Here is a 55,679-nt window from a genome sequence, read left to right on the forward strand (position 1 = left end):
CGTGCCGGGCTTCTTCAGCCAGTCCTCGGCGGTGGCGAAGGCGCCGCCGCCCTCACTGGCCGCGTAGTACTCCTCCACACTGGGGCCCCACCAGTCGAGCATCGCCCGCTTGACGTGGTCCGGGCAGGGTGCAGCGCCATGGATGGCGTGTCGCATGGAGGAGACGTCATAGCGTGCGCGCACATCCTCGGGGAGGGCGAGCAGACGGTGGAACTGGGTCGGGACCATATGGGTGTGGGTGCACTTGTGTGCGTCGATCAGGCGGAGCATCTCCTCTGGGGTCCACTTGTCCATCAGGACCAGGCGGTGGCCTATGTGGAGTGACGCTCCCGCGAACTGCAGTACGGCCGTGTGGTAGAGCGGTGAGCAGACGAGGTGGACGTTGCCGCCGAACGGCCGGATGCCGAAGATGCCGAGGAAGCCACCGAGATAGGCCTCCTCGGGAAGCTTCCCGGGCAGCGGGCGGCGGATGCCGCGGGGGCGTCCCGTCGTACCGGAGGTGTAGTTCATGACCCAGCCGAGCTCGCGGTCGGCGGGCGCGGACTCGGTTTGTCCGTCGAGGAGTTCGGTGTACGGCCGGAAGCCTTCGACCTCGCCGATCGCGTACCGGTGGGTGGCCGGGAGGCCGGCCTCGTCGGCGGCGTGCCGGGCCGGGCCCGCGAACCGTTCGTGGGCGATGAGGACCTTCGCCCCCGAGTCGGCGACGATCCAGCCGATCTCCGGGCCGACGAAGTGGTGGTTGACGGGGACGAGGTAGAAGCCGGCCTGGCTGGCGGCCAGGTAGGCGGTGAAGAACTCGACGCTGTTGGGCAGGACGACCGCGAAGGCGTCGCCGCGTTCCAGCCCGGCGGCGCGCAGTCCGTGGACGAGGCGGTTGGTGGCCGCGAGCAGGCGTCCGGCGGTCCACTCCTCGCCGTCGGGGGCGATGAGCACCGTGCGGTCGGGGTCCAGGGTGGCCTGGGCCCAGAATCCGGCGGGGGGCGTGCTGGTCACTTGCCGCTCCTTCCGGCGATGCGGTTGATGCGGTCGACGGCCTGCTCGAAGCCGCGGGTGAGGTCGTCGAAGACGGCCTGGACGCTGCGTTCGCCGGTCATACGGCCGACGATCTGGCCGACGGGGGTGCCGAGCAGGGGCTCGACCTCGTACTTCTGGATGCGGGTGAGGGCCTCGGCGACGAGCAGGCCCTGCAGCGGCATGGGGAGGGTGCCGGGGCCGTCCGGGGCGTCCCAGGCGTCGGTCCATTCGGTGCGCAGCTGTCGGGCGGGCTTCCCGGTCAGGGCGCGGGAGCGGACGGTGTCGCCGGAGCCGGCAGCGAGCAGTTTGCGGGTCACGGCGGGTGCGGAGACGTCGGCCTCGGTGCAGGTCAGCCACAGGGAGCCCAGCCAGACGCCCTGGGCGCCGAGGGCGAGCGCGGCCGCCGCCTGCTGCCCGCTGCCGATCCCGCCCGCCGCCAGCACGGGCAGCGGGGCGACGGCGTCGACGACCTCCGGCGTGAGGACCATCGTGGCGATCTCACCGGTGTGCCCGCCCGCCTCGTAGCCCTGCGCCACCACGATGTCGATGCCCGCGTCCTTGTGCTTCACGGCGTGCCGGGCGCTGCCCGCGAGCGCGGCGACGAGGACGTTTTGGTCGTGGGCGCGGGCGATGACATCGGCGGGCGGGGAGCCGAGGGCGTTGGCGAGCAGCCGGATCGGGTAGCCGAAGGCGACGTCGAGCTGGGTGCGCGCGACCTGTTCCATCCACCCGGTGATGCGCCACCCGGACGCCTCGCCCTCGGCGAGCTCGGGCACACCGTACTTGGCGAGGGTGTCCCGGACGAACTGCCGGTGCCCTTCCGGGATCATCGCCTCGACGTCGGCCTCGCTGACGCCCTCGACCTTCTTGGCGGGCATGACGACATCGAGCCCGTACGGCTTGCCGTCGACATGCGCCTCGATCCAGTCGAGGTCGCGTTTGAGGTCGCCGGGGGCGGTGTAGCGGACCGCGCCGAGCACTCCGAAGCCGCCGGCCCGGCTGATGGCCGCGGCCACGGCGGGAAACGGCGTGAAGCCGAAGACGGCGTGCTCGACTCCCAGGGTCTTGCTCAGCTCCGTCTGCATGCGCGCAGAATGCCGCAGCCGAGCGGCCGACGGAAGAGCTTTTCTGATGCTCCGTCAGATTTCTGGCCCGGCGACCCGCCTGACCCCCGGCCCCGGCCCCGGCAGGGCGGAGAGCGCGGTGGCCTGGCGAGCCATGCCGGCGTCCCAGTCGGGGCAGATCAGGTGGCAGTCGGGCGCGAGCCGGTCGTAGAAGTCCTGGACCGAGGCGGCCCGGTCCCCCGGACTCCCGGGCGGGGAAGCCGAGTTGCCCGTCACTCCCGCTCCAGCACCGCCATCGCGGCGTTGTGCCCCGGTACCCCGCTCACCCCTCCCCCGCGCACCGCGCCCGCCCCGCACAGCAGGACGTTGGCGTGGGGGGTTTCGACGCCCCAGCGGCCGGTGGCCTCCTGGGCGTAGGGCCAGGAGAGGTCGCGGTGGAAGATGTTGCCGCCGGGGAGACGGAGGTCGTGTTCGAGGTCCAGGGGGGTCTTCGCCTCGATGCAGGGGCGGCCGTCGGCGTCGAGGGCGAGGCAGTCGGCCAGCGGCTCGGCGAGGTGGGCGTCGAGTTGGGCGAGGGTGGACTTGAGGAGCTCCGTGCGTACGGCGTCGTTGTCGGCGGCGAAGAGCCGCGCGGGGGTGTGCAGGCCGAAGAGGGTGAGGGTCTGGTAGCCGCGGGCGACCAGGTCACGGCCGAGGATCGTGGGGTCGGTCAGGGAGTGGCAGTAGATCTCCGCGGGCGGGGCGGTGGGGAGCCGGCCGGCCGAGGCCTCGGCGTGGGCGGTGGCCAGTTGGCCGTAGCCCTCGGCGATGTGGAAGGTGCCGGAGAACGCCTCGCGCGGGTCGACGGCGGTGTCGCGCAGCCTGGGCAGCCGCTTCAGCAGCATGTTCACCTTGAGCTGGGCGCCCTCGGCGGGCTCCGGAGCCGGATCGCCGGTGAGCACGGCGAGTTCCTGCGGGGAGGCGTTGACCAGGACGTGCCGGGCGACGGCGACGCCCTCTCCGTCGGCCGTGCGGTAGGTGACCTCGGCGCTGCGGCCGTCCGTCTCGATCCGTACCGCCTCGTGCCCGGTGGCGATCTCCGCGCCCGCCGAGCGCGCGGCCGCGGCCAGCGCGTCGGTGAGGGCGCCCATGCCGCCGACCGGTACGTCCCAGGCGCCGGTGCCGCCGCCGATGACGTGGTAGAGGAAGCAGCGGTTCTGGCGCAGCGAGGCGTCGTGGGCGGTGGCGAAGGTGCCGATCAGGGCGTCCGTGAGGACGACCCCGCGCACCAGGTCGTCCGTGAAGTTCTTCTCGATCGCGACCCCGATCGGCTCCTCGAACAGCGCCCGCCACGCCTCCTCGTCGTCGATACGGCGGCGCAGTTCCTCGCGCGAGGGCAGCGGCTCGGTGAGGGTCGGGAAGACTCGCTCGGCGACCTTGCCGGTCATGGCGTAGAACCGCCGCCACGCCTGGTACTCCGCCTTGCCCCCGGTCAGCCGTTCGAAGGCCTCGCGGATGCGCCGCTCGCCGCCGCCGACCAGCAGTCCGGTCGGCCGGCCGTCGCGCTCCACCGGGGTGTACGACGAGATGGTGCGGCCGCGGACGCGGAAGTCCAGCCCGAGGTCGCGGACGATCTTCCGTGGCAACAGGCTGACCAGGTAGGAGTAGCGCGACAGCCGCGCGTCGACACCGGCGAAAGGGCGGGTCGAGACGGCGGCGCCGCCGGTCCGGCCGAGCCGCTCCAACACGAGTACGGAGCGGCCTGCCCTGGCCAGATAGGCGGCCGCGACGAGGCCGTTGTGGCCGCCGCCGACGATGACGGCGTCGTAGGTGCGGGGGGCTTCGGTGGCAGGGGGCATGGTTCTTCGTAACACATGATGATCTAGGTGGGTAAGAGGCGTGCCGGAGAGCGCCGTTCGGAAAGCGCGGGCCGTATGTGGTTGATCGCGCCCACGCGGCGGAGCCGCACATGCCACAGCCCCGCGCCCCCTTACGGGGCGCTCGCTTCACTGACGTCCGCCAGAAGCCCGCTGCTGTCGCAGTACAGCCACACGTCGATACAGCTCCACCGCCTCCGCACCCCGCCCCAACTGCTCCAGGCAGTGTGCCTCGTCGTTGCGGCTGGCGAGGGTGTCCGGATGGTCCGCGCCCAGGACCCTCTCGCGGGCCGTCGCCACCCGGCGGTACTCGGTCAGTGCGTCCGGCCAGCGGCCCAGCCAGCCCAGGCTCACCGCGACCTCGCGTCGGCTGACCAGTGTGTCGGGGTGGTCGGCGCCCAGGACCCGTGCACGGATGGCGCACACGTCCCGGGACTCCGCGAGGGCCTCCTCCCAGCGGCCGAGCCGGCCGAGGTTGACGCCGAGGCCGTGGCGGGCGCGCAGGGTCTCGGGGTGGGCGGGGCCCTGGACGCGGGTACGGTCGTCGATCAGAGTGCGGTAGAGGGCGAGTGCCTCCGTGCTGCGGCCGAGGCGGCCGAGGCTGATGCCGACCTCGTAGCGGGCGGCGAGGGTGTCCGGATGGTCGGGGCCGAGGGCGCGGGCGCGGGCCTCGGCGACCTCCCGGTAGGTGCCCAGGGCCTCCTCCCAGCGTCCCAGCTGACCGAGCGCGTAGGCGACTTCGTAGCGGGTGACCAGGGTGTCGGGGTGCTGTGGGCCGAGGACCCGGGCGCGGGCGACGGCCACGTCGTGGGCCATCCGGTACGAGTCCTCCAGGCGGCCGAGCCTGCTGAGGTTGAAGGCGAGGTTGTGACGGCAGCGCAGGGTGTCCGGATGGTCCGGGCCCATCAGCCGCTGCCGGACGGCGAGTACGGCCGCGTACACCTGGTGAGCATCGAAGTGGCGGCCCAACTGACCCAGGACATAGGCCATTTCCTGGCGGGCGGCGAGGGTTTCCGGGTGGTCGGCGCCGAGCACGCGCGCTCTGGCGCGGGCGACCTCGGTGTACTCGCGCAGGGCGTCGGCGGCGCGGCCGGTGCGGCTCAAGGTGAAGGCGATCTCGTAGCGGCTGGCCAGGGTGTCGGGGTGGTCCGGGCCGAGGAGCCGGGCGCGTTCGGCGGCGACACCGCGGTGCACCTCTCCGGCCTCGGCCCAGCGTCCGAGGCGGCCGAGGCTGAGCCCGGCGTTGTGGCGGCCGGCGAGGGCGGTGACGGTCTCCGGGGAGGGAGCGGTGCGCTCGGGCAGGGGTTCGGCGGCGGCGGCCGGGCGGGTGATCCACTCTCCGGTGAGCCCGGCACCCGGGTCGGGCGGGGTGGCGCGCAGGACGGCGCCCGTCGCCTTGTGGCCGGTGGACATGCCCCGGGTCCAGGAGGGCAGCCGGGCCTCGCGGGACGCCGGTTCCGCGGGCCGGAGCCGGGGCTGCGCGGTGACGACGGTGGGGACGTAGGTGGGCGTGGTACGCCCGAGGGTGATCCGGCGCCCCAACTCACTCGCGTCGTACGGGCGTTGGTCCGGCCGTTTCGCCAGCAGGTCGAGCACGACCTTCTCGAACCAGCCGGGCAGTTCGGGGCGGTGGTCGCGGGGTGGGGCGGGTGGGGTGTCGCGGTGGCCGACGAGGATCGCCCAGGCGTCACCGAGGTCGAACGGCGGTGACCCGGTGGCGATCTCGTACAGCACACAGCCCAGCGAGTACAGGTCGCTGCGCTGGTCGACCTCGGTGCCGCCGATCTGTTCGGGGGACATGTAGTGCGGGGTGCCCATGGCGATGCCGGTGCCGGTCAGCCGGGAGGTGAAGCCGATGTCGTGGCCGAGGCGGGCGATGCCGAAGTCGCAGAGCTTCACCGTGCCGTCGGTGAGCCGCATGATGTTGGCCGGTTTCAGGTCCCGGTGCACGACACCCTGCCGGTGGGTGTAGGCGAGGGCGGCGGCGACCTGCTCGGCGATGTCGACGACGTCGCCGACGGGCAGCGGATGGTGCTTGTTCTCCTCCAGGAGCTGGCTGAGGTTGCGGCCGCTGAGCAGTTCCATCACCAGGAAGAGGATGCCGTCGTGCTCGCCGAAGTCATGGACGACGGTGACCCCGCGATGGGACAGGGAGGCGGCCACTCTCGCCTCGCGGCGGAACCGCTCCCGCAGCACACGGGTGAAGGTCTGGTCGTGGTGCGGGCCGAGCGGCTTGAGGCACTTCACGGCGACCTGCCGGCCGAGGGACTCGTCGCGGGCCCGCCACACCTCGCCCATCCCGCCCCGCCCGATCAGATCGAGCAGCCGGTACCGCCCCTGGACCAGCCTGTTGTCAGCCATCGCGCGCCGCCGCCCCCCGTCGCCTCCAGCCCCGCGCTCCCCCGGGGGTCACCGCCACAGTGTGGCCGCGCCGTGCCGCACACCCCCGGCTCGTCCATTATGGCGCCCTATAGCCCGACTTTGTACGGCGCCGGGCGCGCGTCGGGGCCGAGCCTCGCCATGGCGCACAGGATGTGTTTGGGCGGGAGTTGCCAGCGCAGACGTGCGGGAACACAGCGCAGCAGGGTGCCGGTGGCCCGCAGTCGGCGGGTGACGACGGCGGGTTCGGGGGCGGATCTGCCGTACAGCTCGTGGGCGTACGGCGGCAGTGAGGCGTACGCCAGCCGGGCCACGCGCCGCCACAGCACCTCGCGCGCCGGTATCAGGAGCGGGTGCGTCGGCGGGCGGAGCAGGAAGTCGTCCACCGCGCGCGCGTCGGCTCCGGCGGCGAGTCGGGGCCGTACCTCCTCGAAGTAGACGGCCATCTCCTCCTGGCCGCCCGGTACGGCGGCCGGGTCGAGGCCCACCAGGCGGGCGCTGACGCGGTGTTCGGCGATGTAGCGGTCGGCCTGGGCGTCGGTGAGCGGGAAGCCGGAGCGGCGGACGACCTGCAGATAGGAGTCGATCTCGGCGCAGTGCACCCACAGCAGCAGCTCGGGTTCGTCCACTCCGTACCGCTCGCCGGAGTCCGGGTCGGTCGCGCCCAGCATGCAGTGGATCTTCCGGATGCGGGCTCCGGCCCGCTCGGCGGCCTCGGCGGTGCCGTAGGTCGTCGTACCGACGAAGTTCGCGGTCCGCATCAGCCGGCCCCAGGCGTCCCGCCGGAAGTCCGAGTTCTCCATCACCCCGCGCACCGCGCGGGGGTGCAGGGCCTGGAGATACAGCGCTCGGACACCGGCGACCCACATCATGGGGTCACCATGCATCTGCCAGGTCACGGAAGCCGGGGTGAACAGCCCGGGGTCGCCGCCCATGACCGCAGACTAACGCCGTACCCGCGGCATCCCCAGTCCGATCCAGGAGATGATCTCCCGCTGGATCTCGTTGTTGCCGCCGCCGAAGGTGAAGATGACCGCCGAGCGGTAGCCGCGTTCCAGGTCGCCGTGGAGGACCGCGCCGGCCGAACCCTCCTTCAGCGGGCCCGCCGCGCCGGCGATCTCCATCAGCCAGGCGTAGGCGTCGCGGCGGGCCTCGGAGCCGTAGACCTTGACGGCGGAGGCGTCCTGCGGGGTGAGGGTGCCCTCCTGGACGGCGGTCACCATCTGCCAGTTCAGCAGTTTCATGGCGTCGAGGCGGGTGTGGGTCTGTGCGAGGCGGCGGCGCACCCAGGGCAGGTCGACCACCCGGCGGCCGTCGGCGAGCTTGGTCTCCATGGCCCAGCGCTGCACGTCGTGCAGGGCGCGGATCGCCATGGTGCCGTGTGCGGCGAGGGTGACCCGTTCGTGGTTGAGCTGATTGGTGATCAGCCGCCAGCCCTGGTTCTCCTCGCCGACCCGCCGGGAGACGGGGACGCGGATGTTCTCGTAGTAGCTGGCGGTGGTGTCGTGCGAGGCGAGGGTGTTGATCACCGTGCAGGAGTAGCCGGGGTCGGAGGTCGGCACCAGGAGCATGGTGATGCCCTTGTGGGGCGGGGCCCCGGGGTCGGTGCGGGTGGCCAGCCAGACCCAGTCGGCCGTGTCGCCGTTCGTCGTCCAGATCTTCTGGCCGTTGACCAGGTAGACCTCGCCGTCGCGTACGGCCCTGGTCCTGAGGGCTGCGAGGTCGGTGCCGGCGTCGGGCTCGCTGTAGCCGATGGCGAAGTCGATCTCGCCGGAGAGGATGCGGGGCAGGAAGTACGACTTCTGCTCGTCCGTGCCGTACCGCATGATCGTCGGGCCGACCGTGTTCAGCGCCATCAGCGGAAGCGGTACGCCCGCCTGGGCGGCCTCGTCGAAGAAGATGAACTGTTCCATCGCGGTCAGACCGCGCCCGCCGTACTCCTTCGGCCAGCCCACGCCGAGCCAGCCGTCCGTGCCGAGGCGCCGCACGGTCTCACGGTAGAAGCGTTTCTGCGCGGCCGGGTCGGCATAGCGGGCGTAGGCGTTGTCCGGCACCAGGCCGGCGAAGTAGGCACGCAGTTCGGTGCGCAGCCGCTGCTGCTCGGGTGTGTGGTCGAGGTGCACGGCGCCTCCAGGCTCCCCAAGGGCGGTCCTGACGGCGCACACCGTAGAACGTGTTCCAGAAATTGGGAATGGCGGTGCGGGTGCGTGAACCGGTCCGGCGTCGGCGACGGGCCGGTTCACGCGCCTCTCCCAGGATGCCGGAGTCAGGACGCCGGGGTCAGGACGCCGCCGCCCGCCAGTCGGTAGGTGAGGCCGCCCAGGGCGCTGTTGGCGGCCAGGGAGGCGTCGTAGGTGACGGTGTGGCCGTTGCCGGTGATGCCGGTGACCCGGTCGCCGTGGATCTCCGCGCCGGTGAGCGAGGCGAGGGCCGAGTCGCCGGTCACGGTCCAGTGGCCGCCGGGGTCGAGCGCCAGCGGGGCGTGGGGATCGTGCCGGTGAGGGCCGCGCCGTCCTCGAGGGTGGCGGTGACGGAGCTGTCGGAGCTTGCCTTGATGTCGCCGTGGAGGCGGACATGTTCACCGGCGAAGCGGACGACGCTCGCCTTGTCCGCGTCGACCAGGGCACCTTCCGGGTGCACGAGCCGGGCGCCGTAGCTGACGGTGATGTCGGACTCGGTGTTGGTGACGTAGAAGAGGTCGCCGGACTCGGCGGTCACCGCGCCGCCGTCGACCTTGACCGTGTCGATCCCCTCGCGGAACGGCAGGGTGTTCCAGAGCATGAAGCCGCCGAGCGCGCCGGTGAGCCGGGCGTGGTCGAGGGTGATGCAGTTGGCGCGGACGCCGTGCGGGGCTCCCTCGGCCGCGAAGCGCAGCGCGGCCGCCCAGCCCTGGCCACGGGCCGTTCCCGAGATCAGGGCCACCTTGCCCGCCAGCCGCCCGCCCGCGGACGGATCCGTGGGTGTCACTGCTCGGTGGCCAGCGGGCTGCCGAGCAGGGAGCCGAGCACCTCGGTACCCAGTACCTTCAGCAGGGGTTCGCTGAAGACACCGTCCACGAGGATGAACGCCATCCGGGCCACCGTGTCGGTCCGGTTCTCCCAGCGGTGGTCGGTGCCGCGCTGGATCACCACGTCCCCGGCGCGCAGCACCCGCTCGGAGTCGTCCAGGACGAGGACGACCTCGCCGTCCAGGACGATGCCGTAGTCCACGGTCTGGGTCCGGTGCGTCGGGGAGACACAGCCCGGCGGGAACTCGTTGACGCGGATCTTGGTGCCGCCCGGGGCGGGCGGCACGGTCAGGTCGCGCTCCGTCGGCTCGGGCTCGTCGGCCGCGATGGCCGCCGGTACGGAGTCGGTGTTCCACATCTCGTAGAAGGCGGCGCCGTCGGGAGCGGTACGGACGACGGGCGGCGGACCGTCGGAGAGGAACACGGAGACGCCCGTCTCGTCGTGACCGGTGACGATCCGGCGCGGCGGCTGGCTCATGAAGGCGCTCCTCTTCCGGGATTCTTCCGGGATTCTTCCGGGACTTCCCCGGGACTCCTCCAGGTCATTGAGTCGACCCGGAACTCATGTCACGCTAGGCAACCCTGCGGTGCGGCGGAAATACGCATCCGCGATGCCAGGCATCGACGCACGACCGGGCCGCCGGCTCCCCGAAGTCCACGGCGCAGCACGGGCCCGTATACGCGAGGGAAAATTCAGTTCATCAGTGCGCAAACCGGTCACCGGATCGGTGTAATCGGCAGACATGTCGGACCGCGCGGCGATCTAGCGTCGAAGTGCACGGGGGCCACACGCACCAGAAAGCACCGAGGCACGCATGCCCATCCCGAATACCGACGTCATGCCCGTGACCGAGTTCGACACCCTGACCACTCCCGCCGCCACCGACCTCCTGCTGCCGGTCGACGAGCTGCCGGAGTCGGCGTCGTCGCCCGACCTGATCCTGCGGCGGGTACGCGACGAGCTGATGCTCGACGGCAACGCCCGGCTCAACCTCGCCACCTTCGTGACGACCTGGATGGAGCCGGAGGCACGGCAGTTGATGGCGGAGACCGCGGAGAAGAACCTCGCGGACCGCGCCGAGTACCCGCAGATCACCGCGATGGAGGAGCGCTGTGTGCGGATGCTCGCCAGGCTCTGGCACGCGCCGCGTCCGGAGCGGGTCCGCGGCTGCTCCACCACCGGCTCCAGCGAGGCGGCCATGCTGGGCGGCCTCGCGCTCAAGCGCCGCTGGCAGGACCGCCGGCGGGCCCAGGGCAAGGACACCGGGCGTCCGAACCTCGTGATGGGCGCGAACGTCCAGGTGTGCTGGAAGAAGTTCGCCAACTACTTCGAGGTGGAGCCGCGATACGTCCCGATGGAGCCAGGCCGCTACCACCTCACGCCCGACATGCTCACCGCGTACTGCGACGACAACACCATCGGTGTCGTGACCGTCCTCGGCTCCACCTTCGACGGCTCCTACGAGCCCGTCGCCGACATCTGCATGGCCCTGGACGGCTACCAGGCCGCCACCGGCACCGACATCCCCGTGCACGTCGACGGCGCGTCCGGCGCCATGGTGGCACCCTTCCTCGACCCGGGCCTGATGTGGGACTTCCAGCTCGAACGCGTCGCCTCCATCAACACCTCGGGGCACAAGTACGGGCATGTGTTCCCCGGACTGGGCTGGGCCCTGTGGCGTGACGCCGAAGCCCTCCCCGACGACCTGGTCTTCGAGGTCGACTACCTGGGCGGCCGCTCCCCCAGCTTCACCCTGAACTTCTCCCGTCCGGGCGCACACGTCGTCGCGCAGTACTACAGCTTCCTGCGGTACGGCTTCGACGGGCTGCGGAAACTGGCCGTCCAGAGCCGTACGACGGCCCGTGCCCTCGCCACCCGCATCCAGGGGATCCCGCCCTACGAGCTGGTCACAGACGGCTCCGAACTGCCCGCCTTCGCCTTCCGCCTGGCCCCCGGCACCGAGGGCCCGACGGTCTTCGACATCTCCCAGGCGATGCGCGCCCGGGGCTGGCATCTGCCCGCCTACACCTTCCCCGCGCCCTGCCAGGACGTCTCCGTGCTGCGTCTGGTGGTCCGCACCGGATTCACCGCCGAACTCGCGGGCATGTTCATCGCGGACCTGACGGAGGTCACCAGGCAACTCCACCCCGGCCGGCCCGTGCCCGCGCCGGTCGCCAAGCCGCTGGCCGCCGTCTGACGACGGGACGGCCCCTCAATAACGCACGGGAAGGGCGCGGAGCCCGCGGGTGCGCATCGACGGACGCCAGTCCAACTCTTCGACGGGGACGTCGAGTTCCAGGTCAGGCAGGCGTTCCAGGAGCGTGGCGAGGGCGATCTCGGTCTCCAGGCGGGCGAGCGGGGCACCGAGGCAGTAGTGGATGCCGTGGCCCAGCGCCAGGTGCCCGGTGGCGTCACGGCCGATGTCCAGCCGGTCGGGCTCGGGGAAGCGGCGCGGGTCGCGGTGGGCGGCCGCCAGGGACAGCAGCACGGTCTCTCCTGCCGGGACGATGACCCCGCCGATGGTGACGTCCTGCGTGGGGAAGCGGCGGATGGCGAGCGGGGCGGGGCCGTCGTAGCGGGCCAGTTCCTCCACGGCCGCTCCGATCCGGGCGGGATCGGCGCGCAGCGCGGCCAGTTGGGAGGGGTTCAGGAGCAGCGCCAGGGTGGCGTTGCCGATGAGGTGGACGGTGTTCTCGTACCCGGCGAACAGGATGAGGAAGGCCAGGGACATCAACTCGTCCTCGGTGAGCCGGTCTTCCTCGTCCCGTACGGCGATCATGGCGGAGAGAAGGTCGTCGGCGGGCTCGGCGCGCTTGCCGGCGAGCAGCCGGGCGAAGAACGCGAGCAGCGCCCCGACGGCCTCCTTGGCCCGCTCCGGATGCGCCGGGTCGGGGATGACGAGGGTGTCGGTCCAGGACCGGAAGTCCGGCCGGTCCGCCTCTGCCACGCCCAGCAGTTCGCAGATCACGGCGACGGGCAGCGGCGCGGCGTAGGCGGCGATCAGGTCGGTCCGGCCGAGGAGTGCGACGGCGTCGAGCAGCGTGTCGGCGGTCCGCCGGACCGGTTCGCGCAACAGGGCGATACGGCGTGGGGTGAACGCCTGGGACACCAGGCGCCGGACGCGGGTGTGGTCCGGCGGGTCCATGTTCAGCAGGTTGGCGTCCAGTGCGGGCGGCAGCGCGAACCCGCGGTAGCCGCCGGATTTCGCGTGGACCTTGTCGAGGGAGAGCCGCGGGTCGGCGAGGGCCTGGCGCACGTCCTCGTACCGGGTCACCAGCCAGGCCGGCAGCCCGTCGGTCCCGGCGACGCGGTGCACGGGCCCGGCCTCCCGGAGCCGGGTGTACACGGCATACGGGTCGGCGAGCAGCTCCGCGGGGTCAACGACGTCCGGGGCGGGAGGCGTTGTACTGGCGTCCATGCCCCACACCCTAGACAGACGACGACCACGACCGCGCCGTTCCCCGCCCTCGACGACACCGAGCGGGCCGCACGCCACCCCGCCGGCACCGACCAGGGCGCACCTCACCCCCGACAACACCGTGCACCCTGGCAATGTGCTCCCGCACCAGTTCCCGCCGCGCCTCCGGCACCCCGACTACACCGATCACACCGCACCCCACCTCCGACAACACCGACCGCGCCGCACCCACCACGCCCCGGCGGCCGTGTCAGGTCTCCTCGGCTCCCCGTCGTCCCGGGGCGTGTCCGTACGCGGCGCGACAAGCCCGGCGGAAGTGGCCGACGTCGGCGAACTGCCAGCGTGCCGCGACGCCGGCGACGGCGTACGGACTGCCGGGGCGGTCGAGTTCACGGCGGGCGCCTTCGAGTCGGCGCGGCGGACCCGGGCCATGACGGTCTCGCCCGGCCCACCGGACGCTCGACATGGGCGATGTCCTGGCCGGCGCCTATGGCGGCCGCCACGAGGGCGAGCCCCGGAACGCGGTCGTGGTCGCCTCGATGCTCGCCCTCACGGTCGTGGCCCCGATGCTCGGCATCGCCCGGGCCGCCCTGGACCTGGCCCTCGCCACCGCGGCCCGCAAGCCGATGTCCCTGACCGTGTACGAGCGCCTCGCCGACTTGCCGAGCGTGCAGCTCGCCGTCGCCGACGCCGCTTCCCTCGTCGACACCGCGCAGCTGCACGCCTACCGGGCCGCGGACGACCTGGACCATGCCGCCGCCGAGGCCGGCAGCTCACCGTGGCGGAGCGGGCCAGGGTGCGTATGGACACGGCCGTCGCGGCGATCCGCAGCCGCGAGGCGGTGGACCGGCTCGTCTCGGTGTCCGGTGCGAGCGCCTTCGCTCTGGCCGGCCCGCTCCAGCGGATCTGGCGCGACCTGGGCCGGGAGATCTACGGCCGCAGCCTGCCGGGCGTCGAAGCACAGCCCACGTTCATCGTCTGACGCCGCGGTGAGCGGCCTCCGACAGGCCGCTCACTCCTGCCTGTCGTCCCGGTCCGTCGGCCCGCTCGGTCGACGGGCCGGGACGCACCGCGTTGTGCGGGACGTGCTCCCGGCCGCCGGCTACGCGTTCTTGCGGCCCACTCCCACGTACCCCTGGAACTCCGACGGATCGTCCGGGAGTTCCTGGCCCGGGGCCGGGCGCCACAGCGGGATGTGGACCAGGCCCGGTTCCACGAGGTCGAATCCGGTGAAGAAGGAGAGGATCTCGTCGTAGGAGCGGGCGGTCACCGGGGAGGTGGCCCGGGACCGGTACAGCTTCCCCACCGCGGCGGCCGTGTCGGGGCGGTCCTGGTTCGTCGCATGGGACATCGCCAGCCAGCTGCCCTCGGGCAGGGCGTCCCGGAACGCGGTGACGACACCGGCCGGGTTCTCCTCGTCCGTGACGAAGTGCAGGATCGCGTTCATGAGTACGGCGACGGGCTGATCGAAGTCGATCAGTTTGCCCACCCGCGGTGAGCCGAGGATGTCGGCCGGCCGTCGGATGTCGGCGTCGACGATGTCCGCGTCCGGGTTGCCGGACAACAGGGACGCGCTGTGCGCCACGGCCACGGGGTCGTTGTCGACGTACACCACCCGGGCTCCCGGACTCACCGCCTGCGCCACCTCGTGGACGTTGCCCTGGGTGGGGATGCCCGAGCCGAGGTCGATGAACTGCCGCACCCCGGACTCGACGAGGAAGCGCACCGCCCGGCCGAGGAAGTCACGGTTGGCGCGGGCCAGGGTGCGCACCTGCGGGACGATGGCCGTGACGGCGGCCACCGCCTCCCGGTCTATGGCGAAGTTGTGCTCTCCGCCCAGCATGGCGTCGTACATCCGGGCAACGCTCGCCTTGTCGGGCTGGGCCGAGGAGAGGGGACCTGCGCTGTCGGACACCACAACATCCTTTCGATGCACGGATTTTGACGCGTCATCATCATATAGTTGTCAGCCGCCGCGCGGCGTCCCGCTGAACCGTCGTGCAGCAGTGTCCCCCCACGCCCGAAAGGCAACGCCCTGCGGAACGAACCGCGCCGCACCCTCGGTGCTCCGCCCTCATATGGGGCACCCCCGGCCGCCCGGCCCGTGTCGCGCCGGACGCTCCTCTCCCCGGCCGCCGACGCCATCGGCTCCGCGCTCGACCTGCGGCTGACCGGTACCCAGTTCGTGCACGCGCTGGCGCCCGCGCTCGCCGACGCGGCATCGGTCTATCTGCTGGAGCGCTGGCGTCGCGGCGAGCACGCGCCCGCCAACCCCGACCCGCCCCGGATCGAGGCGCACCGGCTGGCACTGCGCGTGGGGTCGGACGCGCGCGAGGACTGGGAGGGCGTGCTGCCGGCCGGCGAGGTGATCGTCTTCCCGCGCGGGACGCCGTACGCCCGCGCGCTCACCTCCGGACAGGCACAGTTGCTCGACGCCATGGACGCGCACACCTCCGAGCGGCTGCGCGCCTCCGGCGGCGGCGACATACGCATCGACGAACTGCTGCGCACGGCTTCCTTCCTCGTCGTACCGCTACGGCTGCGGGAGGTGACGATCGGGTTCGTCGCCTGCACCCGCGGGCCGGACCGGGCGCCGTTCCTGCCCGCCGAGGTGACGGCCGTCGAGGCGCTGGCGGCGCGGGCCTCCGTGGCCCTGGACAACGCCCGCCGGTACGAGCACGAGCGGCGCACCACGCTCGCCATCCGCAACAGCCTGCCCACCGGCACGCTCCAGCGGTTCGAGGGCTGCCGGGTCGCCCACGGTTCGCTGTCGGCCGGGCCGGACACCGTCATCGGCGGCGACTGGTACGACGTGCTGCGGCGGCCGGGCGACCGGGTCAGCCTGATCGTCGGGGACGCCATGGGCCACGGCCCGGAGTCCGCCGTCGCGATGCTCCAACTCCGCACCGCCGTGCGGACGCTGGCCGGTTTCGACATCCCGGCGGCCGAGCTCGTACGACGGCTCGACGCGCTCGCCTGCGAGACTCCCGGAGCCTCGTTCGCCACCTGCATCTACGCCGAGTGGGACGCCCGGCAGGGCATCTGCACCCTGGTGGGAGCGGGGCACCCGCCCCCGCTGCTGCGCGGGCCCGACGGCAGGGCGGCACCGGTCCAGCTGGCCGAGGCGGGCCTGCCCCTGGGGCTGGGCACGGGCCGCTACGAGGCGACCGAACTCACCGTGCCGGCGCAGGCTCTGCTGGTGCTCTACAGCGACGGCCTGGTCGAGTCCCGCGACGCGGACATCGACCATCAGATCGCCCGCCTCGCGGGCACCCTGGACGCGGCTGCCGCCGGGTTCCCGGACGCCGAGGACGAGGACGTACTGCCCGCGCTCTGCCGGCACCTGCTGGACGCCCCCTCCGACCCGGCCGGCGCGGACGACCGGACCCTGCTGCTCGCCGAACTGACACCCGCCCGGGGCTGATCCCCCACGTCCGTCTCTCACGCCGGGCCGCCACCGGCGTGTCCCGGCCGGTCCCGGGGCTCAGGCGAGTGCCGCGATGAAGTCGGTGCACGCAGCGGCACACGCCCGGCAGGATGCCGCGCCCTTCTCGGTCTCGGGGCGGGATCCGAAGGCCTGGGCACAGTGGAGGCAGATCACCCGGCACCATTCGAGCTGTATCCGCAGAATGTCCGCGTCCTGTTCGTTGCCCTCCGTCAGCGCTCTGCAGGTCGCCTCGCACACCTCGGAGCACACGATGCCGGTGCGCCGCACCTGTTCGCACTCCGCCCCGGCGTCCGGGTCCAGGGTGCTCATGCGCAGCGCACAGACCCGGGCGCACTCCGCGCAGGCCCGAGCACATTCGAACCGGTCTTCGAGAAACCCGTACAGCTCCCGCTGGGACATCTGCTGTGCCACCCGGCCCGGGTAGCCGGTAGCGGATGCGGCAAACACCCTTGCGGCCGCGCGTTGCGGGCGTTCCGGGCGCCCAGTGGGCCCTTCCGGGTCACCCGCCGTCAGCGACCACACACCAAGAGTGTCCGGTTCATACCGTTCTGGGCGGGGTATCCCCTTTCTATGAATACGGTATCGATGCAGCTGGCCGCTCCCAGCGGCCTGATGAGTCTCGCGCTCTTCGTGGTGGCCGTGGCCGTGCTGGCGATGCTGGCCGGGGGCTTCTGGCTGGGCAACCGGGTCAAGTACCGCGAGTCCGACCGGCCGCGTCCGGAGGAACAGCCCCACCTGCCTCCGGAAGGCGCGGTGCACGAGGTCCTGGAGAACCGGGAGTCGGAGGAGATCCCCCGGATCCCCAAGGGCGGTCGTCCGCTCACCCCGTACGAGCTGAGCAACCAGCAGACCAGGCCGAGCGCGTCCAAGGACCGGCCACGCTGGAGCAAAGGATCCAGCGGCTCGTTCGGCGGCGGCGGCCTCGGCGCCCACTGACCTCTAGACAGTCCCCCGGCCCGCGTCGAGGCGCCCGACGTGGGCCATATTCCCGAGATCCCCGGCGTCCTGGCTCGGCGTGGCAGCGAACCAGGCGTCGAGGATCTCCTTGAGCACCGGCGGCGAGGTCAGGCGCAGGCTGAGGGCGAGGACGTTGGCGTCGTTCCAGCGGCAGGCGCCGTCGGCGGTGTAGGCGTCCGCGCACAGTGCGGCGCGCACGCCGGGCACCTTGTTCGCGGCGATCGAGGCGCCGGTGCCGGTCCAGCAGCACACGACCGCCTGGTCGGCGGTGCCGGCGGCCACGTCCTGAGCGGCTTCCTCCGAGCAGACCGCCCACCGCGGGTCGGCCCCGGGTTCCAGCGCGCCGTACGTGCGCACCTCGTGGCCGCGGCGGAGCAGTTCCTCGACGAGGAGGCGCGCGACAGGTTCGTCCATGTCGGAGGAGACGGCGACCTTCATACCGCTTCACGTTACGCGACACGCTCGGGCACGCGGCGTGTTCTTCGTCGTCGAACCGCACCGGTCCGGCCCGCGGTCCGTCACCGGCCTGATCGGGAAGGGCCGCCCGACCCCGGTCGTGGACCGCGTGGTGCCCCAGCCCGAGCCCCGTGCCGCGCACGAGGCCCGGGCGTCACAGGTCCGCGTCAGGCGGCCCGCATGGGCCGGCCCTGGCGCCGGGTCCAGGCCTCCTGGCGCTCCTGTTCCGTGAGGCCGCCCCACATCCCGTACTGCTCACCCCTGTGCAGGGCGGTCCGTGCGCAGTCCTCACGCACCGGACAGTTCATGCAGACCGCCCGAGCCTTCTCCTCCCGGGCACGCCTTCGCTCACCGCGCTCCCCCGACGGAGAGTAGAACAGGGAGATGTCCATGCCCCGGCAGAGCGCGTGGCGCTGCCAGTCCCAGTACGGGACGAGCGGGCGGTGCGAGGCAACCATGGCTCACTCCTTCCGTCACGGTGCCCTGACGAGCACCGCGGCCGGTCACGCCGCTTCCCCGGCACCGGTGCCGCGACGGGCATCCATGCCGCCGGCAGAGCCTCACCTCAAGGCCGGAATCGTCCGTCCATCGTCGGACGCGGTCGCCGCGCCGGGCTTCAGTCGGATGACTGGAAGGCGGGCCATACGGTTCCGCGTCCGGCCGGGCAGCCCGGCGTCTCTCTCCCCCCGGCCGAGCACCGCACCCCGCGGACCACGGCCGCGGTCGACGCCTCCACCGCGCCCATCGGCGAGAAACCGGGCCCTCGGAAGAACCGCGAGCCGGGGGCGGGGGCCGCGCCGTTCTTGATGCTTCAGTCCATAACCATTAGCTTGGCGCCCATGGCACGCCCCCGGGAGTTCGACACGGACCAGGCCATCGACCGTGCGATGAACCTGTTCTGGCGCCGGGGGTACGCCGCGACCTCTCTGCAGGACCTCACCGCCGAACTCGGCATCGGCAGCGGCAGTCTGTACGCCGCCTTCGGCTCCAAGGAGAAGCTGTACGCCCGGGCGCTGGAGAGGTACTGCTCCCGCGACGCAGGCGCCTTGATCGCCGCGCTGGAGTCGGCCACCGATGTGCGATCCGCACTGCGCACCGCGCTCCACGCCATGGCGGAGGCGGACCTGCGCGAGCCGGAACGCGGCTGCTTCCTGGTCAATGCGGCCACGGAGCGTTCCGCCGACTCCGCGACCGTGGACCGGGTCGGCGGGACCCTGCGGCTGGTGGAGGGCACGATCGCCGGCGCGTTGGAGAGGGCGCAGGCGCGTGGGGACCTGTCGGCCGGCAAGGACCCGGCGGAGTTGGCCAGGTTCCTCACCACCTTCATCCAGGGGATGCGTGTCGTGGGCAAGGCTCGTGTCGACCGGGCCTTCCTGGAGAGCGCCGTGTCCGGCGCGCTGAGCGTGCTGGACTGAGCGGCGCGGCCGAGACGGTCCGGTCCCACGGGCGGTCACGACTGCGCGTTGGCCATGTGCTCCGGTCTCGCGTGGCGCCCCTGCGGCATGCCGTGCAGGGCGAAGTCCGCCCTGGCCGTCATCCCGGTCTGCAACAGCGTCTGGTGCACCATCGGGTGCAGGCCGGACGCCGAGACCACGATGCTGAGGTGCCCCTCGGGGAGACCGGTCACGGCGTACTCACCGGTGCCGTCGGTCACGCTGCGCACCAGTTGACGCCCCCGTCCGTCGATGACGGTCACCGCCGCACCACGGACCGGTCGCCCCTCGCGGTCCTGGACCCGGCCGTAGAGGACCGGCACCGGTTCGCCGAAGTGGTGGGCGTGCACCGGGAGCGCGGCGGGCCTGGGCGTCTCCAGCGCCGGATCCTCGACCGCCCTTGGATCGTTCCGCACGTTCCGCCACGAGTGCTCCATTCCGCCAGGGGCGACCGGAACGGAACTCGTCCGGCATGCGGCCCGGGGGCCCATCGTAATAGATTCTTGCAGGACTGCATTTTTGCAGTACTGTAGTAATCATCCGGCCACCGGCTCACGGAGGTGCGACGAGACCATGGAGAGCGACCGCCCCGACGGGCTGCGCGAGCGCAAGAAACGGGCGACGCACCGGGCGCTGCAGAGTTCCGCGGTGGCCCTCTTCCGCCTTCACGGCCCGGAAGCCGTCACGGTGGAGAGCATCTGCGCCGATGCCGGGGTCTCCCCCCGCACCTTCTTCAATTACTTCTCCTCCAAGGACGAGGCCGCCTTCATGCTGGAGGAGGGGACACCCGCGTTGATCGAGGAGCGGATCACCGCCCGCCCTCCGCAGGAAACACCGCTGGAAGCGATCAGGGCGGTCTTCGTCGCACGGCTCAGCGAGCTCGCCACCGGCAGGATCTGGCTGGAGCGTGTGCTCCTGCTGCGTGAACGTCCGGAGCTCGCTCCCCGGATCACCCTGACCAACCGCGCCGTGGAGGACGCGGTGACCCGGGCGGTGGCGGCACGCACCGGCCTGCCGGAGTGCCACCTCTATGTGCGGACGACCGCCGCCGCGGTCTTCGCGGCCCAGCAGGCGGCCATCAGCTGCTGGGAGCCGGACTCCGGACCGGACGTGGTCACCCTGGTGACCGAGGCCGTGGACCTGGTGAGCCGAGGGCTGCCCGCTCCCCCGAAACCGGCCGAACAGCCCCGCACCCGGACGCCCGACGCCGCACAGGTCCACTGATACCGCGCGGGGCGCGCCGCCGGCGGCGCGAGCATCGGCCGCGACAGTCCCTGAGAGGCAGTCATGCGTGTGGAATACGCTCCCGAGGCGACGAGCAGCGCGGACTTCTACAGGTTCCTGACATCGGTCGTCATTCCGAGGCCCATCGCCTGGGTGTCCACGATCACTCCCGACGGGCTCACCGAGAACCTGGCACCGCACTCCTTCTTCAGCATCGCCAGTACCGATCCCCCGATCGTCCAGTTCACCTCGATCGGCCGGAAGGACTCGCTGCGCAACGTCGAGGACACCGGGGAGTTCGTCGTGAACTTCTCGTCCGAACCGCTCCTGCGGCAGATCAACGCCGCTGCCACCGACTTCCCCCGCTCGGTCAGCGAATTCGACATCGCGGGCATCGAGCGCGAAGCCAGCAGGTGCGTACGCCCGCCCGGAGTCGCCGCCGCCTATGTGGCGTTGGAGTGCCGATCGCGCACCACGCTGCGCGTGGGCAACTCAACCCTGGTCTTCGGACGGGTGCTCCATGCCGCCATCGACGAGGACTGCCTTGTCGGCGGTCGCCCCGACGGCGGACTGCTGCGTCCGCTCACCAAACTCGGCGGCGACGAATGGGGTGCCCTGGGGAAGGTCCTGCACTTGAACCGCATCCCCTACGAGGAGCCCAGCGCCGGGTGACCGGGATTGCGCTGCGCCGGCCGCACCGGCCCCTTCCGCGTCATGAGCCGAACCCGGACGCGCGGGGTGGTCGGCGGCGGGAGCGCCCGGGGGTGTCTGTGGTGGATAGAACTGGGCGTACCAGCGGCGTAGTTGGCGTATGCCCTGTTCGTGAGGGAGGAGGACCGGGCGGGGCTGGTGGATCTTGTGGTCCCAGATGTGGACCTCCTCACGGACCTCGCCGAGGGCTTCCGCGCGGAAGACGAGTTTGAGCGCCGGGGCCAGGAACCGGGCGCGGGCCGGTTTGCGCAGGTAGTAGAGCATGCGGAGTTCGCTGGTGCGGTCGTCGACGGGGGTGCTGAGGGCCACGGCGGTCACGGAGAGGACCGGGCCGTGGGTGCGGACGACCATCACACCGGGGCCGTACATGAAGGCGTCGAAGGTGTTGTCGATGTCCCGGCCGAGGACCCGCCGCCGGATCCGGCCGCGCACCTCGGCGAACGGGCCGTCCACCCGCCAGTCCTGGACGGGGGGTTCGGCCTGGCCGTGGATGAAGTGGAAGTGGGACTCGTCGACGATGTTCTCGCGCATCTCCTGGATGTGGATGCGGGCCCGGCAGGTGTCGTCGACGGGAGAGGCGAACTCGCGGGAGGTGGTCTCCGGGATCTCGGGGACCTCCCAGGCCGGGGCGCCAGGTCCGGCGTACACGAAGACGAGACCGCTGTGCTCGCGCACCGGGAGGCCGCCGAGGGAGACCTTGGGGGTGCGGACGGCGAACGGCGCCTCGACGCAGCGGCCGTCGGCCGCGAACCGCCAGCCGTGGAAGGGGCACTCCACCGTGCCGTCGACGACCTTCCCGCCGGCACCCAGGTGTGCGCCGTAGTGGGGGCAGTGGGCGTCCCGCACGGCCGCCTGCCCGTCGGTTCCGCGGAAGGCGATCAGCGCCCGGCCGAAGTAGTGCAGGCTGACGACCTCGCCCTGGCGCAGTTCGGCGGAGCGGAGCACTGCGTACCAGCCGTGGGGCACGGCCGGCATCGGGTACGTGTCGGCCCGGGGGGCGCGGGGAAGGGCGGCGAGCAGCGCCGCCGCCTTGTCATGACTCCGTCGTAAGCGCATGGGGTGATGCTAGATCCCCCGGCGCCCCGGCCGGCGCCCACGGCGAAGCCGGGTCGGTGATGGTGGCGTGCGGCTACGTCGTCGTGAGGCGTGGCCTCGGCATCTTCAGGCTTCCGCCGGTCAGACGGATCCGGTAGAGGACGGCCCCCTCGATGGTGACCGTTCGACGGCGGGCGTTCCGGGCCGCCGGAGCCCGGGCGGTGAGCCAGTGCGGAACGGAGCTCGGGCTGATGACGACCCGTCGGCGGGGCACGGCCGTCCGGCGGCCCAGGCCGATGGCTCTGCCGACCAGTTTTTCCGTGTACAGCGTCGTCGGGCTCCCGGTGATGGTGCCGGCGCCCGCCTTCAGGTGCCAGGTGGAGCGCCCTCTTCGGACCGTCAGGTCGAGGTCGGCCGCTTGCAGCGAGCGGACCCTGAACTTGAGCAGTCGCTTCGCTCCCGCCGCGGTCCTGACGGTGACCACTCCCTGGAACTGTGCGTCACGGAGCACGAGCCGCCGCGAGGTGAGGGTCCAGGTGCCCTCGGCCGCGAGAACCGGAGTAACGCCGGTCGAGGGCGCGGGGGTGCGGAGGATGCGGTCGCCGCGGCGGGGGGACGCAGGCCGTCCGGGGGCGGTGGACACCCGGTCCCGCTCGTGCGGCGGACCCGTGCGGCAGCAGGAGGGAGAGTGGGAGGGCTTGTCGGCGGGGGAAGCGGTCGTGTCGTCCGCGGCGCGACGACGAGGTGCCGGGTGCGGGCCGACGGCGGGCGGGGCCTGTGTCTGCGACGTCGGGGTGTCGCCTCGTTGACCGGGCAGGAGTGGTGCGTTCGTCTGTCGGGGGTGGTCCGTGCCCGGTTCCGGGGGCAGGGGTGTCGTTGCCGGCTGCCCCGCGGGCCCGGCCTCGGAGCGGCTCCGGGACGGACAGGGAACCTGCCCGGCGTCCGTTGCGGACGTGACGTTCTGATGTGCGCTCGGTACTGAGTGGCCTGCCGTCGCAGGCCCCGTTGTCGGCGGCACGGCCGCGATCGCCAGGAGCGCGACAGGCAGCGAGCCCAGCAGCAACAGGTGCCCGACCGGGCGGGGAACCCCGGGAAATGCGGCGCGTGTTCTCAAGGTGGGTGCCATGAGCGTGCTCATCGCGGCCGGCATGGCGTCGCGGGGCGGGACGCCGGAGCGGTCACCGGGCATGCTGTCCGCCGTCCTCGGGTGCTGCCGGGAAGAGAGTCGGGCCGTCGTGCCCGGCCGTGGCGGCCTCATGGCCGGTCGCCACAGGATTCCCGTGCGAGGAGGCGCTGCCGTCCGCCGCCCAGGCGCAGGCGAGGGAGCCGCCGATCAGGCCGGGCAGCGTACCGAGGAAAAGGCCACCGAAGTTGGCGAGCGGCAAGGCGATCAAGGACAGCAGGATCGCGGCGATTCCCGCGAAGATGCGCGCGTTGTGCTGAAACCACAGAAGGAGGCCGAGAACGACGAGGAGGATGCCGATGACCAGTGACGCGGCCCCGGCGGTGGTGGACAGCGCCAAAGTGACACTGCCCCACGTCAGGTGGGCGTAGGGGAAGTACATGATCGGCAGCCCCGCTGACAGAGTGCTCAGGCCCGCCCAGAAGGGGCGTGTGTCGCGCCAGATGCGGAATCTCCGTCCCGTACGGGAGAGGGCGTCATGCCACTGGGCCGGCACGGTCGGGTTTCTCATGCAGGAGGGCTCACTAGTCTTCTGGTGTGCCGGAACAGGCCGGTGGGAACGGCCGGTGGGGAGAGCCGGGACGGACACGGGGCGTCAGAAACATTCGTCGACGCCCGACCTCAATGACAGCTGTGCACCGGGCAGGTCGAGAGAGCCCAGGGAAGCCGCGACACTTTTGACGCGGAGATTGTTCAGTTTGACGGACGTGCCCTGCATCGCGACGCTGTCCGGATCGAAGAATTTCGAGTGCCGGTCACCGGGGGACACTTCGCCCGAGGTGAGCGATCCGGCGGCGACGCCGATGTCCAGGTTGTTCAGTTCCGCTTCGGCGGCCTTGAGCAGGCTGACGTCGAAGAACATGTTCTGCGCGGTGGCGGGACGGTCGTGGTCGCCGGTCAGTCGCAGGGTGTAGGGGCCCAGTACGGGGATCGGAAAGAGGACCGACAGACACAGTGCGTCGATCCTCGCGGACCTCACACCGGTGACGGCGACCGGCACGAGCTTGCCCTGTCGTGTCACGTTCACCATGCCGTAGATACTCATGCCCCTACCCGTCAGGGAGTCTGCGGCGATCTTGAATGTGTCACCGGAGATGAAGAACGATGCCGCGAGAGCGCCCTGAGCCACGGCCGTGGTCAGGGCAGCCGCGACGGCGACACTCGGGGTCAGAATGACGGCAAAACGCCTCCAGCGCGTCCTTCGCATTTCCAACTCCTAGTCCGGCAGGGCTTCGCGCAGGGAGTCGAACGGCAGGCGACTCTTTCGCCTCCGGCTCGTCGGTTCACGGCCCGGCCGTACCCGAGTTTCGCACCGCGATCGTTCCTGGATATCTGCCGAACTGCCCATCCGTTCCGTTGAACGGCGATGGGTCGAGCATCGGACACTCCGGAACGCTCCGCAAGCCCGGCGCCGCCGTTCTCGTACGAAGCCGCCCGGATGACCTATCAGGCCACTGTGCGCATGCGGTATCGCGGGCCGGGTGACTCCCGGAAAATGACAGCCAGGACAGCCGACAGCAATTAAGGAATTTCACTTTCACCAACACCTCCGCCCATTCTTCCGGAAAACCGGATAATGGGTTGACCGAGAATTCACATCGCACGGCGTGGCAAGCGCCCCGTGCGCGTGGCCACCGGCGGGGAATCTCGGGTGCGGTGCGCCATGCACCCGTGGTCGGATGCGGCACATGAGCGATTCGCTGCGTGACCGTATCGAGCAGTACTACGCCACCGTGCCGTTGCTGTTCTCCGATGCCGAAGACTTCGGTTCCTTACGGCTGTTCGTGCGGAACAAGCCGGGTGCCCCGTACTACGGCGGTCCCAGCCATGCTCGACCCACCGCCGGGGGATCCGCTGCCCTGGCCGACACCGACATCGCCCGGGTGCGGGCCCGCCAGCGGGAACTCGGTGTGCCGACGGCTTTCGAGTGGCTGGCCGAGGTGGCGCCGACGCTGCGCGCCCGTATCGAGGCCGTCGGCCTGCCGGTGGCGGAACGCCCGCTGATGGTCCTGGACCGTGACCGTCCGGTGGATCAGCGGCCGTTGTCCGACGGGGTGACGCTCCGTGCGCTGACGGCTGACGATCCCGCGTTGCCCGCTGCCCTCGCCCTGCCCCGCCTGGCCTTCGCCGAGGAGGGCACCGCGGTGGGATCGACGGGCCCCGGGGAACTGTCGGTGGTGGCCCGGGAACTGATCGAGGACGGCACCGTGGCAGCGGTCCGCCCCGTCATCCGCGCCGGACACAAGACGCTCGTCGCCGCCCTCTCCTCGGACGGCACTCCGCTGGCCGTGGGCCACTACCACCCGGCGAAGGGCACCACCGAGATCGGCGGTATCGGCACCCTCCCCAGCGCCCGCCGCCGGGGCCTGGCCGCCGCTGTCACCACGGCCCTGGTCGGCCACGCTCGCGACCACGGGGTGAGCACGGTCTTCCTGGCCTATGCGGACGACGCCGTCGCCCGCATCTACGCACGCCTGGGCTTCCGTCCCGCCGGCACCACCCTGCTGATCGCCGATCAACCCGCGCGATCGTGAGCCCACCGTCGTGCCTGTGCTCACCGACACCCGTACGCCCCGGAACCTAGCCGGCGGCCGGCCCCGGTGCAGCGTCCGTGCGGGGCGGCTCCGGAGCGGTGTCGGTCCGGGCCTCGATCGCGGTGAGGACCGAGGACATGTCGAGGCGGCCGTTGCCCAGCCGGACGCTCTCGCCGTAGAGGCCGCTGCTCAGGTCGAGGAGCGGGGTGGCGATACCGGCCGCGCGGGCCGCGTCGGCGATGAGACGGGTACTGGCGTACGCGTCCGAGGTGGCGGCCTGGACCGTGAAGTCGTGCGCGGCGAGCATCGGGACCTTGACCCGGGTGATGCCACTGCCCAGCTGACCGGAGTCGACGACGGCCCGGAAGGTCTCCAGGTCCAGGCCCTGCCGCCCGGCGAAGTGAACGGCCTCGGCCAGCGCCGCGATCGTCGTCGTCAGATAGAGGTTCACGGCCAGTTTCATCAGCACGCCCGACCCGGCCGGACCGCAGTGGACGGTCTCCCGGCACATCGGGGCGAGCAGTGGCCGTACCTCTTCCACTGTGTCGGGGTCACCGCCGAGCATGGCGACCAGTTCGCCCGCCTCGGCCGGCTTGCGCGACCCGGAGACCGGCGCCTCGACGAAACGGCCGCCGGCGGCGAGCACGTCGGCGGCGAGCCCGCGCGCGTACTCCGGTGCCGTCGACCCCGTCGACACGAGGACCCGGCCGTCGACCAGTTTCCCGAACGCCGGGCCGCCCCGGCCGAGCACCGCGTCCGTCACCGCCTCGTCGACGAGCATGACGATCACGACACGCGCGCGTGCGAAGACCTCGTCGACGCTCGCCGCGACCCTGGCCCCGGCCGCGCGCAGCGGCTCCGACCGCTCGGCCGTCCGGTTCCACACGACGAGCGGGACACCGGCCCTGGCGAGGTTGAGCGCCATGGGCTGCCCCATGACGCCCAGTCCGACGAAGCCGATCTCCCCGGACCGCGGGGCGTCGGTCGCTTGCGTCATCGTCGTGACTCCCGGTCGTCGTGGGGCGGGTGGGGACCACCGGCACTGTACGGGCCGAGCCGGACGGACGGATTCAGGCGTCGGTGCCGAGGCGTCCGGAGGCGGCGTGGATCAGGCCGTCCAGCCAGGCCTGATGCCCATTGAGCATGGGGTTGGGGCGCTCCTGGGCCAGGGCCGCGGCCGGTTCGCCGAGCTGGGTCTCCTGGGTGAGGACGCGCACCCGGCCGCCGGGCAGGTCCTCGACGAGCCAGGCGTGCAGCACGTCGAGCCGCTCCTCGGGCCCGCCGTCCTGCTTCGCCGTCCAGGAGAGGCGGCCCGGCACACCGTCCGCGGGCTCCTGGTACTCGACGCCACGGGCGTCGAGGGGCGGAAAGCCGAAGGTGCCGAAGCTGAAGACGTCCCCGTCCTTCAGTCTGGGGCCGCCCTGCGGGAAGGAGATGTCGGCGACGTTGTCGTAGTACGACTCCCAGGTGGAGGTGTCCGTGAGGTAGCGCCAGACCCGGCCGACGGTGACGCCGCTGACGACGACCTCGTTGGAGCCGAAGTTGTCGCCGGTGCCGGGCAGATACCGCTCGGGCCAGTTGATCGCGTTCTGGGTGGTCAAGGGAGGTCCTTACGGTGGGGTCCGGCGTCGGAAGAGCTTCTGTAACCGCTCGGCGACGTCCTCGACGGTAGGTCCCGCTCCCATCGGAACACCAATAGGAGCGTCGATCTCTCCCATCAGGAGTCCGATATCTGCGGCGGGTACGCTGGCCCCCATGCAGAACCCCGCCGTCGGTGCGGCGGAGAGCCTCGGCCGGCAGCTTCCGTCGCATGCCGACCTGAACCTGCTGCGCACCTTCCTGGCCGTCTACCGTTCCGGCTCCTTCACGGCGGCGGCTCCGCTGCTGGGGCTCTCACAGCCGACCGTGACCGCGCAGATCCGGTCGCTGGAGCAGCAGACGGGACGGGAGTTGTTCACGCGGCTGCCGCGCGGGGTCGAACCCACTCCGCTCGCCGACGAGCTGGCCGGTCAGGTCGCGGAGCCCCTCGACGCGCTCGCCTCGCTCGAAGGCGGCAGCGGTCCGCTCGCCGGGCGGACCGCGCCGGTGCACCTCGCGGGTCCCTCGGAGCTGCTGTGCGTCCGGGTGCTGCCCGCCCTGGTCCCGCTGATCGCCGACGGCGTCCGGCTGCGGGTCGCCCAGGGGCTCCCCGAGCCCCTGCTGGAGGAGCTGCGCTCGGGACGGCACGACCTGGTGATCGCGACACGCCGGCCCCGCGGCGGATCACTTGCGTCGACGCCGCTGGCCGACGAGGAGTACGTCCTCGTCGCGAGCCCCGGATGGGCCGAACGGGCCGCCGGCGACGACGTGTGCACCGCCCTTCGCGAGGTCCCGCTGGTCACGTACGCGGCGGACCTGCCGATCGTGCGGCGCTACTGGCGGACGGTCTTCGGCAGGCAGCTCACCGCCCGGGCCGCGGTCAGCGTGCCGAACCTCTACGCCGTGCTGTCGGCGGTCAACGCCGGCGCCGGCTACAGCGTGCTGCCCCGTTCGCTCTGCCAGGAGTACCTGGACTCCGGCCGCCTGGTCCGGCTCCACGAACCGGAGGAGCCCCCGCTGAACACCCTCTTCCTGGTCCAGCGGCCGGGTTCCGACACCAACCCGGATGTCGCCCGCGTCCGCGAACACCTCCGTGCGGCCGCCCGCGGCTGGTGAGGCGGGACGTCGGTCCTCGGTGAGTGCGTTCAGAAGGGACGAGTGCGTTCAGAAGGTCCGCAGGCGGTAGGAGCCGGCCAGGTCGCGGACCTGCACGGAGCAGATCACCGCATCCGTCGTGCTCATGCTCAGGTGTTTCTCCAGCAGGGCCAGCACGTCCTCGGACAGTTGGGCCTTGAGTCCCTCGGAGCGCCCGGGGAGCAGCCCCACCTCCACATGCACGAAGGCCGCCTCGCCGCCGTGCCGATGCCCCACATGGGCCGCGGCCGCCTCCCGGAACAACGTCTTGCACGTACCCGCCGAACCGCTGCCGTCGAGCACCGTCCGGTGCAGTTCCGCCGCGAAGGCCCGCAGGTCGAGGAGGTCGGAGAGGCGCGGGGAGTGGTCGACGGTGATGTGAGGCACGGAGATAGTTGTATCAGCCCTCGATCTGCTCGCCGACCGCGGTGTGCCTTCGGTCCTCCCGGGTCCACCCGCGTCCTCCCCGGTCCACCCGCGTCCTCCCCGGTCCACCCCGGCCCTCCCCGGCCCTCCCCGGCCCTCCCGTCAGACGGCCCGCCGGGTCTCGGGGCGCACGAGTCCGGTCTGGTAGGCGATCACGACGAGCTGGGCGCGGTCGCGGGCGCCGAGTTTCGTCAGGGCGCGCTGGATGTGGCTGCGCACGGTCAGCACGCTCAGGACGAGCTCCCCGGCGATCTCGTCGTTGGACCTGCCGCGGGCGGCGAGCGCGGTGACCTCCCGTTCGCGGGGGGTGAGGTCGTCGAGGCGCTCCGGAGGCACCAGCAGGGCGCCGGGGGCCGGGCCGGCCAGGAAGCGGGCGATGAGGGCGCGGGTGGCGCCCGGTGAGAGGAGGGCCTCTCCGGCGGCGACGGTGCGGATGCCGGCGAGGAGGGTGTCGGTGGTGACGTACTTGCCGAGGAAACCACTGGCACCGACGCGCAGCGCCTGGGCCACGTACTCGTCGGTCTCGTACATGGTGAGGACGAGGACTCGGGTGCCGGACAGCTCGGGGTCGGCGCAGATGGCGGCGGTGGCGGCCAGGCCGTCCGTGCCGGGCATGCGGATGTCCATCAGGACGACGTCGGGGCGGTGGGTGCGGGCGAGGTCCACCGCCTCCTGGCCGTCGGCGGCCTCGGCGACCACCTCCAGGTCCGCGCAGGAGTCGATCAGCAGCCGGAACGTGCCGCGCAGCAGGGCCTGGTCGTCGGCGAGCAGGACGCGGATGCTCACGGGGCGGCCTCCAGTTCTTCCGGTGCGAGGGAGTGCAGAGGCAGGGCGGTGCTGACTTCGAAGCCGCCCTCGGGACGGGGTCCGGCCCGCAGGTCACCACCGACGGAGTGGGCCCGCTCGCGCATGCCCATGAGGCCGTAGCCGCTGTCGGCTGCCGGGGCGGCGGGGGTGCCGTCGTTGGTGACCGAGATGAGCAGCCGGGACCGGCCGTAGGTGAGCCGGACGGCGGCGTCCCGGCCGGCGCCGTGCTTGGTGACGTTGGTGAGGGCTTCCTGGATGATCCGGTACGCCGTCAGGTCCACGCCCGGGGACAGGGGACGGGGTTCGCCGTCCGTGGTGACGGTGACGTCGAGACCGGCGCTCGCATACGTCGAGACCAGTTCGGGCAGCCGGTCGAGGCCGGGTGGGGGCTCCAGGGACTCGCCGTCGCGGTCGCCGGACTGCCGCAGCACCCCGACCGTGGCCCGGAGTTCGATCAGTGCGGAGGACGTGGTGACCGTCAGTTCGTCGAGCAGCTTCTGGGCCTGCTCGGGCCGGGTGGGTGCAAGGTGGCGGGCGGTGCCGGCCTGGGCGTTGGCGACGGCCATGTGGTGGGCGACGACGTCGTGCAGCTCACGGGCGATCCGCAGCCGCTCCTCGGCGACCCGCAGCCGGGCCTCCTCCTCGCGGGTGCGTTCGGCGTACACGGCCCTGGCCTGCACGGACTCCAGGTAGGCCGCGCGCAGCCGCGCCCTGCTGCCGCCGACGATGGGCAGCAGCAGCCACAGGACGGGGCCGACCGTGCGCAGCAGCAGCATGTCGGTCGTGGGGTTGTCGAGCATGGCGGTGATCACCACCACGGTCATGGCCGCCAGACCGGACATCCGTGCGGTCCACCGGTCGGTCCGGGCGGCCACCCAGTACAGGGCCAGCATGAGGGGGGCCAGCAGCAGGGGGGTGGGCAGATAGCCCTGGGCGAAGGTGGCCGCCGCGCAGCCCATGGCCACGGTGGCGGCGGCGCGCGGGTGATCGCGCGCCTGCAGCAGGGCGAGGCAGGTGACGGCCGCGAGGGCGATGGCGGGCCACTGCTCCCGCGGTTGGTCGAAACCGGGGAAACGGAGCATGGCGCCGAGGGTCACACAGCCGAGCAGCGCCAGCGCCGTGGCCACGTCCATCACGCGGCGGAAGCGCCCACTCCCGCGCTCCAAGCTGGTGGTCATGTCTCTCTCCGGTCGGTGGGCCTGGGTCCATCGTGGACGACGTGCGCGGTGGAACGCCCCTGCGGGTCGCCCATGACCTGCGCCACGGGCGGCCCGCAGGGGCTGGAGGGAGCGGTCAGACGCGTGCCTCGACCGGCTCGCCCGCGGTCGGATCCGGGTCGCCGGCCGCCGCCGCGGCCGGGCGCCGGCTGAGGGCCTCGCCCTCGATGTCCACCCTGGGCAGCAGCCGGTCCAGCCACTTCGGCAGCCACCAGGCCCGGTCCCCGAGCAGGGCGAGGACCGCCGGCACGATCGCCATCCGCACAACGAAGGCGTCCAGGAGTACGGCGGTGGCCAGGCCGAACCCGATCATCTTGATCATGGAGTCGCTCTCGCCGATGAACCCGGAGAAGACCGCGATCATGATCAGGGCGGCGGCCACGACGACCCGGGCGCTGTGCCGGAACCCGGAGACCACCGCCTCCTTCGCCGATTCGCCATGGACGTACGACTCCCGCATCCGGGAGACGAGGAAGACCTCGTAGTCCATGGCCAGGCCGAACACGATGCCCACCAGGAAGATCGGCATCAGGCTCATGATCGGCCCGGTCTGGTCCACCCCGAACAGTCCGGCCGCGTGCCCCTGCTGGAAGACCAGGACGACCGCGCCGAGGGCCGCGAGGACCGAGAGCAGGAAGCCGAGGGCCGCCTTGAGGGGGACGAGCAGGGACCGGAAGACCACCAGCAGCAGGACGACGGCGAGACCGACGACGGTGACGAGGTAGGGCACCAGCGCGGACTGGACCTTGCCGGCGATGTCGATGTTCATCGCGGTGCTGCCGGTGACCTCGAAGATCGCGCCGGTCGCCGACTCCACGGCCGGGCGTTCGCCGCGGATCGTCTTGACGAGGGTCTTGGTCCGGTCGTCGGTGGGGCTGGTGGACGGTGTGGCGGTGAACACCGCCGTGTCGCCGGCCTTGTTGAAGTGCGGCCGGGAGACCGCGACGATTCCCCGGGTGCCGGCGATCTTCTCGCCGATCGTGCCGACCGCGTCCTTTGCGTCGCCGGCGCCCCGGGCGTCCACGACGATGGTCAGCGGGCCGTTGAAGCCGGGGCCGAAGCCCTCGGCGAGGGCGTCGTAGGCGCGGCGCTCGGTGGTGGACGTGGACTTGGCCTCGTCTCCCGGCATGCCGAGCTGCAACTGGGTCATCGGGACGGCGAGGGCGCCGAGGCCCACGACGCCGAGGAGCAGCACGGGCACCGGGCGGCGCAGCACGAAGCGGGCCCAGCGGGTGCCCCGGTTGTCGGCCGCGGGTGCCGCCTTCCTGGAACGGAAGAGCCTGCGGCGGCCTGCTCCCTTGCGCACGGCGCCCGCCAGCACGGCGTTCGGCCAGAACCCGAGCAGGGCGGGGACGGCGGTCAGCGCGACGACCACGGCGACGACCACGGCACCGGCGGCGGTCAGCCCCATCTTGGTCAGCATCGGGATGCCGACGACGGCCAGTCCCGCCAGGGCGATGATCACGGTGAGGCCCGCGAAGACCACCGCCGAGCCCGCCGTACCGACCGCGAGGCCGGCCGCCTCCTCCGGGGCGTGCCCGTGGGCGCGTTCCTCCCGGTAGCGGGAGACGACGAAGAGGGCGTAGTCGATGCCCACGGCGAGGCCCAGCATCATCGCCAGGGTGCCGGTGCTGGTGGACAGGCCGAGGGTGTGGGACAGCAGGGTGATCGTGAACATGCTGAGGCCGACGCCGAGGATCGCGGTCAGCAGCGGCAGCCCGGCGGCCGCCAGGGAACCGAAGGTGATCAGCAGTACGACGGCCGCCACCGCGATGCCGATGACCTCGGCGGCACCGCCGGCTCCAGCGCCGCTGTCCATGGCGGAACCGCCGGCCTCGACCGTGAGGCCCGCGTCGCGTGCCTGGCCGGCGGCGTCCTCCAGCGCCGTCCGGGTGGCGTCGGTGATGTCCGAGGACTTCACCTTGTAGGTGACGGTGGCGTAGGCCGTGGAGCCGTCCTTGCTGACCGCCTTCGCGGTGAAGGGGTCCGCGACGCCGGCCACCTGGGTGCCCTCGCCCAGGGCCCGCACCGTCTCCTCGATCGCCTTCTTGTTCGCGGTGGCGGTGACCTTCTTCCCGTGCGGGGCGACGAAGACGACCCGCGCGGTGGCGCCGTCGGCGGCCGCGCCGGGGAACCGCTCCTGCATCAGGTCGTACGCCTTCTGGGACTCGATGCCCGGCGTCGAGAACCCCTCGTCGGAGGCGCCCGGCGCCTGCAGCGCGCCGAGTCCTACGGCGGCCAGGACGGCCACCCAGAGCAGGGCGACGTACCCGCGCCGCCGAGCGGCCAGCCGGCCCAGTCGATACAGAAAAGTAGCCACGTCAGGGAACTCCACATCCGATCTCGCTTGGTCACCCAGGCTGTCGCGGCGAGGGCCCCCTCGTCGTCGTGCGGCTGCTGGCACTGCCGGCTACTGAATCCGCAGGACGGACTACTGAAACCGCAGTACGCGTCCGGGTCGCCGGTCCTGCGCCGGTACGACGTGAGGGCCGCCTCAGTCCGCCGCCCCGACCTCGCGGAGCACCGCCTCGGCCATACCGCGTTCGCCGCGCTCGTTGGGGTGCGCCGGGGCTGCCGGTGCCGCCGGAACCAGCGGCTCGACCCAGCGCACGCCGGGGTCCGCGCAGGCGTCACGGCCCGTGGAGGGCGCGTAGGTGTCGACGTAGCCGGCACCGGCGGCCCGTGCCGTGTCCCGGAGTACGGCGTTGAGCTGCCGTTCCTTCTCCCGCAGGAAGCCCACATCACCCGGGGCCAGGCCCATCGCCGTGCAGTCGGTTCCCTCGGCGGGCAGGATCGCCGGATAGCCGACGACGTAGATCCGGGCCTCGGGTGCGCGGCGCTCGATGTCGCGCAGCACGCCGGCCAGCCGCCCGCCCGCCGTCCTGATCCTCCCCTCGACCTCGTCGGTGCCGCCGGACACGTACCGACTGCGGCACGGTGCCCGGTCGGCGGTGCCGTCCCCGATCCGCTTCTCCAGCTGGTACTTGACGCCGCTCCGGACGCAGGTCGTGATCAGGGAGCCGAAGCCGATGTCGTTGCCGCCGATTCCGAGGGTGACCAGCCGCGTGGCGGTGCTCAGGGCCGACAGTTGTGCGGGGTTGACGCCATGGTCCGTCGACTGCGGCGCGGACAGATCGGCCACGACGGCCCCGCTGCAGCTGACGTCCCGGAACTCGGCCGCCCGCAGGCCGAGTCCGGCGGCGACCAGCGCGGGGTAGTTCCGGTCGGAACGCTTGCAGCCCGCGGGCCGCCCGTGCCGGCCGGGGATCTCCGGGCCGGCTGTGTAGGAGTCGCCGAGCGCGACGTACGGCCCTTTCGGCGGCGGGACCCGCGACGCGGCACCGCCACCGCCGTCCCTGCCGACGGTCACGACGGCGGCGAGCGTGACGCACGAGGCGACCGCCGCCAGCCCGAACCCTGTTCGAATCCTCATCCGATGCCCTGCCTCCTGCCGGTCTTCGATACCGGTCCAGGCTCTCCGGGCAGCGCCTGCCCGTCGTCGTCCCACTGTTGGCAACCGGGGGACTCGAAGCGCAGTACGGGCCCGCGTGGGGTCGTACTGCGGATCGAGCAGGACGTGCTGCGGACCGGGCAGGGGCTACTGCGGTTTCGGTAGGCGGGCCCGCCCGCACAACCGGTGTCCGGACCCTTGACGTCCGCCCTCTGACTGCGTAGACATGACTACGCAGACATGACAGCGCAGTCAGCCGGACGCCGCATGACATGATTGCCCTAGATCAAGCGGTCACCGGGAGACGCCATGACACCAGGGACGGGACGCGGCAGGAGCACCGCCGCGCCGCGCAGTGTGGACGTGGCCCGGCTGGCCGGTGTCTCGCAGAAGACCGTCTCCAGGGTCTTCAACGACGAGCCCTATGTCTCCGAGGACGTGCGCCGACGCGTTCTCCACGCCGCGGAACAGCTCGGCTACCGGCGCAACAACGCCGCCCGGGCGCTGGCCTCCGGACGCACCCGCTCGATCGGCGTGGTGACGCTGGGCACGGCCCTGTACGGCCCCGCCTCGCTGCTCATGGGCGTCGAGCGGGTCGTCCGCGACACGGGCTACGCCCTGCGCGTGGTCAACACGGTGGAGGGCGACCCGGCGGGCATCTCCGGTGCCGTGGACTCGCTCCTCGACCAGGGCGTGGACGGCATCGTCATCTCCGAACCCATCGACGAACAGACGGACGGCGAGGACGTCCCTCTGCAGATCGACGTTCCGGTCCTCGTGATGGGCCCACCGCCCCCGGTCACCGCGCCCACCGTGCTGACCGCGGGGGACGGGGCGGACCTGATGGCCCGGACCGCCACCGAACACCTGCTGGCCCTCGGCCATGCGACGGTCCATCACCTCGCCGGACCGCAGCGCTGGTACGCCGCCCGGGACCGCCTGGCAGGCTGGCAGGCCGCCTTGACCTCACAGGACAGGGAGGTACCCGCGGTCGTCGAGGGCGACTGGTCGGCCGCGTCCGGGTACGCGGCGGGACAGAGGTTCGCCGCGGACGACCGGGTCACCGCGGTCTTCTCCGCCAACGACGACATGGCGATCGGTCTGATCCGGGCCCTGACGGAGGCCGGCCGGCGGGTGCCGGGGGACGTCAGCGTGGTCGGCTTCGACGACATCCCGGTCGCCGCCTATGTGACTCCCCCGCTCACCACGGTGCGTCAGCCCTTCGACGCCGTCGCGCAGGAGGGCCTCAAGCGCCTGGTGCACGCCATCGAGAACCCGGTGGCGGATCCCCTGCCGTCGAGCGGCCCGCCGGTCGACCTGATCGTCCGCGCCTCGACCGCGCCACCACCGCGATCGGCTCGTGGCCGGCACGGCACTACACCGGATGCCGCGAAAGGAGGTGTGCCCGCAGCCGACTGACCCACCGCTCAGCCCGTACGACGACAGCTCACGGCTGTCACGTGATCCCCGCACCAGCCGCCGTACTCGTGCCGTACGGCCGCGGGACTGATCACGCACCCACCCCTGCGCGCGCCTCCATCGTACCGGCGCCCCAGAGCCGCCCCTGACCCCAGTGGGCCCGAGTCGGGCCTGTGCGCCCGCACTCGCTTCTCCCCCTCCTCAGCACCGCACGCCCTCGCCAGGCGTGCCGCCAACTTCGCCATCGGCGGGAGTTCACCATGCCCAGAATCACCTCCGCGTCCAGCCCTTCCTCCATGAGCCGCCGGCTCTTCCTCGCCACCACCGGCGCCCTGTCGCTCGGCGCCGCCCTCACCGCGTGCGGCGGCGGTGACTCCGGCGGCTCCTCCGCCTCGACCAAGCCCGTCGGCCAGGCCGACATCGACAAGGCCATGAAGACCCCGACCGAGCTGACGTTCTGGACGTGGGTTCCGAACATCGCCAAGGAGGTCGCGCTCTTCGAGAAGAAGTACCCGGCCGTCAAGGTCAAGATCGTCAACGCCGGTCAGGGCACGCCTCAGTACACCAAGCTGCGTACGGCCCTGAAGGCCGGCAGCGGGGCACCGGACATGGTCCAGATCGAGTACCAGGCCCTACCGACCTTCACCATCACCAACAGCCTGCTGGATCTGCGGCCGTACGGCGCCTCGGCGCTCAAGTCCATGTTCGTCGACTGGACCTGGGGCCAGGTCAGCGGCAGCGGCGGTGAGATCTGGGCGATACCGCAGGACACCGGACCGATGGGCATGCTGTACCGGCACGACATCTTCGAGAAGCACGGCATCGAAGTCCCAGGAACCTGGGACGAGTTCGCGGCCGCCGCGCGCAAGCTCCACAAGGCGGACCCGGACGTCTACCTGACCAACCTCGCCGCCAACCAGGTCGCCGCCTGGCACGGACTGCTCTGGCAGGCGGGTGCCAAGCCCTATGTCACCTCCGGCAAGAGCGACATCACCATCAGCGTCGACGACACCGTCTCGCAGAAGCTCGGCGCCTACTGGGGCGGGCTCGCGAAGGAAGGGGTCATCGGCGTCGAGCCGGACTTCACCGACTCCTGGTACGCGGCCCTCAACAAGGGCAAGTACGCCGCCTGGATCACCGCCGCCTGGGGCCCGGTGTTCCTGTCCGGCTCGGCCAAGGCCACGGCGGGCAAGTGGCGGGCGGCCCCGCTGCCGCAGTGGGACGCCGCCAAGCCCAGCTCGGGCAACTGGGGCGGCTCCACCACCGCGGTCGTCCGCTCCACCAAGAACCCCATCGCCGCGGCCGTGTTCGCACAGTTCCTCAACAGCGACCCGGACAGCGCGAGGATGTTCGCCACCGGGCAGTTCTTCTTCCCCGCCACCAAGGCGCTGCTCACGGATGCGTCGTTCACCGGGGACGCCCCGTCGTTCTACGGCGGCCAGAAGGTCAACCAGGTCTTCGCCGACATCAGCTCCACGGTCAACTCCTCTTTCCAGTGGCCACCGTTCCTCGACCAGGCGGCGACCGACTGGACCGAGACGGTCGGCAAGTCCCTCGCGGACCACACCGACACCGTGCGCGCTCTGGGCAGTTGGCAGTCGCGGCTGACGACGTACGCCAAGAGCCAGGGCTTCACGGTCAAGGGGAGTTGAGATGGCCGGCACCCGCCGTCAGCGGGCGGCCGGGCCGCTGTTCGTCGCCCCGTTCCTGACGCTCTTCCTGCTGCTCTTTCTCGCCCCGCTCGGCTACGCCGCCTATCTCAGCCTGTTCCAGAGCCGCCTGATCGGCGGGACGGTGTTCGTCGGCCTCGACAACTACACCCAGGCCCTGGGCGATCCCCAACTCCTGCACGGAGTAGGCCGGGTGACGCTGTTCTTCGTGATCCAGGTGCCGGTGATGCTGCTGCTCGCGCTGCTGTTCGCCCTCGCACTCGACAGTGGTCTGCTGCGGCTGGCGCGGGTGATCCGGCTGGGCATCTTCGTGCCGTACGCCGTGCCCAGCGTGGTCGCCGCGCTGATGTGGGGCTATCTCTACGGGCCGGACTTCGGCCCGTTCGCCCAGCTGAGCCGGAAACTCGATCTGCCCGCCCCGCACTTTCTCAGCGGCGGCTGGATGCTCGGCAGCCTTGCGAACATCGTGACCTGGGAGTTCGTCGGCTACAACATGATCATCCTGTACGCGGCCCTGCGCACGATCCCACAGGAGCTGTACGAGGCCGCGGCGGTGGACGGTGCCGGCGCCTGGCGCATCGCCTGGTCGGTGAAACTGCCCGCGCTGCGGCCGGCGCTCCTGCTCACCCTGCTCTTCTCCGTGATCGGCAGCTTCCAGCTGTTCAACGAACCCAACCTGCTGATGAAGATCGCCCCGGACGTCATCAGCAGCTCCTACACCGCCAACCTGTACGCCTACTCCCTCGCGTTCACCGGCCAGCAGGTCAACTACGCGGCGACGGTGTCGTTCCTCATCGGTCTCGTCATCGTGGTCGCCTCCTACGCCGTCCTGCTCACCGCGAACCGCAGCGGCAGGAGGACCACATGACGACCACCACCCCGACGGCCACGGCCGTACCGGCACCCCCGGAACAGGCCCGCCCCGCCCGCACCCGAAGGCCCCGCGCCCGCCGCAGCACTCCGTTGACGATCGCCATGCTGGCGGCCCTCGCCTACTTCCTGCTCCCGCTGTGCTGGCTGCTCATCGCCTCGACCAAGAGCACCCAGGACCTGTTCAACACCTTCGGCCTGTGGTTCTCCCACGCTCCCCAGCTCCTGGCGAACGTCAAGGCGACCTTCACCCAGGACGACGGCGTCTTCGTGCACTGGCTCCTCAACACGGTCCTGTACGCCGGCGTCAGCGCGGTCGGCGCCGCGCTGCTCGCCACCGCGGGCGGGTACGGCTTCGCCAAGTTCCGTTTCCGCGGCGACCGGCTCGCCTTCAACCTGGTCCTCGGCGCCGTCATGATCCCGACCACCGCGCTGGCGATCCCGACCTATCTGCTCTTCGCCAAGGCGGGCCTGGTCAACACCCCGTGGGCGGTCATCCTGCCGTCCCTGGTCAACCCGTTCGGCCTCTACCTGATGCGCATCTACGCGGCGGACGCCGTCCCGGACAGCCTCCTGGAGGCCGCGCGCATCGACGGAGCCGGGGAGGCCCGGATCTTCTTCCGGATCGCCCTCAGGCTGCTGGGCCCCGGCCTGGTGACGGTCCTGCTGTTCACCCTCGTGGCGACCTGGAACAACTACTTCCTGCCGCTGATCATGCTCAACGACCCCAGCCTCTACCCGATCACGGTCGGCCTCGCGAGGTGGGCCGACCAGGCCCAGAACGGCGGGGCCGGGGCGAGCAGCGACATGCTCGCGCTGGTCGTGACCGGCTCGCTGATCTCGATCGTCCCGCTGGTCGCGGCCTTCCTGCTGCTCCAGCGGTACTGGCAGAGCGGGCTCGCGGCCGGCGGCGTCAAGCAGTAACTCCCCCACTCTCTCTCGGAGGTCTCCTTCATGGCGGCTCTGCCTGCCCGTGTCCTGTTCGGTGCCGCGTACTACCACGAGTACCGGCCCCCCTATGGCACCGACCGTCCCGCCGAACGCCTCAAGACCGACCTCGACCTGATGGCCGACGCGCATGTCACCGTGATCCGGGTCGGCGAGTCGGTCTGGTCGACCTGGGAGCCGGAGAACGGGCGGTTCGACCTGGACTGGCTGCAGCCGGTGCTGGACGGCGCCCACGAACGCGGGATCTCCGTGGTCCTGGGCACCCCGACGTACGCCGTCCCGCCGTGGCTGGCCCGCCAGTACCCGGAGATCACCGGCGAGCGGCGCACCGGTGAGCGGATCGGCTGGGGCGCCCGGCAGGAGGTGGACTTCACACACCCGGCCTTCCGGTTCCACGCCGAACGGGTCGTCCGCCGCATCGTCGCCCGCTACGCCGGCCACCCCGCGGTCGTCGGCTTCCAGGTCGACAACGAACCGGGAAACGAACTCCTGCACAACCGGGGCGTGTTCGAGCGGTTCGTCGACCATCTGCGGGAAAAGTACGGTGACGTCGAGACCCTGAACCGCGAGTGGGGCCTGGTGTACTGGTCCCACCGGCTGTCCACCTGGGCCGACCTGTGGACCCCGGACGGCAACGTGCAGCCCCAGTACGACGTCGCCTGGCGGGAGTTCCAGGCCCGCCAGGTCACCGAGTTCATCGGCTGGCAGGCGGACATCGTCCGCGAGTACGCCGGCCCCGAGCAGTTCGTCACCACCTGCATCTCCTACACCCGCCCGGCGGTCGAGGACGACGAGCTCACCGACCGTCTCGACATCGCCGCCGGCAACCCGTACTACGCCATGCAGGACGGGCTCCTGCTGCCGGACCCCACCCCGGACGACCACGAGCAGCAGTGGAAGACCACCGGTGTGTGGGCACTCCGCCGGACCGCCGACTGGATGTACTCCTCCCGGCAGGCGCCCTTCCTGGTCACCGAGACCAACGCCGGTTCCATCGGCTTCCCTTGGGACAACCGGCCCGCCTACGACGGTCAGTGGCGCCAGGCCGCCTGGGCGCTGGTCGGGCGCGGGGCCCGCATGATCGAGTACTGGCACTGGCACACCCTGCACTTCGGCGCGGAGACCTACTGGGGCGGCATCCTGCCCCACACCGGCCGGCCCGGCCGCACCTATGCCGAACTGGCGCGGTTGGGAGGGGAGTTCGAGACTGCCGGTGCCCTCGTCGCCGGTCTGGAACCGGACGCGGACGTCACGATGGTGTACTCCACACCGAGCAAGTGGCTGATGCAGAAGTACCCGCCGTTGGCCAGGCCCGACGGCGAGCCCGACCCGGCCGCCTACGACGGCATCTTCGACCCCTTCTACCGGGGCGCCTTCGACGCCGGCCGCCAAGTACGCATCGTCCACGCCCGCCAACTGCACGATCCGGCCGGCGAACAGGCGGGCCTCACACCGCAGGAGATGGTCCGCCGGCACCCGGTCCTGGTCGTCCCGGCGCTGTACCTCGCCGCCGACACCACCCTCGACCGGTTCGCGGCCTACGCGCACGCCGGCGGCCATCTGGTCCTCGGCCCGCGCACCGGCTACGCCGACCACGAGGCCCGGGCCCGCACCGAACCGGCCCCCGGCCGCCTCACGGACGCGGCCGGGGTGTCGTACGACGAATTCAGCAATCTGGTGCGGGAGCTGCCGGTACGGTCCGTGCCCGGCGGCCCGCTCCGCCTCCCCGAAGGTGCCACGGCGACCCGCTGGGCGGACGGGCTGACCGTCACCGACGCCGAGGTACTCGTCGCCTACGACCACCCGCACTTCGGCCGCTGGCCCGCCGTCACCACCCGGCGTCACGGCGCGGGCCGGGTGACCTGCGTCGGTACGGTGCCCGGCCGGGACCTCGCCCGGACGCTGGCCGAGTGGCTGGCGCCGTCCCCGGCCCACGGCTGGCGGGACCTCCCCGCCACCGTCACCGCAACGACCGGCACGTCACCCGACGGGCGCCGCGTCCATATCGTCCACAACTGGAGCTGGGAGCCCGCGAGCGTCCCCGTCCCGGTGCGCCTCACCGACGTTCTCGACGGCACGTCCCTCCCCGTGGGCACGGCACTGGACCTCGGTCCGTGGGACGTACGCGTCCTCGTCACCGCGTAACCGCTCCCGGGCGGGTGGGCGCGGCGGCCACTGGTCCGCGCCCACCTGCGCGTTTCCCCGTCGGGCACACCGATAGCATCGGTTACGACGGCAGTGACGGAGTACTCGGTCGAAGCAGGGGGACGAGCCGGCGGTGACAGGTGGGGCAGCACGGCTGCGGGTGCCGGTGGGTGCGGAGGCGGAGCGGTGGGTCACGCGTACAGGCTGCCGGCGGGTCCTGTTCATCGTGCACAACGTCACGTCCGCGACGCGTCTGCTGGACGTACTCCCCTTGTTCCACAGCGATGTTCGTGTGCAGATGTTCGCCACCTGCACGGGATCGTCGCCGTTCCTTGCGGGAGTACCCGAACTGCTGGCCGAGGCAGGCCTGCCGGTGCTCCCCTGGGAACAGGCCAAGGACACGGAGTTCGACCTGGCGATCGCCGCGAGCTACGGTGGCGAACTGGGTTCAATACAGGGCAAGTTGGCCATACTTTCACACGGTGTTGGATACAATAAGAGACTGGCGTCACCCGTCACCCGTCACCCGTCACCCGTCACCCGACACCCGACACCCGACGCCGGTCTTCGGGCTGTCGCCGGAATGGTTGTTGGAGAACGGGCGTCCGCTCGCGACGGCCACCGTCCTCTCGCACCCCGAGCAGCTGGCGCGCCTGCGTGCGGCCTGTCCGGCGGCTGCGCCCACCGCCGTCCTCGCTGGGGACCCGTGCTACGACCGTATCCTCGCCGCGCTCCCCGACCGTGACCGCTTCCGCCGTGCGCTCGGTGTGGGTCCGGGTCAGCGGCTGATCGTCGTCAGTTCGACCTGGGCACCGCGCTCCCTGTTCGGCGGCTCCGGAAGTGCGGAGTCGGCCGATCTGCTCCCCTGGCTGCTGTCCCGGCTGGCGGCGGAGTTGCCCGCCGACGAGTACCGGAGCGTCGCGGTCCTGCATCCCAACATCTGGTACGGCCACGGGCCCGGGCAGGTCCGCGCCTGGCTGGACAACGCACGGCGGGCCGGCCTCGACGCGATCCCTCCCCTGGCCGAGTGGCGGCAGGCCCTGATCGCCGCCGACTGTGTCCTCGGGGACCATTCGAGCGTCACCTACTACGCGGCGTCCATCGGGGTGCCCGTCCTGCTCGGGGCGTTCCCGCAGGAGGACCTCGACCCGCTCTCGCCCGTCGCCGCCCTGGGCCGCACCGCTCCCCGTCTGGTCCGCCGAGGCACCCTCCGCGCCCAGATCGACCGCGTGATCGCCTCGCACGACCCCACCCGCTCCAAGGACCTGGCGGAGCTGACCAGTTCGGCACCGGAGGAATCCGCGGTACTGCTCCGGCGCCTGTTCTACGGCCTCATGGACATCCCGGAGCCGGCGCACCCGGCGCTGCTCGACCCGCTCCCTCTGCCGCCCTTCCGCCCGGCCCGCCGGACCGCCCCGGTGCGCGTACTGGCCGGCGGCATCGGCGACGATCCGCCGGCCGTCGCCCTCGGCCGGTACGCGGTGGTCGGCGGCGAGCCCGACCCCGCGGAGGAGCTCGCGGTGGGGGTCGAATCGGCGCACACGCTCGTCGACGAGGAGACCCGGGACACCGGCCGGCTGCGCGTCGCCGACATCGTCGTACGACGCGCGCCCGAGGACGATCCCCGGCTGGGCCCGCCGGCCGCGTGGACGGCGGAGGCGCTCGACCGGTACCCGTTCTGCGGGCTGGTCGCCTACGTCGACGGACCGGACCGCTGTGTCGTGCGCACCCGCGAGGGGGACCTCGTACGGCTGTCGGCCGCGCCGGCCCCCGACGGGCGGCCCGACCTGTGTGATCCGGCCGCCTACGCCTCCGCGCTCCATGCCTGGCTCACGAGCGGCCGGGACCTGGCGGCGGCCGGGGCGGGGATCAGCATCCGCACGGGGAGCACGGCGCACCGTGTCAGGGTCGAGGTGGTGGACCCGGCCGCATCCTGATCCGGTCTGTCACGCCTGTACCCCGGCGAGCCGCGTCCGCACCCTTTCGAGTCCGATCCGGTCGCCGTGCTCCTCGTAGCACGCGGCGGCGGCCCGGAGATCCGCCGCCTCCTCGGCCGGGCGTCCCAGACGGCGCAGGCACCGGGACCGCGCGTCGAGGGCGTCCGCGAGCTGCAGTCCCGCACCCGCCTCGGTCATGACCTTGACGGCCTCGTCCAGGCAGACACGGGCCTGCTCGGCGTCCTGCGCGTCCAGGTGTGCGTCGCCCAGGCTCATGTAGACGCGTCCCGCGTTGTAGGGGTCGCCGCCGGGCAGCCGGCGGAACCGCGCGAGGGCGTCGTTCAGCCGGGCGACGGCGGCGGTGAAGTGGCGCTGCCTGGTCAGGGCCCGGCCGATGTGGTGTTCCAGCAGGGCCGTGGCACGCGGCACGTCGGCCCGTCCGTCCGCGTCCGGACCGATACGGCCGAGGATCTCCTGTGCCTCCTCGAAGCACCGCTGGGCCGCCGCGAACTCCCACTGCTTGAGGTGGAGCAGTCCGAGCGCCTCGACGGCGGTGGCCTCGCCCCGGTGGTGCCCGCAGGCCCGGTCCGCGGCCCTGGCGTTCGCGAGTGCCCCGGCGGCGTCTTCCGCCCGGCCCGCCCCCATGTGGCCGAAGGCGAGCTGGGTCCACATCCGGCCCACGGCGCGCGGGTCGCCGAACTCCGCCGCGCTGCGCCGGGCGGCCTCGACGCCGAGCAGGTGGGTGTCGATCCACTGCGCATGGAAGCCGAGCATCAGGTGCAGACCCCACATGGCCTCGCACAACTGCCATACGAGGTCGTCGAATCCGTGGTGTGCGGCGGCCCGGACGACGGCCGCGAGGTTCTCCCGTTCCTGCCGCAGTTCAGCCAGCGCACGCCTGCCGTCCGCGGGGTCGCGGTGTTCCGGCAGGACGAGTCCCCGATAGGCGGGGCCGAGCCGCCAGCGCAGCGGCATGACCCTGAAGTCCGCCGCCGCCGCGAAACGCAGCTGCGCGGCCGCCACCCGGCGGACCGTGGCGGCCATCCGGCCGTGGCCGTCCTCGGCGGCCGCGAGCCCGTGGGCGTGGGCCCGGGTCAGGTCGTGGAACCGGTAGCGTTCCTCTCCGACCTCGTCCAGCAGATGCACCCGGGCCAGCCGCTCCAGCGCGGCCCGTGCCTCGTCCTCGCCGACCTCCGCCGCACGGGCTGCGCACGTCACGGTCACGGTCGGCCAGGGCCACACCGCGATCGCACGGTAGAACGCCCGGCTCTCGGAGGTCAGTTCGCCGTACGCGACGTCCTGGACCAGACGGACGGGATCGGCCGGGGCATCGGGGGCCGGTGCTCCGATGGCGGCACCTCCGTGGTCGTGGCTGTGGCTCCGGCCGGAGAGCTGCTGTGCGACCCGTTCCCAGGTCAGGTGTTCCCGGACGGCCAGTCCGGCACCCGTGGTGCACACCGCGAGCGGAACCCCGCCGGTGCCCTCGGCCACGGCCCGGACGACCGCGTCCGGGGCGGCCTGGCGGTCACGGCCGGCGACCCGTCTGATCAGGGTGACGGAATCCTCGGTGGACAAGGGTCCGAGCGACAGCGTCCGGGCCCCGTGGCCGGCCACGAGCCGCCCCGGCCGGTGCCGGCTCGTCACCAGGACCAGGCACTCCGACGAGGCCGGGAGCAAGGGGATCACCTGGGCATCGTCATGGGCGTTGTCCAGTACAACGATCAGGCGCCGGCCTGCCGTGCAGTCGCGGTACAAATCCCGCTGCCGTGCCTCGTCGCCCGGCACCATGGCCGGCGGCACCCCGAGCCGCTCCAGGAAGCGCGCGAGCACGTCGGAGGGCGGGAGTGCGGTACTGGCGGAGGCGCCTTCCAGGTCGGCGAACAGGGCGCCGTCGGGGAACCGGTCCAGCAGTTCGATCGCGCCGCGGACGGCGGTGGCGGTCTTGCCCATGCCGCCCGGCCCGGTGAGCACGGCGATCGTCGGCGCACCGGGCGCGGGGCCCTCCTCGTCCAGCAGCGCCCCGAGCCAGGCGAGTACCTCCTCGCGGTCGGTGAACGCCGCCGTCGCCGGGGGCAGCATCCGCGGCCGGGAGGCGGCGTGCGCCACGGCCGGCACCGTGCGTGGCGCCAGCAACGACGCCTCCCGGGCCCACTCCGTCACCTCGCGGGCGAACTCCGGTGAGGTACGGGCGAGTTCGAGCAGTCGCGAGGCGGCGGCCGTCCGCTCGGACTCGGTGACCGGCAGCGCGGCCGGGCCCGGACCGCTCCCAGTGGCCGCACGGCCGCGGCTGAGCAGGTCGTACAGCCGCTCGGAGGTCCGTCTGCCGGCCTCACCGCCCGCCCCGGACAGGGCACCCGAGGCGACCGTGCCGACGGCCGAGAGCACCATGCCCATCAACGCTTCCACCCCGGACACCCCCAACTCGCTGTTCCCGCAATGGTATCGACGCGATCGGCCGCCGGCCTGCGCGGAACGCCGACGGCATCTGTGCAGAAGCGACACACAGACTGCACACTGCCTTGCCAAAGGCTCGCTACCGTTCTGGCCGTTCGATCCCACGTGCGAACGAGATCAGGCCACGGCTCAGGACGCCGCTGGCGCAGTCGAGTCAGGAAGACCGCGGATGGACTACTGCTCCTCGTGCCGTCGGCACCTCAACGGCGCCCTGGCGTGCCCCGGATGCGGCGCCTACGCCCCGGACATCGCGCCCCGCGCCACCGCGGCCCCGGTGGCGACCGGTGCGGCGGTCTGGCAGGCCCCGGCCGACAGCGCGTGGCACGACGACCCGGACGCGTACGCCGAAGAGCACGCCGAGGACCCTTACGACGGCCCGGACACCGCTGCGGCGGCGTCGCCGCTCGGCCGGGCGGCCCGCCGCCGCCAGCGGGCCCGCTGGAAGAAGAACCAGCGCCGGGCCGTGGTGGCCACCGCGGTCGCCCTGGTCGGCGGCGGTCTGACCGTCGCCTCGCTGGACCGGCAGTCCACGGACCGGGCCCAGGCGGCCACGGCCCCGGACAACACGACCATGGGGGTGGCGGGAGAACAGGCCACCGAGCCCACCCTGGCGGTGTCGACGCCGACCGGCCGGCACCGGGCCCCCGACTCCACGCCCGCCGCACGGACGGCCGCGGTGAACGCCCCGCACGAGCAGACCGCGGGCACGCCCCGGGTCACTTCGACACCCCGGCAGAACACCGGTGCCTCGGCGCGGCCCACGGCGACGTCCGCGGCCCAGCCGCAGTCCGCCGCCACCACGTCCGCCAGCACTGCCGCGCAGTCGCAATCGCAGCCGACGGCCACGCCCACCGCCACCGCCACCACCGGCACATCGACGTCGACGGCGAGTCCCGCGCCGACCGCGACCGCGACCGCGCCCTCGCAGCTCTGCCTGCTCGTCATCTGTCTGGGCTGACCGCCGAGGGGGCGGTCAGGTGATGCCGAGCTGGAACCATCCGGCCCAGCCGCCCGTCGCGTCCCACCAGTTGGACATGGTGCGCCCGTCCGCCGCCGCGGCGAAGACGTCGAGGTGCTCGGGGTAGCGGGCGACGACGCTGATCGGCGTGCGGTCGCGGGCGGGCAGGGTCGCGAGCGGGCCGATCCGGTTCCAGATCACCTGTCGGCACACCCGGCAGAACGGGACGCCCAACTCGGGCATCTTGCAGGTGTATTCGGGCCGGTGGGCGCCGCAGTGGTAGTAGTGCGCGCCCTCGAAGGTGCCGACCGTCCCGGTGGGGACCGTGCTGGGCCGTGAGTCCACGGTCGCGCAGTTCGGGTTGCTCATCGTGGGCAGGGCCGTGTTCGCGGCGACCGCCCAGCCCCATTTCAGGGTGGTGCGGTCGGTGTTCAGCGTGACGTTCGGCTCGGAGGGCTCACCGGCCGGATGGTGGTCGTGTCCGGTCTCGTTGCCGCCGGCGTAGTACGGGTACTCGTCCGCGAGCCCGTACGCCGTGTGCCCGGCCTCATGGATGGCGATCTCGGTCGCGCCGCTCGCCAGGGAGTACGTGCCGACCGAGCCTCCGCTGCCGCCGTAGACGGTGGAGTTCACCACGACGATGGCGGCGGAGAACACCGGCACCTGGGCCGCGGCGGTCTGGAGGACCGTCGAGTTGTTGCACACGAGCAGCCGCCGGATGCCGTTCGCGCCGAACGTGGAGTCGAAGTACGTGCGGGCCGTGGCGCCGGTACTGCCTGCGCCGGCCGGGTCGTCGGCTCCCGAGTCGGTGGAAGTGACGTTGACCCGCCAGATGTTGATCGCCGGCGCGAGTTCGTCGTAGGGCGCGGTGGCGGTCAGCGCGTTGACGAAGTCCTTGCAGGCGGTGTTGAAATCGGTCTGCTGCGCGGCGGTGAAGCCGTCGCCCAGCAGTACGACGGTGAAGGCCCGGTTGCGCGGCGCGGATCCGAAGGTCTGGGTACGGCCCTGGACGGTTCCGTCGGAGGTGGTCATCCCGGCCCCCTACCGCTCGAGCCGGAAGGTGGCCAGGTCGACATCCTGCGTGGCGCCGGGAGGCGGACTCGTCGCGCCGCCGGGCGCGAGCCGCGCCCCGGGGGCCGCGGGTGCGGCGCGGACCACGGCGACCTGGACGGCCTCCTCCGGTGCGGGCAGGAGCACGGTGAAGGCACCGCGCGGCTCCACGTCGACCCGTGTGATCGGCTGCGAATGCTCCTCCGGGAAGACCTCGGCGCTCTCCCGGAAGGCCCCGCGGGCGGGAACGCGGGCCAGGCGCTGTCCCTTGTCGTCCCGGGTCTCGACGAAATTGCCGGGACGTACCTCGGGATGGGCGTCGAAGCCGCTGATGACCGCGTCGACCGGCTGCTGGGAGACGAGGCGGACCGAGCCGGTTCGACGGGGGTGCCGGGGGCGGTACGGCGTGGTGCGAGGCCGGCGCGGGATGCGTTCACATGGTAGCTCCGGCCGATCATGAGCGCCCGTCGGCACGGTGGCCGCACCGGCGGGCACTCTCGGCCGTTGGCGATGTCCGGCTCGCTCCCCTACGCCACCGTGTGCGGTATCCAGACGGCGGCGTGGAAGGGCCCGTTGACAGACACCGGGTCGGCGGGCGGAAGTGCCGCGCTGCCTGCGACGACGCCGTGGCGGTCGACCTGCGTCGCGGCGGAGTTGAGGCCGCCGAGGGAGGCCAGGTAGGTGAAGTCGCCGTTGTCGACGCGGGCGACGAAGGCGAAGGAGTTGGGGGCGAAGTTGTCGCCGACCACGAAGTGTCCTCTGATCTGCTTGACTTCGGTGACACCACGTCCGGAGCCGATCGTGGCACTCGTGTGCGTGATGAGGTCGTACGAGCTGGAGAGCAGGCTGTCGCCGCCGACCACGGTGTTCCCGCTGATCAGCTGAGCGGTCAGGAAGTGGAACCCCAGGTCCGTGCGGATACCGGTGCGCAGGTCGTAGGCGTATCCGGAGATGCTGTTGCCGGCCGTCCGGGACTGGCCGACCACGGTGGAACCGCTGATGTCGTTGGCTGTGCTGGAGCTGCCGCCGAGGGTGCCGAGGTCGGTCATCGTGCGGGTGCGCAGGTTGTACGCGAAGCCGTGCGTCGTGCCGGCAGGGGTGTCCGGCAGGGAGGAGTCGCCCACGACGAGCGAACCGCTGACGGCTGCGGCGGTGCTGTCGCCCGACGGGCCGGCGAGGCTGCCGAGATCGGTCATGGTCCGGGTGCGCAGGCTGTACGCGAACGCGTGGGTGACCGCGTCGCCGGAGAGCGACGACGTCCCCACCACGGTGTCACCGTCGAGGCCGGTGATGTCGGTGCTGCTGCCGCCGAGCGTGCCGATGTCGACGAGCCGGCGGGTCCGGAGGTCGTAGACGAATCCATGAGCCGGTCCACCGGCGGACAGGTCCGACTCCCCGACGACGTGGTCCCCCTCCACGCCGGTCGCCCGGCTGGAGTCCCCCAGCGTGCCGATATCGGTCATGGTGTGTCTGCGCAGGTCGTAGACGAAGGCGTGTTCGGCGGCGTCGCCGCTCGTCAGTGAACTCCCGACGACCGTACGGCCGTCGATGGCGGTCGCCTCGCTGCGGGTACCGCCGAGGGTACCGAGGTCCTGCACGGTGTACTGCACGGACCCCGCCGCCGGCTCCGCGGACGGCCTGCCGGCCCCGTACGCCGGACCGGCGCCCACGGCCAGCAGGCCCGCGCCCACCAGAGTCCAGGCACGTAAACGTATGCGCATGATGCCCCCCTGAAACGATCGGTCTGAACGAGCATGGTTCGGCGGACGACTGTGCCCTCCCCGGCACGGGCCGACCGGTTGCCGCACAGCCCTCACTTGTACATCAGTTCCGATGGGTCACACAGTGGGCGTTCGGCCACGAACAAGACGTTCGCGACCACCGCCGGGACGCGGGCCGAGGGCGTCTGCTGCGGCGCAGGGTGGCGGTGGATTCTCGCGACGCGCCCGGCAAGGGTGCGCCACGATGAGCGCCATGGCCGACGGAATTGCATGGCTCGCCGCTCCCCGTTCGATCGCCTTCGGCGGCTACAGCGTGGTGCTCGCCCGAGGGCTGGACGCCGAGGAGCTGGTTTCGGCTCACCTCGACGGTGTTCGGCCCGGCGCGCACGGTCCGCAGCCTGGGCCGTCTCACCGCCAAGGAGCTGATCGCTGCCGTGGAGGACGACAGTTGGGGTCCCTACCCCGCGACAGGCCTGCGTCATGGAGAGATCGACGAGTGGGTCTTCGTGGTCAAGTACGACGGCTGGCAGGCGGAGTTCGGATCGCAGGCACCGGTCTCCCGGGGTGGCGCACATGTCTTCGAGCTGGAATTCGAAGAGGAGAACGGCAAGCCGGTACCGCCCCAGTTCTCCTGTCTCCATGACGATCGCCTCGTGTGTGCCTTCAACCTCCACCTGGACGGATCATGGGGCTACGACGGGATACAGGGGGACCGCGAGGTGGCGGTCGGCATCGAGGAAATGCCGGCTGCTGCCGGTCTGCCGGACGCCGACATGCCTCGCCGCGACGTGCACCGCACTGCACCGCACCGCACCGCACCGCACCGCACCGCACTGGAGATCATCGAACGGTAGTTCGTCCTGTCCCTGCCGCGCGGCCAGGTCCTGGAGGCCGCGCTCCCCGCCGTGATCCTGGAGCAGGAGGCGCCGCTACGGCGGCGGGGCCCCACCACGGCAGGGCCTAGCTCCCCGCCGCCACGGCCTTCAGTTCGGTCAGTGACTCGCGGAGCAGGTCGGCCAGTTCGCGCTGTTCGGCGGGGGCGATCCAGCGTTCGTAGCCGATCTTGAAGACGGCGATCCCGGCCTCGGCGGCGAGGGCGGCGGCGGGGTCCGGGACGCCTCGGGCGCGCAGGGCTTCCGTCACCGAAGTGCAGAGAGTGGCGAGTTTGATCAGTTCGCGTTCCTGGAGTTCCGGGTGCGAGCCCACGACGGACTGCCGCTGCCGGGAGTGCTCGCGTTCCGGGAACACCGCCGCGACCGCCTCCAGCCCCGCCGCCACGACGTCGATCGGCACGGCGGACGGGGGCGCCTCGGCGACCGCCGTCGTGAACACCTGCTGCAGCACCTCCGAGCCGCCGAACAGCACCTCACGCTTGTCGGCGTAGTGCCGGAAGTAGGTGCGCTCGGTGAGTCCGGCCCGCCGGGCGATCTCCGCCACCGTGGTCTGTTCGTAGCCGCGCTCGCCGAACAGTTCCAGCGCCGCCCGCGCCAGGCGCTCCCGTGTGTTCGGCTCCCATCTACCCATGGCCGGATCCTACGCGATGACAGTCCCTGACATCAGTGCTACCGTCGATGACGACAGTCACTGACATCACTCGATGCCGCCCGACGGCATCGACACCCACTCGTGGTCTGAGGTACTCCCATGCGCATCTTCGTCACCGGCGCTTCCGGCTGGCTCGGTTCCGCCCTCGTCCCCGATCTCCTCGGCGCGGGGCACGAGGTCACCGGCCTCGCCCGCTCCGACGCCTCCGCCGCCGCACTCTCCGGGGCCGGAGCCGGTGTGGTCCGGGGCACGATCGACGACCTCGACGTCCTCGGCACGGCCGCCGCCGCGTCGGACGGCGTGGTCCATCTCGCCTTCAAGCACGACATCGCCTTCACCGGCGACTTCGCGGGCGCCGCGCAGGCCGACCGCCGGGCCGTCGACACTCTCGCCGACGCGCTGGCGGGCAGCGGGCGCCCCCTGGTGGTCGCCGGCGGGTTCATGGGCTTCACACCGGGGCGCACGGTGACCGAACGGGACATGCCGACGACCGACGGATCGGCGCTGTCGGAGCGCGCGGCCACCGCCACGGCGGTACTGGCCGCGGCCGAGCGGGGCGTGCGCTCGTCGGTGGTCCGGCTGTCACCGACCTGCCACGGTGACGGGGACGCCGGGTTCATGGCGTCCCTCGTCGCCCTCGCCCGCGCCACGGGCGTCTCCGGCTACCTCGGTGACGGCTCCAACCGCTGGCCCGCCGTCCACCGCCTGGACGCGGCCCGGCTGTTCCGGCTCGCGGTGGAGCGGGCACCGGCCGGATCCGTACTGCACGGGGTCGCCGACGACGGCGTCGAGATCCGCGCCGTGGCGGAGGTGATAGGCCGTCATCTGGACGTCCCGACGGCCCCGGTCGCCCCCGAGGACGCCCCGGCCCACTTCACCTGGCTGGCCGGCCTCATCGGCCAGGACCTCCCCGCGTCCAGCGCCCTCACCCGCGAACTCCTCGACTGGCGCCCGCTGGGACCGGGTCTCCTGGAGGACCTGGAGAAGGGACACTACTTCCGTACCTGACCCCGTGAACCCGTCAGGTCACCGGTTCGCCACGCGGTAGCAGAGGTAGACGACTCCCGAGCCGAAGGTGCGGGTCTGCACGAGTTCCAGATCCACCCGGCGCTCGTGCCGGGGAAAGAACGGGATGCCTCCGCCGACCAGCACCGGGTAGACCACGGTCCGGTACTCGTCGATCAGGCCCAGCGCAGCCGCCTCTGCGGCGAGAGTCGCGCCGCCGATCGCGATCTCCCCCTCCCCCGGTTCGGCTCGCAACCGCTCGATCTCCTCCGCGAGGCCTCCGCGGGCCGGCCGGGCATTTCCCTGCACCTCTGACAGCGTGGTGGAGAACACCACCTTCGGGAGCCGCTTCCAGAGCGCGGTCCACTCGAGTTCCGGGGCACCGAGCGACGGATCCTGGTCGGCGGTCTCCCAGTACAGCATCGTCTCGTACAGCCGTCGTCCCAGCAGGTGGACGCCGACCCCTCGGATCTCGTCGATCCAGAAGCGGAAGACCTCTGCGTCCGGCGCCGCCCAGGCGAAGCCGCCGTCCGGCCCGACGACATAGCCGTCGAGTGAGACGCCCATCGAATAGGTCACCCTGCGCATGAGAAGTCCTCCTCGGTCACCGGTTCGGCAGTAGGACCGCCGGACGCCGCGGAACTCATCGCGGCTCGCGGGATCCCCCGGGAAGATCGCCTCACCAGGGAGGAGAGAATGCCGGTCGCCCGGGGATTCATCAGGCCGGTGGCTGGATGTAGTCCTCCAAGCGGGCTACGGCGAACCCCTGCTCATGGATGCGCCGGAGCAGGTTGGCGAACATCCGCGTCATCGTGGCGCCCTTGAGCTCGGACGGCCCGCGGAAGTGGGCGAGGATGATGTCTCCGGGGCGCAGCTTCTTGTCCGCCGTCTGGTACTGCATATTGCGAATCTGCATGGACTCCCGCCACCACACGATCGCTCGGGGTCCGCACTCGCCGACCGCGATCCTGGTGTCGCTGTTGTACGCGCCGTAGGGCGGCCGGAACAGCAGCGGTGCGGTGCCGTACTCCCTGGTGAGGATCTTCTGGTCGCCGCACACCTCTTCCTTCTGGCGGGCCAGCGGGATGGTGTTCATGACGGGGTGGTGCAGGGTGTGGTTCTGGATGTGGTTGCCCAGCGCCTGCAGCGGCTTGAAATACGCGTAGTCCGCTTTGATGGCGTCGTTCATCAGGAACATCGTGATGGGTATCCTCAAGTCCCGCATCATCTCGATGAACTTGGGATCCTTCTCCTGCCCGTCGTCCACGGTGATGAAGACGACCTTCTGCGCGGTCGGTATGTGGGTGAAGACCGGAACGGTTCCGGTGGCGGAGAGCTTCACCGGCTTGTCGGCCGGCGGCTGCGGTGCGGTGGACAGAGGCGTCAGGCCCCACTTGTGCCAGACCGCGGCGTCAGAACTTTTCGGCGCGGTTCTGCTGGTGCCGCCCGGTGCGGCGGACTGCGAGGCGCGAGCCGTGTGACCGGTTCCGCCCACCGCGCCCGCACCACAACCGCCGACGGCCAGGGCCACTGCGGCCGTCCCCGTCACCGACCGGTACAACCTGCCCCGACTGCTGCACCGCTCCACAGTTCCCGTCCCTCAGCTGACATCCGACCCCTGATCCGCCGAAGGTAACCCGACAATACGAAAAACGATCAATAGTCGGGTGTGATTCCGTAAAGCATGCTGCACAAGACCGTGAACCCACGGCCCGAACCGGCCATCTGACGCATCCGGTCATGCCGTGCTCGGCACTGCCGACGTCTTCGGTCCTCGGCAGGGTCCGCGCGCGCCGCCCACGTGACCTTCGCGGCGACAAGGTCGATACTGCCGTCAGCGACACCCGCGACCCTGCCGGCCACCTCACCCCCTGCGAGCCTGACGACCCGTCATCGACGTCAGCACCGAGTCAGCATCACCCCTGCCACGACCTGCCCCCGACCGCTACGGACCGTCACCGAACACCTGGTTCGGAAGTCCCCCGCATCCGCTCTGACCTGCGATGACGCAGGCCAAGGGCTAGGCTGCTAATGTCACTGGGAGGTACCCATGAAGATGCTCATCAACGTTCCGGAAACCGTGGTGGCGGATGCGCTGCGGGGCATCGCGGCCGCTCATCCCGATCTCACCGTGGACGTGGAGAACCGGGTGATCGTACGGCGGGACGCCCCCGTGGCCGGTCAGGTCGGGCTGGTCTCGGGCGGGGGTTCGGGGCACGAGCCGTTGCACGGCGGGTTCGTCGGTCCCGGGATGCTGTCGGCGGCCTGCCCCGGTGAGGTGTTCACCTCTCCCGTTCCCGACCAGATGGCACGGGCCGCCGCGGCCGTGGACAGCGGAGCCGGTGTGCTGTTCATCGTGAAGAACTACACGGGTGACGTGCTCAACTTCGACATGGCCGCCGAACTCGCCGAGGACGAGGGCATCCAGGTCGGAAAAGTCCTGGTCAACGACGACGTGGCCGTCACCGACAGCCTCTACACCGCCGGCCGCCGCGGTACCGGCGCCACCCTGTTCGTGGAGAAGATCGCGGGCGCCGCGGCCGCCGAGGGGCAGCCGTTGGAGCGGGTGGAGGCCATCGGGCGGCAGGTGAACGAGAACTCGCGCAGCTTCGGCGTGGCACTGAGCGCCTGTACGACCCCGGCCAAGGGCACCCCGACCTTCGATCTGCCCCCGGGCGAGCTGGAGTTGGGCATCGGCATCCATGGTGAGCCGGGCCGCGAACGGCGGGCCATGATGACCTCCGGCGAGATCGCCGACTTCTCCGTAAACGCCGTCCTGGAGGACATGCCACCGCGCAACCCGGTACTCGTCCTGGTCAACGGCATGGGTGCCACCCCGCTGCTGGAGCTGTACGGCTTCAACGCCGAGGTCCAGCGCGTGCTCGCCGAGCGCGGGGTCACCGTGGCCCGCACCCTGGTCGGCAACTACGTGACCTCCCTGGACATGGCCGGCGCCTCGGTCACCCTCTGCCAGCTCGACGAGGACCTGCTGCGGCTGTGGGACGCGCCGGTGAAGACGCCGGCCCTGCGCTGGGGGATGTGAGCGGGGAACAGCACCGACCCGCGTCCGTACGCAACGCAAGGAGATCCAGTGCTCGACGCCGAATTCTTCCGCCGCTGGATGGCGGCGACCGCCACCTCCGTGGACCGCGAGGCGGAGCGGCTCACCGCCCTCGACTCCCCCATCGGGGACGCCGACCACGGCAGCAACCTCCAGCGCGGGTTCAAGGCGGTCACGGCCGCGTTGGAGAAGGACTCACCCGACACCCCGGGGGCCGTGCTGACGCTCGCCGGACGTGTGCTGATCTCGACGGTCGGCGGCGCGTCCGGGCCGCTGTACGGGACGCTGCTGCGCAGCACCGGCAAGGCGCTCGGCGACGCGGCCGAGGTCGGCGAGGAACAGTTCGCCGAGGCGCTGCGGGCGGGGGTGGACAAGGTGATGGCGCTCGGCGGTGCCGCGCCCGGGGACAAGACGATGATCGACGCCCTGGTGCCGGCCCTGGACGCACTCGGCGACGGGTTCGGCGCGGCGCGTGCCGCCGCCGAGCAGGGCGCCGAGGCGACGATTCCGCTGCAGGCCCGCAAGGGCCGGGCCAGCTACCTCGGCGAGCGCAGCATCGGCCA

53 protein-coding genes and 3 pseudogenes (2 of these 56 running past the window's edge) are annotated in these 55,679 nt (G+C 71.8%); 21 read left to right on the forward strand and 35 right to left on the reverse strand.

Annotation, left to right across the window (positions count from 1 at the left end):
- The 10 genes from EDD90_RS03050 to EDD90_RS03095 all read right to left on the reverse strand — a co-directional run.
- Positions 1–993, reverse strand: partial view of an acyl-CoA synthetase gene (locus EDD90_RS03050; RefSeq protein ID WP_123971608.1) — the 5' portion only. 561 nt of this gene lie to the left of the window's left edge; only the first 993 of its 1,554 coding nucleotides appear in the window; its start codon is at positions 991–993; its stop codon lies beyond the left edge, outside the window.
- Positions 990–2,099 carry a nitronate monooxygenase gene (locus tag EDD90_RS03055; RefSeq protein WP_123971609.1) on the reverse strand — a complete coding sequence of 370 codons (1,110 nt, stop codon included), beginning with the start codon at positions 2,097–2,099 and terminating at the stop codon, positions 990–992. The genes EDD90_RS03050 and EDD90_RS03055 overlap by 4 nt, the downstream gene beginning before the upstream one ends.
- 54 nt (positions 2,100–2,153) lie before the next feature.
- Positions 2,154–2,354: a hypothetical protein gene (locus tag EDD90_RS03060; protein WP_123971610.1), complete on the reverse strand. Its 201-nt coding sequence runs from the start codon at positions 2,352–2,354 to the stop codon at positions 2,154–2,156.
- Positions 2,351–3,916: an NAD(P)/FAD-dependent oxidoreductase gene (locus tag EDD90_RS03065; RefSeq protein WP_123971611.1), complete on the reverse strand. Its 1,566-nt coding sequence runs from the start codon at positions 3,914–3,916 to the stop codon at positions 2,351–2,353. The genes EDD90_RS03060 and EDD90_RS03065 overlap by 4 nt, the downstream gene beginning before the upstream one ends.
- A 147-nt stretch (positions 3,917–4,063) precedes the next feature.
- Complete coding sequence (locus EDD90_RS03070) at positions 4,064–6,295, reverse strand: tetratricopeptide repeat protein (RefSeq protein ID WP_123971612.1); 2,232 nt, start codon at positions 6,293–6,295, stop codon at positions 4,064–4,066.
- 107 nt (positions 6,296–6,402) lie between these two features.
- Complete coding sequence (locus tag EDD90_RS03075) at positions 6,403–7,248, reverse strand: oxygenase MpaB family protein (RefSeq protein ID WP_123971613.1); 846 nt, start codon at positions 7,246–7,248, stop codon at positions 6,403–6,405.
- Between the two features lie 9 nt (positions 7,249–7,257).
- Positions 7,258–8,436: an acyl-CoA dehydrogenase family protein gene (locus EDD90_RS03080; RefSeq protein WP_123971614.1), complete on the reverse strand. Its 1,179-nt coding sequence runs from the start codon at positions 8,434–8,436 to the stop codon at positions 7,258–7,260.
- Between the two features lie 143 nt (positions 8,437–8,579).
- The gene (locus tag EDD90_RS03085) at positions 8,580–8,759 is read right to left on the reverse strand and encodes a hypothetical protein (protein WP_123971615.1); all 180 of its coding nucleotides are present in this window, start codon (positions 8,757–8,759) and stop codon (positions 8,580–8,582) included.
- Entirely contained in the window at positions 8,756–9,280 is a 525-nt protein-coding gene (locus EDD90_RS56275) for a hypothetical protein (protein ID WP_221305060.1), read from the reverse strand. The genes EDD90_RS03085 and EDD90_RS56275 overlap by 4 nt, the downstream gene beginning before the upstream one ends.
- Complete coding sequence (locus EDD90_RS03095) at positions 9,277–9,798, reverse strand: cupin domain-containing protein (RefSeq protein ID WP_123971616.1); 522 nt, start codon at positions 9,796–9,798, stop codon at positions 9,277–9,279. Before EDD90_RS03095 ends, EDD90_RS56275 begins: the two co-directional genes overlap by 4 nt.
- 337 nt (positions 9,799–10,135) lie before the next feature.
- On the opposite strand from EDD90_RS03095, the gene EDD90_RS03100 reads away from it, so the two are divergent.
- The gene (locus EDD90_RS03100; RefSeq protein ID WP_123971617.1) at positions 10,136–11,518 is read left to right on the forward strand and encodes a glutamate decarboxylase; all 1,383 of its coding nucleotides are present in this window, start codon (positions 10,136–10,138) and stop codon (positions 11,516–11,518) included.
- Between the two features lie 15 nt (positions 11,519–11,533).
- On the opposite strand, the gene EDD90_RS03105 is transcribed toward EDD90_RS03100, so the two are convergent.
- Together EDD90_RS03105 and EDD90_RS03110 are read right to left on the reverse strand one after the other, a co-directional pair.
- The gene (locus tag EDD90_RS03105; RefSeq protein WP_123971618.1) at positions 11,534–12,739 is read right to left on the reverse strand and encodes a cytochrome P450; all 1,206 of its coding nucleotides are present in this window, start codon (positions 12,737–12,739) and stop codon (positions 11,534–11,536) included.
- Positions 12,740–12,989: 250 nt separating this feature from the next.
- On the reverse strand, positions 12,990–13,205 hold the full coding sequence (locus EDD90_RS03110; RefSeq protein ID WP_123971619.1) for a helix-turn-helix domain-containing protein: 216 nt from the start codon (positions 13,203–13,205) through the stop codon (positions 12,990–12,992).
- A gap of 73 nt (positions 13,206–13,278) precedes the next feature.
- Between EDD90_RS03110 and EDD90_RS58825 the strand changes: the two are divergent.
- Positions 13,279–13,491: pseudogene (locus EDD90_RS58825) on the forward strand (acyl-CoA dehydrogenase family protein); the annotation flags it as partial.
- A 14-nt stretch (positions 13,492–13,505) separates the two neighbouring features.
- Positions 13,506–13,721, forward strand: a pseudogene (locus EDD90_RS58830) (oxidoreductase); the annotation flags it as partial.
- A gap of 120 nt (positions 13,722–13,841) precedes the next feature.
- Here EDD90_RS58830 and EDD90_RS03120 read toward each other — a convergent pair.
- Positions 13,842–14,657 (reverse strand): SAM-dependent methyltransferase, encoded by an 816-nt coding sequence (locus EDD90_RS03120; RefSeq protein ID WP_394365478.1) that lies wholly within the window; start codon positions 14,655–14,657, stop codon positions 13,842–13,844.
- 186 nt (positions 14,658–14,843) lie between these two features.
- Between EDD90_RS03120 and EDD90_RS03125 the strand changes: the two genes are divergently transcribed.
- Complete coding sequence (locus tag EDD90_RS03125) at positions 14,844–16,163, forward strand: PP2C family protein-serine/threonine phosphatase (protein ID WP_260327578.1); 1,320 nt, start codon at positions 14,844–14,846, stop codon at positions 16,161–16,163.
- 60 nt (positions 16,164–16,223) lie between these two features.
- Here the strand turns inward: EDD90_RS03125 and EDD90_RS03130 are convergent, their stop codons facing one another.
- Complete coding sequence (locus EDD90_RS03130; protein ID WP_260327579.1) at positions 16,224–16,598, reverse strand: ferredoxin; 375 nt, start codon at positions 16,596–16,598, stop codon at positions 16,224–16,226.
- Positions 16,599–16,757: 159 nt separating this feature from the next.
- Here EDD90_RS03130 and EDD90_RS03135 point away from each other — a divergent pair, with 159 nt between their 5' ends.
- The gene (locus tag EDD90_RS03135) at positions 16,758–17,123 is read left to right on the forward strand and encodes a DUF6479 family protein (RefSeq protein WP_260327580.1); all 366 of its coding nucleotides are present in this window, start codon (positions 16,758–16,760) and stop codon (positions 17,121–17,123) included.
- Between the two features lie 3 nt (positions 17,124–17,126).
- Here the strand turns inward: EDD90_RS03135 and EDD90_RS03140 are convergent, their stop codons facing one another.
- A complete protein-coding gene (locus tag EDD90_RS03140; protein ID WP_123971621.1) occupies positions 17,127–17,582 on the reverse strand; it encodes an RpiB/LacA/LacB family sugar-phosphate isomerase in 456 nt (151 codons plus the stop codon).
- Between the two features lie 185 nt (positions 17,583–17,767).
- A complete protein-coding gene (locus tag EDD90_RS03145; RefSeq protein WP_123971622.1) occupies positions 17,768–18,058 on the reverse strand; it encodes a WhiB family transcriptional regulator in 291 nt (96 codons plus the stop codon).
- Positions 18,059–18,439: 381 nt separating this feature from the next.
- Here EDD90_RS03145 and EDD90_RS03150 point away from each other — a divergent pair, with 381 nt between their 5' ends.
- Complete coding sequence (locus tag EDD90_RS03150; RefSeq protein ID WP_123971623.1) at positions 18,440–19,015, forward strand: TetR/AcrR family transcriptional regulator; 576 nt, start codon at positions 18,440–18,442, stop codon at positions 19,013–19,015.
- 35 nt (positions 19,016–19,050) lie between these two features.
- Here EDD90_RS03150 and EDD90_RS03155 read toward each other — a convergent pair whose 3' ends face one another.
- Positions 19,051–19,449 carry a carboxypeptidase-like regulatory domain-containing protein gene (locus EDD90_RS03155; RefSeq protein WP_260327581.1) on the reverse strand — a complete coding sequence of 133 codons (399 nt, stop codon included), beginning with the start codon at positions 19,447–19,449 and terminating at the stop codon, positions 19,051–19,053.
- Between the two features lie 157 nt (positions 19,450–19,606).
- Between EDD90_RS03155 and EDD90_RS03160 the strand changes: the two genes are divergently transcribed.
- Both EDD90_RS03160 and EDD90_RS03165 read left to right on the forward strand, forming a co-directional pair.
- Positions 19,607–20,257, forward strand: coding sequence for a TetR/AcrR family transcriptional regulator (locus EDD90_RS03160; protein ID WP_123971625.1), 651 nt, complete (start codon positions 19,607–19,609; stop codon positions 20,255–20,257).
- A gap of 63 nt (positions 20,258–20,320) precedes the next feature.
- Positions 20,321–20,929, forward strand: coding sequence for a flavin reductase family protein (locus EDD90_RS03165; RefSeq protein WP_123971626.1), 609 nt, complete (start codon positions 20,321–20,323; stop codon positions 20,927–20,929).
- Between the two features lie 165 nt (positions 20,930–21,094).
- On the opposite strand, the pseudogene EDD90_RS03170 reads toward EDD90_RS03165, so the two are convergent.
- The 4 genes and pseudogenes from EDD90_RS03170 to EDD90_RS03185 form a co-directional block, all read right to left on the reverse strand.
- Positions 21,095–22,024 (reverse strand): annotated as a pseudogene (locus tag EDD90_RS03170) (Rieske 2Fe-2S domain-containing protein); the annotation flags it as partial.
- Positions 22,025–22,097: 73 nt separating this feature from the next.
- Complete coding sequence (locus tag EDD90_RS03175) at positions 22,098–22,646, reverse strand: hypothetical protein (protein ID WP_123971627.1); 549 nt, start codon at positions 22,644–22,646, stop codon at positions 22,098–22,100.
- A gap of 535 nt (positions 22,647–23,181) precedes the next feature.
- Positions 23,182–23,697, reverse strand: coding sequence for a DUF6114 domain-containing protein (locus EDD90_RS03180; RefSeq protein ID WP_123971628.1), 516 nt, complete (start codon positions 23,695–23,697; stop codon positions 23,182–23,184).
- 84 nt (positions 23,698–23,781) lie between these two features.
- Entirely contained in the window at positions 23,782–24,393 is a 612-nt protein-coding gene (locus EDD90_RS03185; protein ID WP_123971629.1) for a DUF6230 family protein, read from the reverse strand.
- Positions 24,394–24,874: 481 nt separating this feature from the next.
- On the opposite strand from EDD90_RS03185, the gene EDD90_RS03190 reads away from it, so the two are divergent.
- Positions 24,875–25,720 (forward strand): GNAT family N-acetyltransferase, encoded by an 846-nt coding sequence (locus tag EDD90_RS03190; protein ID WP_123971630.1) that lies wholly within the window; start codon positions 24,875–24,877, stop codon positions 25,718–25,720.
- A 46-nt stretch (positions 25,721–25,766) separates the two neighbouring features.
- Here the strand turns inward: EDD90_RS03190 and EDD90_RS03195 are convergent, their stop codons facing one another.
- Both EDD90_RS03195 and EDD90_RS03200 read right to left on the reverse strand, forming a co-directional pair.
- Positions 25,767–26,717 carry an NAD(P)-dependent oxidoreductase gene (locus EDD90_RS03195; protein WP_123971631.1) on the reverse strand — a complete coding sequence of 317 codons (951 nt, stop codon included), beginning with the start codon at positions 26,715–26,717 and terminating at the stop codon, positions 25,767–25,769.
- Positions 26,718–26,790: 73 nt separating this feature from the next.
- Positions 26,791–27,321 (reverse strand): SRPBCC domain-containing protein, encoded by a 531-nt coding sequence (locus EDD90_RS03200; protein WP_123971632.1) that lies wholly within the window; start codon positions 27,319–27,321, stop codon positions 26,791–26,793.
- 154 nt (positions 27,322–27,475) lie between these two features.
- Between EDD90_RS03200 and EDD90_RS03205 the strand changes: the two genes are divergently transcribed.
- Positions 27,476–28,414, forward strand: coding sequence for a LysR family transcriptional regulator (locus EDD90_RS03205; RefSeq protein ID WP_123971633.1), 939 nt, complete (start codon positions 27,476–27,478; stop codon positions 28,412–28,414).
- Between the two features lie 48 nt (positions 28,415–28,462).
- Here the strand turns inward: EDD90_RS03205 and EDD90_RS03210 are convergent, their stop codons facing one another.
- The 5 genes from EDD90_RS03210 to EDD90_RS03230 all read right to left on the reverse strand — a co-directional run bounded on the left by EDD90_RS03210 (position 28,463) and on the right by EDD90_RS03230 (position 34,315).
- On the reverse strand, positions 28,463–28,819 hold the full coding sequence (locus EDD90_RS03210; RefSeq protein WP_123971634.1) for a 5-carboxymethyl-2-hydroxymuconate Delta-isomerase: 357 nt from the start codon (positions 28,817–28,819) through the stop codon (positions 28,463–28,465).
- Between the two features lie 141 nt (positions 28,820–28,960).
- The gene (locus EDD90_RS03215) at positions 28,961–29,644 is read right to left on the reverse strand and encodes a response regulator transcription factor (RefSeq protein ID WP_123971635.1); all 684 of its coding nucleotides are present in this window, start codon (positions 29,642–29,644) and stop codon (positions 28,961–28,963) included.
- Positions 29,641–30,843 carry a sensor histidine kinase gene (locus EDD90_RS03220; protein ID WP_123971636.1) on the reverse strand — a complete coding sequence of 401 codons (1,203 nt, stop codon included), beginning with the start codon at positions 30,841–30,843 and terminating at the stop codon, positions 29,641–29,643. Before EDD90_RS03220 ends, EDD90_RS03215 begins: the two co-directional genes overlap by 4 nt.
- 115 nt (positions 30,844–30,958) lie before the next feature.
- The gene (locus EDD90_RS03225; protein WP_123971637.1) at positions 30,959–33,202 is read right to left on the reverse strand and encodes an MMPL family transporter; all 2,244 of its coding nucleotides are present in this window, start codon (positions 33,200–33,202) and stop codon (positions 30,959–30,961) included.
- A 174-nt stretch (positions 33,203–33,376) separates the two neighbouring features.
- A complete protein-coding gene (locus tag EDD90_RS03230) occupies positions 33,377–34,315 on the reverse strand; it encodes an SGNH/GDSL hydrolase family protein (protein WP_123971638.1) in 939 nt (312 codons plus the stop codon).
- Between the two features lie 327 nt (positions 34,316–34,642).
- Between EDD90_RS03230 and EDD90_RS03235 the strand changes: the two genes are divergently transcribed.
- The 6 genes from EDD90_RS03235 to EDD90_RS03260 all read left to right on the forward strand — a co-directional run bounded on the left by EDD90_RS03235 (position 34,643) and on the right by EDD90_RS03260 (position 43,322).
- A complete protein-coding gene (locus tag EDD90_RS03235) occupies positions 34,643–35,752 on the forward strand; it encodes a LacI family DNA-binding transcriptional regulator (RefSeq protein WP_123971639.1) in 1,110 nt (369 codons plus the stop codon).
- A gap of 260 nt (positions 35,753–36,012) precedes the next feature.
- Entirely contained in the window at positions 36,013–37,404 is a 1,392-nt protein-coding gene (locus EDD90_RS03240) for an ABC transporter substrate-binding protein (RefSeq protein ID WP_123971640.1), read from the forward strand.
- A gap of 1 nt (position 37,405) precedes the next feature.
- Entirely contained in the window at positions 37,406–38,290 is an 885-nt protein-coding gene (locus tag EDD90_RS03245; RefSeq protein ID WP_123971641.1) for a carbohydrate ABC transporter permease, read from the forward strand.
- A complete protein-coding gene (locus EDD90_RS03250; protein ID WP_123971642.1) occupies positions 38,287–39,216 on the forward strand; it encodes a carbohydrate ABC transporter permease in 930 nt (309 codons plus the stop codon). The genes EDD90_RS03245 and EDD90_RS03250 overlap by 4 nt, the downstream gene beginning before the upstream one ends.
- Before the next feature lie 30 nt (positions 39,217–39,246).
- The gene (locus tag EDD90_RS03255; protein ID WP_123971643.1) at positions 39,247–41,385 is read left to right on the forward strand and encodes a beta-galactosidase; all 2,139 of its coding nucleotides are present in this window, start codon (positions 39,247–39,249) and stop codon (positions 41,383–41,385) included.
- A gap of 590 nt (positions 41,386–41,975) precedes the next feature.
- A complete protein-coding gene (locus EDD90_RS03260) occupies positions 41,976–43,322 on the forward strand; it encodes a hypothetical protein (protein ID WP_260327584.1) in 1,347 nt (448 codons plus the stop codon).
- Positions 43,323–43,331: 9 nt separating this feature from the next.
- Here EDD90_RS03260 and EDD90_RS03265 read toward each other — a convergent pair whose 3' ends face one another.
- Complete coding sequence (locus EDD90_RS03265) at positions 43,332–45,728, reverse strand: tetratricopeptide repeat protein (RefSeq protein WP_260327585.1); 2,397 nt, start codon at positions 45,726–45,728, stop codon at positions 43,332–43,334.
- A 217-nt stretch (positions 45,729–45,945) separates the two neighbouring features.
- Here EDD90_RS03265 and EDD90_RS03270 point away from each other — a divergent pair, with 217 nt between their 5' ends.
- Positions 45,946–46,734, forward strand: coding sequence for a hypothetical protein (locus EDD90_RS03270; protein ID WP_123971644.1), 789 nt, complete (start codon positions 45,946–45,948; stop codon positions 46,732–46,734).
- Positions 46,735–46,749: 15 nt separating this feature from the next.
- On the opposite strand, the gene EDD90_RS03275 is transcribed toward EDD90_RS03270, so the two are convergent.
- The 3 genes from EDD90_RS03275 to EDD90_RS03285 are packed head-to-tail and all read right to left on the reverse strand — an operon-like array spanning position 46,750 to position 49,505.
- Complete coding sequence (locus tag EDD90_RS03275) at positions 46,750–47,766, reverse strand: M64 family metallopeptidase (RefSeq protein WP_260327588.1); 1,017 nt, start codon at positions 47,764–47,766, stop codon at positions 46,750–46,752.
- Positions 47,767–47,775: 9 nt separating this feature from the next.
- Positions 47,776–48,279, reverse strand: a complete 504-nt coding sequence (locus EDD90_RS03280; RefSeq protein WP_260327589.1) for a hypothetical protein — start codon at positions 48,277–48,279, stop codon at positions 47,776–47,778.
- Positions 48,280–48,311: 32 nt separating this feature from the next.
- Complete coding sequence (locus EDD90_RS03285; protein WP_123971645.1) at positions 48,312–49,505, reverse strand: hypothetical protein; 1,194 nt, start codon at positions 49,503–49,505, stop codon at positions 48,312–48,314.
- 368 nt (positions 49,506–49,873) lie between these two features.
- Here EDD90_RS03285 and EDD90_RS03290 point away from each other — a divergent pair, with 368 nt between their 5' ends.
- Entirely contained in the window at positions 49,874–50,359 is a 486-nt protein-coding gene (locus EDD90_RS03290; RefSeq protein ID WP_123971646.1) for a hypothetical protein, read from the forward strand.
- Positions 50,360–50,465: 106 nt separating this feature from the next.
- Here EDD90_RS03290 and EDD90_RS03295 read toward each other — a convergent pair whose 3' ends face one another.
- On the reverse strand, positions 50,466–51,029 hold the full coding sequence (locus tag EDD90_RS03295; RefSeq protein WP_123971647.1) for a TetR/AcrR family transcriptional regulator: 564 nt from the start codon (positions 51,027–51,029) through the stop codon (positions 50,466–50,468).
- Between the two features lie 120 nt (positions 51,030–51,149).
- Between EDD90_RS03295 and EDD90_RS03300 the strand changes: the two genes are divergently transcribed.
- Positions 51,150–52,058, forward strand: coding sequence for an SDR family oxidoreductase (locus tag EDD90_RS03300; protein WP_123971648.1), 909 nt, complete (start codon positions 51,150–51,152; stop codon positions 52,056–52,058).
- An 18-nt stretch (positions 52,059–52,076) separates the two neighbouring features.
- Here EDD90_RS03300 and EDD90_RS03305 read toward each other — a convergent pair whose 3' ends face one another.
- The gene (locus EDD90_RS03305) at positions 52,077–52,643 is read right to left on the reverse strand and encodes a dihydrofolate reductase family protein (RefSeq protein ID WP_123971649.1); all 567 of its coding nucleotides are present in this window, start codon (positions 52,641–52,643) and stop codon (positions 52,077–52,079) included.
- Between the two features lie 130 nt (positions 52,644–52,773).
- A complete protein-coding gene (locus tag EDD90_RS03310; protein WP_260327591.1) occupies positions 52,774–53,604 on the reverse strand; it encodes a polysaccharide deacetylase family protein in 831 nt (276 codons plus the stop codon).
- Positions 53,605–54,105: 501 nt separating this feature from the next.
- Here EDD90_RS03310 and dhaK point away from each other — a divergent pair.
- Both dhaK and dhaL read left to right on the forward strand, forming a co-directional pair.
- Complete coding sequence (gene dhaK / locus EDD90_RS03315) at positions 54,106–55,098, forward strand: dihydroxyacetone kinase subunit DhaK (RefSeq protein WP_123971651.1); 993 nt, start codon at positions 54,106–54,108, stop codon at positions 55,096–55,098.
- A 48-nt stretch (positions 55,099–55,146) separates the two neighbouring features.
- Positions 55,147–55,679, forward strand: partial view of a dihydroxyacetone kinase subunit DhaL gene (gene dhaL / locus EDD90_RS03320; protein WP_123971652.1) — the 5' portion only. Its footprint extends 67 nt past the window's final position; 533 of the gene's 600 nt are visible here — the first part of the coding sequence; it begins with the start codon at positions 55,147–55,149; the stop codon falls past the right edge of the window.

This window comes from Streptomyces sp. Ag109_O5-1, from assembly GCF_003814875.1.
In the GTDB taxonomy this organism is placed as follows: domain Bacteria; phylum Actinomycetota; class Actinomycetes; order Streptomycetales; family Streptomycetaceae; genus Streptomyces; species Streptomyces sasae.

What these genes read in the sequence shown, in the direction of transcription:
- EDD90_RS03100 (WP_123971617.1), top strand. Translation starts at nt 10,136, where the DNA reads ATGCCCATCCCGAATACCGACGTCATGCCCGTGACCGAGTTCGACACC.
- EDD90_RS03145 (WP_123971622.1), bottom strand. Translation starts at nt 18,058, where the DNA reads ATGGTTGCCTCGCACCGCCCGCTCGTCCCGTACTGGGACTGGCAGCGC.
- EDD90_RS03195 (WP_123971631.1), bottom strand. Translation starts at nt 26,717, where the DNA reads ATGACGCAAGCGACCGACGCCCCGCGGTCCGGGGAGATCGGCTTCGTC.
- EDD90_RS03110 (WP_123971619.1), bottom strand. Translation starts at nt 13,205, where the DNA reads ATGTCGAGCGTCCGGTGGGCCGGGCGAGACCGTCATGGCCCGGGTCCG.
- EDD90_RS03220 (WP_123971636.1), bottom strand. Translation starts at nt 30,843, where the DNA reads ATGACCACCAGCTTGGAGCGCGGGAGTGGGCGCTTCCGCCGCGTGATG.
- EDD90_RS03240 (WP_123971640.1), top strand. Translation starts at nt 36,013, where the DNA reads ATGCCCAGAATCACCTCCGCGTCCAGCCCTTCCTCCATGAGCCGCCGG.
- EDD90_RS03105 (WP_123971618.1), bottom strand. Translation starts at nt 12,739, where the DNA reads ATGGACGCCAGTACAACGCCTCCCGCCCCGGACGTCGTTGACCCCGCG.
- EDD90_RS03255 (WP_123971643.1), top strand. Translation starts at nt 39,247, where the DNA reads ATGGCGGCTCTGCCTGCCCGTGTCCTGTTCGGTGCCGCGTACTACCAC.
- EDD90_RS03230 (WP_123971638.1), bottom strand. Translation starts at nt 34,315, where the DNA reads ATGAGGATTCGAACAGGGTTCGGGCTGGCGGCGGTCGCCTCGTGCGTC.
- EDD90_RS03295 (WP_123971647.1), bottom strand. Translation starts at nt 51,029, where the DNA reads ATGGGTAGATGGGAGCCGAACACACGGGAGCGCCTGGCGCGGGCGGCG.
- EDD90_RS03190 (WP_123971630.1), top strand. Translation starts at nt 24,875, where the DNA reads ATGAGCGATTCGCTGCGTGACCGTATCGAGCAGTACTACGCCACCGTG.
- EDD90_RS03250 (WP_123971642.1), top strand. Translation starts at nt 38,287, where the DNA reads ATGACGACCACCACCCCGACGGCCACGGCCGTACCGGCACCCCCGGAA.
- EDD90_RS03150 (WP_123971623.1), top strand. Translation starts at nt 18,440, where the DNA reads ATGGCACGCCCCCGGGAGTTCGACACGGACCAGGCCATCGACCGTGCG.
- EDD90_RS03245 (WP_123971641.1), top strand. Translation starts at nt 37,406, where the DNA reads ATGGCCGGCACCCGCCGTCAGCGGGCGGCCGGGCCGCTGTTCGTCGCC.
- EDD90_RS03095 (WP_123971616.1), bottom strand. Translation starts at nt 9,798, where the DNA reads ATGAGCCAGCCGCCGCGCCGGATCGTCACCGGTCACGACGAGACGGGC.
- EDD90_RS03185 (WP_123971629.1), bottom strand. Translation starts at nt 24,393, where the DNA reads ATGCGAAGGACGCGCTGGAGGCGTTTTGCCGTCATTCTGACCCCGAGT.
- EDD90_RS03165 (WP_123971626.1), top strand. Translation starts at nt 20,321, where the DNA reads ATGCGTGTGGAATACGCTCCCGAGGCGACGAGCAGCGCGGACTTCTAC.
- EDD90_RS03160 (WP_123971625.1), top strand. Translation starts at nt 19,607, where the DNA reads ATGGAGAGCGACCGCCCCGACGGGCTGCGCGAGCGCAAGAAACGGGCG.
- EDD90_RS03065 (WP_123971611.1), bottom strand. Translation starts at nt 3,916, where the DNA reads ATGCCCCCTGCCACCGAAGCCCCCCGCACCTACGACGCCGTCATCGTC.
- EDD90_RS03235 (WP_123971639.1), top strand. Translation starts at nt 34,643, where the DNA reads ATGACACCAGGGACGGGACGCGGCAGGAGCACCGCCGCGCCGCGCAGT.
- EDD90_RS03135 (WP_260327580.1), top strand. Translation starts at nt 16,758, where the DNA reads ATGAATACGGTATCGATGCAGCTGGCCGCTCCCAGCGGCCTGATGAGT.
- dhaK (WP_123971651.1), top strand. Translation starts at nt 54,106, where the DNA reads ATGAAGATGCTCATCAACGTTCCGGAAACCGTGGTGGCGGATGCGCTG.
- EDD90_RS03305 (WP_123971649.1), bottom strand. Translation starts at nt 52,643, where the DNA reads ATGCGCAGGGTGACCTATTCGATGGGCGTCTCACTCGACGGCTATGTC.
- EDD90_RS03275 (WP_260327588.1), bottom strand. Translation starts at nt 47,766, where the DNA reads ATGACCACCTCCGACGGAACCGTCCAGGGCCGTACCCAGACCTTCGGA.
- EDD90_RS03270 (WP_123971644.1), top strand. Translation starts at nt 45,946, where the DNA reads ATGGACTACTGCTCCTCGTGCCGTCGGCACCTCAACGGCGCCCTGGCG.
- EDD90_RS03180 (WP_123971628.1), bottom strand. Translation starts at nt 23,697, where the DNA reads ATGAGAAACCCGACCGTGCCGGCCCAGTGGCATGACGCCCTCTCCCGT.
- EDD90_RS03140 (WP_123971621.1), bottom strand. Translation starts at nt 17,582, where the DNA reads ATGAAGGTCGCCGTCTCCTCCGACATGGACGAACCTGTCGCGCGCCTC.
- EDD90_RS03055 (WP_123971609.1), bottom strand. Translation starts at nt 2,099, where the DNA reads ATGCAGACGGAGCTGAGCAAGACCCTGGGAGTCGAGCACGCCGTCTTC.
- EDD90_RS03070 (WP_123971612.1), bottom strand. Translation starts at nt 6,295, where the DNA reads ATGGCTGACAACAGGCTGGTCCAGGGGCGGTACCGGCTGCTCGATCTG.
- EDD90_RS03285 (WP_123971645.1), bottom strand. Translation starts at nt 49,505, where the DNA reads ATGCGCATACGTTTACGTGCCTGGACTCTGGTGGGCGCGGGCCTGCTG.
- EDD90_RS03300 (WP_123971648.1), top strand. Translation starts at nt 51,150, where the DNA reads ATGCGCATCTTCGTCACCGGCGCTTCCGGCTGGCTCGGTTCCGCCCTC.
- EDD90_RS03205 (WP_123971633.1), top strand. Translation starts at nt 27,476, where the DNA reads ATGCAGAACCCCGCCGTCGGTGCGGCGGAGAGCCTCGGCCGGCAGCTT.
- EDD90_RS03075 (WP_123971613.1), bottom strand. Translation starts at nt 7,248, where the DNA reads ATGGGCGGCGACCCCGGGCTGTTCACCCCGGCTTCCGTGACCTGGCAG.